General features: G+C 72.1%; 52 protein-coding genes and 1 pseudogene (1 of these 53 running past the window's edge). 37 read left to right on the top strand and 16 right to left on the bottom strand.

Features of this window, described 5'->3' with window-relative positions:
* Positions 1-29: 29 nt before the first annotated feature.
* Positions 30-902, top strand: coding sequence for an AraC family transcriptional regulator (locus tag AC1DWH_RS05635; protein ID WP_477092844.1), 873 nt, complete (start codon positions 30-32; stop codon positions 900-902).
* Positions 903-1,033: 131 nt separating this feature from the next.
* On the opposite strand, the gene AC1DWH_RS05630 is transcribed toward AC1DWH_RS05635, so the two are convergent.
* Both AC1DWH_RS05630 and AC1DWH_RS05625 read right to left on the bottom strand, forming a co-directional pair.
* Positions 1,034-1,492, bottom strand: coding sequence for a GNAT family N-acetyltransferase (locus tag AC1DWH_RS05630; RefSeq protein WP_456844326.1), 459 nt, complete (start codon positions 1,490-1,492; stop codon positions 1,034-1,036).
* Positions 1,493-1,598: 106 nt separating this feature from the next.
* Positions 1,599-1,877 (bottom strand): GlsB/YeaQ/YmgE family stress response membrane protein, encoded by a 279-nt coding sequence (locus AC1DWH_RS05625; RefSeq protein WP_456844327.1) that lies wholly within the window; start codon positions 1,875-1,877, stop codon positions 1,599-1,601.
* A 93-nt stretch (positions 1,878-1,970) separates the two neighbouring features.
* On the opposite strand from AC1DWH_RS05625, the gene AC1DWH_RS05620 reads away from it, so the two are divergent.
* Entirely contained in the window at positions 1,971-2,636 is a 666-nt protein-coding gene (locus AC1DWH_RS05620; protein ID WP_477092843.1) for a LuxR C-terminal-related transcriptional regulator, read from the top strand.
* Positions 2,637-2,649: 13 nt separating this feature from the next.
* Here AC1DWH_RS05620 and AC1DWH_RS05615 read toward each other — a convergent pair whose 3' ends face one another.
* Positions 2,650-4,737 carry an acyltransferase family protein gene (locus AC1DWH_RS05615; RefSeq protein WP_477092842.1) on the bottom strand — a complete coding sequence of 696 codons (2,088 nt, stop codon included), beginning with the start codon at positions 4,735-4,737 and terminating at the stop codon, positions 2,650-2,652.
* Between the two features lie 148 nt (positions 4,738-4,885).
* On the opposite strand from AC1DWH_RS05615, the gene AC1DWH_RS05610 reads away from it, so the two are divergent.
* The gene (locus AC1DWH_RS05610; RefSeq protein WP_477092841.1) at positions 4,886-5,614 is read left to right on the top strand and encodes a class I SAM-dependent methyltransferase; all 729 of its coding nucleotides are present in this window, start codon (positions 4,886-4,888) and stop codon (positions 5,612-5,614) included.
* Between the two features lies 1 nt (position 5,615).
* On the opposite strand, the gene AC1DWH_RS05605 is transcribed toward AC1DWH_RS05610, so the two are convergent.
* A complete protein-coding gene (locus tag AC1DWH_RS05605; RefSeq protein WP_477092840.1) occupies positions 5,616-6,284 on the bottom strand; it encodes a hemerythrin domain-containing protein in 669 nt (222 codons plus the stop codon).
* Between the two features lie 68 nt (positions 6,285-6,352).
* On the opposite strand from AC1DWH_RS05605, the gene AC1DWH_RS05600 reads away from it, so the two are divergent.
* Positions 6,353-6,907 carry a CGNR zinc finger domain-containing protein gene (locus AC1DWH_RS05600; RefSeq protein ID WP_477092839.1) on the top strand — a complete coding sequence of 185 codons (555 nt, stop codon included), beginning with the start codon at positions 6,353-6,355 and terminating at the stop codon, positions 6,905-6,907.
* 76 nt (positions 6,908-6,983) lie between these two features.
* On the opposite strand, the gene AC1DWH_RS05595 is transcribed toward AC1DWH_RS05600, so the two are convergent.
* Positions 6,984-7,448: a nitroreductase family deazaflavin-dependent oxidoreductase gene (locus AC1DWH_RS05595; RefSeq protein WP_477092838.1), complete on the bottom strand. Its 465-nt coding sequence runs from the start codon at positions 7,446-7,448 to the stop codon at positions 6,984-6,986.
* Positions 7,449-7,792: 344 nt separating this feature from the next.
* Here AC1DWH_RS05595 and AC1DWH_RS05590 point away from each other — a divergent pair, with 344 nt between their 5' ends.
* The 3 genes from AC1DWH_RS05590 to AC1DWH_RS05580 all read left to right on the top strand — a co-directional run bounded on the left by AC1DWH_RS05590 (position 7,793) and on the right by AC1DWH_RS05580 (position 12,482).
* Positions 7,793-9,655 (top strand): ABC transporter family substrate-binding protein, encoded by a 1,863-nt coding sequence (locus AC1DWH_RS05590; RefSeq protein WP_477092837.1) that lies wholly within the window; start codon positions 7,793-7,795, stop codon positions 9,653-9,655.
* 218 nt (positions 9,656-9,873) lie between these two features.
* Positions 9,874-11,400: an ABC transporter permease gene (locus tag AC1DWH_RS05585; RefSeq protein ID WP_477092836.1), complete on the top strand. Its 1,527-nt coding sequence runs from the start codon at positions 9,874-9,876 to the stop codon at positions 11,398-11,400.
* A complete protein-coding gene (locus AC1DWH_RS05580; protein WP_477092835.1) occupies positions 11,397-12,482 on the top strand; it encodes an ABC transporter permease in 1,086 nt (361 codons plus the stop codon). Before AC1DWH_RS05585 ends, AC1DWH_RS05580 begins: the two co-directional genes overlap by 4 nt.
* Positions 12,483-12,487: 5 nt before the next feature.
* On the opposite strand, the gene AC1DWH_RS05575 is transcribed toward AC1DWH_RS05580, so the two are convergent.
* Positions 12,488-13,075 (bottom strand): hypothetical protein, encoded by a 588-nt coding sequence (locus tag AC1DWH_RS05575; RefSeq protein ID WP_477092834.1) that lies wholly within the window; start codon positions 13,073-13,075, stop codon positions 12,488-12,490.
* Positions 13,076-13,160: 85 nt separating this feature from the next.
* Between AC1DWH_RS05575 and AC1DWH_RS05570 the strand changes: the two genes are divergently transcribed.
* The 7 genes from AC1DWH_RS05570 to AC1DWH_RS05540 all read left to right on the top strand — a co-directional run bounded on the left by AC1DWH_RS05570 (position 13,161) and on the right by AC1DWH_RS05540 (position 24,482).
* Positions 13,161-14,996, top strand: a complete 1,836-nt coding sequence (locus AC1DWH_RS05570) for an ABC transporter ATP-binding protein (RefSeq protein ID WP_477092833.1) — start codon at positions 13,161-13,163, stop codon at positions 14,994-14,996.
* 227 nt (positions 14,997-15,223) lie between these two features.
* A complete protein-coding gene (locus AC1DWH_RS05565; protein WP_477092832.1) occupies positions 15,224-17,011 on the top strand; it encodes an ABC transporter substrate-binding protein in 1,788 nt (595 codons plus the stop codon).
* Positions 17,012-17,117: 106 nt separating this feature from the next.
* Complete coding sequence (gene typA / locus AC1DWH_RS05560) at positions 17,118-19,058, top strand: translational GTPase TypA (protein ID WP_456846732.1); 1,941 nt, start codon at positions 17,118-17,120, stop codon at positions 19,056-19,058.
* Positions 19,059-19,065: 7 nt separating this feature from the next.
* Positions 19,066-20,013, top strand: coding sequence for a PIG-L family deacetylase (locus AC1DWH_RS05555; RefSeq protein ID WP_477092831.1), 948 nt, complete (start codon positions 19,066-19,068; stop codon positions 20,011-20,013).
* Positions 20,014-20,018: 5 nt separating this feature from the next.
* Entirely contained in the window at positions 20,019-20,432 is a 414-nt protein-coding gene (locus AC1DWH_RS05550) for a DUF6113 family protein (protein WP_477092830.1), read from the top strand.
* Positions 20,429-20,914, top strand: a complete 486-nt coding sequence (locus AC1DWH_RS05545) for a flavin reductase family protein (protein WP_477092829.1) — start codon at positions 20,429-20,431, stop codon at positions 20,912-20,914. The genes AC1DWH_RS05550 and AC1DWH_RS05545 overlap by 4 nt, the downstream gene beginning before the upstream one ends.
* Before the next feature lie 283 nt (positions 20,915-21,197).
* Complete coding sequence (locus tag AC1DWH_RS05540; protein WP_477092828.1) at positions 21,198-24,482, top strand: VanW family protein; 3,285 nt, start codon at positions 21,198-21,200, stop codon at positions 24,480-24,482.
* Here AC1DWH_RS05540 and AC1DWH_RS05535 read toward each other — a convergent pair.
* Entirely contained in the window at positions 24,479-24,727 is a 249-nt protein-coding gene (locus AC1DWH_RS05535) for a hypothetical protein (RefSeq protein WP_477092827.1), read from the bottom strand. The genes AC1DWH_RS05540 and AC1DWH_RS05535 overlap by 4 nt on opposite strands.
* 84 nt (positions 24,728-24,811) lie before the next feature.
* On the opposite strand from AC1DWH_RS05535, the gene fdxA reads away from it, so the two are divergent.
* The 3 genes from fdxA to AC1DWH_RS05520 all read left to right on the top strand — a co-directional run bounded on the left by fdxA (position 24,812) and on the right by AC1DWH_RS05520 (position 27,777).
* Complete coding sequence (gene fdxA, locus AC1DWH_RS05530; protein WP_426594590.1) at positions 24,812-25,138, top strand: ferredoxin; 327 nt, start codon at positions 24,812-24,814, stop codon at positions 25,136-25,138.
* 10 nt (positions 25,139-25,148) lie between these two features.
* Positions 25,149-26,279 carry a succinyldiaminopimelate transaminase gene (dapC, locus tag AC1DWH_RS05525; RefSeq protein ID WP_477092826.1) on the top strand — a complete coding sequence of 377 codons (1,131 nt, stop codon included), beginning with the start codon at positions 25,149-25,151 and terminating at the stop codon, positions 26,277-26,279.
* 199 nt (positions 26,280-26,478) lie between these two features.
* Positions 26,479-27,777 (top strand): citrate synthase, encoded by a 1,299-nt coding sequence (locus tag AC1DWH_RS05520; protein WP_456846581.1) that lies wholly within the window; start codon positions 26,479-26,481, stop codon positions 27,775-27,777.
* 46 nt (positions 27,778-27,823) lie between these two features.
* On the opposite strand, the gene AC1DWH_RS05515 is transcribed toward AC1DWH_RS05520, so the two are convergent.
* Together AC1DWH_RS05515 and dapD are read right to left on the bottom strand one after the other, a co-directional pair.
* Positions 27,824-28,729, bottom strand: a complete 906-nt coding sequence (locus AC1DWH_RS05515) for a hypothetical protein (protein ID WP_477092825.1) — start codon at positions 28,727-28,729, stop codon at positions 27,824-27,826.
* The gene (gene dapD / locus AC1DWH_RS05510; RefSeq protein WP_477092824.1) at positions 28,726-29,673 is read right to left on the bottom strand and encodes a 2,3,4,5-tetrahydropyridine-2,6-dicarboxylate N-succinyltransferase; all 948 of its coding nucleotides are present in this window, start codon (positions 29,671-29,673) and stop codon (positions 28,726-28,728) included. Before dapD ends, AC1DWH_RS05515 begins: the two co-directional genes overlap by 4 nt.
* A 44-nt stretch (positions 29,674-29,717) precedes the next feature.
* On the opposite strand from dapD, the gene dapE reads away from it, so the two are divergent.
* The 7 genes from dapE to AC1DWH_RS05475 all read left to right on the top strand — a co-directional run bounded on the left by dapE (position 29,718) and on the right by AC1DWH_RS05475 (position 36,975).
* Complete coding sequence (dapE, locus tag AC1DWH_RS05505) at positions 29,718-30,791, top strand: succinyl-diaminopimelate desuccinylase (protein WP_477092823.1); 1,074 nt, start codon at positions 29,718-29,720, stop codon at positions 30,789-30,791.
* A gap of 67 nt (positions 30,792-30,858) precedes the next feature.
* Positions 30,859-31,674, top strand: a complete 816-nt coding sequence (locus tag AC1DWH_RS05500) for an LOG family protein (RefSeq protein ID WP_477092822.1) — start codon at positions 30,859-30,861, stop codon at positions 31,672-31,674.
* Entirely contained in the window at positions 31,671-32,555 is an 885-nt protein-coding gene (folP, locus tag AC1DWH_RS05495) for a dihydropteroate synthase (RefSeq protein WP_477092821.1), read from the top strand. The genes AC1DWH_RS05500 and folP overlap by 4 nt, the downstream gene beginning before the upstream one ends.
* Entirely contained in the window at positions 32,552-33,811 is a 1,260-nt protein-coding gene (locus AC1DWH_RS05490; protein ID WP_477092820.1) for a hypothetical protein, read from the top strand. Before folP ends, AC1DWH_RS05490 begins: the two co-directional genes overlap by 4 nt.
* 182 nt (positions 33,812-33,993) lie before the next feature.
* Positions 33,994-34,161, top strand: a complete 168-nt coding sequence (locus AC1DWH_RS05485) for a DUF3117 domain-containing protein (protein WP_013772033.1) — start codon at positions 33,994-33,996, stop codon at positions 34,159-34,161.
* A gap of 2 nt (positions 34,162-34,163) precedes the next feature.
* On the top strand, positions 34,164-35,753 hold the full coding sequence (locus AC1DWH_RS05480; RefSeq protein ID WP_477092819.1) for a leucyl aminopeptidase family protein: 1,590 nt from the start codon (positions 34,164-34,166) through the stop codon (positions 35,751-35,753).
* A gap of 49 nt (positions 35,754-35,802) precedes the next feature.
* Positions 35,803-36,975 (top strand): epoxide hydrolase family protein, encoded by a 1,173-nt coding sequence (locus AC1DWH_RS05475; RefSeq protein WP_477092818.1) that lies wholly within the window; start codon positions 35,803-35,805, stop codon positions 36,973-36,975.
* A 9-nt stretch (positions 36,976-36,984) separates the two neighbouring features.
* Here AC1DWH_RS05475 and AC1DWH_RS05470 read toward each other — a convergent pair.
* A pseudogene (locus AC1DWH_RS05470) lies at positions 36,985-37,871 on the bottom strand (helix-turn-helix domain-containing protein).
* Positions 37,872-38,020: 149 nt separating this feature from the next.
* Here AC1DWH_RS05470 and AC1DWH_RS05465 point away from each other — a divergent pair.
* Entirely contained in the window at positions 38,021-38,860 is an 840-nt protein-coding gene (locus AC1DWH_RS05465; protein ID WP_477092817.1) for an SDR family oxidoreductase, read from the top strand.
* A 30-nt stretch (positions 38,861-38,890) separates the two neighbouring features.
* On the opposite strand, the gene AC1DWH_RS05460 is transcribed toward AC1DWH_RS05465, so the two are convergent.
* Complete coding sequence (locus AC1DWH_RS05460; protein ID WP_456847093.1) at positions 38,891-39,523, bottom strand: O-methyltransferase; 633 nt, start codon at positions 39,521-39,523, stop codon at positions 38,891-38,893.
* A gap of 201 nt (positions 39,524-39,724) precedes the next feature.
* Here AC1DWH_RS05460 and sigE point away from each other — a divergent pair, with 201 nt between their 5' ends.
* The 8 genes from sigE (at position 39,725) to AC1DWH_RS05420 (ending at position 47,316) form a co-directional block, all read left to right on the top strand.
* Entirely contained in the window at positions 39,725-40,306 is a 582-nt protein-coding gene (sigE, locus tag AC1DWH_RS05455; RefSeq protein ID WP_456847094.1) for an RNA polymerase sigma factor SigE, read from the top strand.
* On the top strand, positions 40,303-41,307 hold the full coding sequence (locus AC1DWH_RS05450) for a zf-HC2 domain-containing protein (protein WP_477092816.1): 1,005 nt from the start codon (positions 40,303-40,305) through the stop codon (positions 41,305-41,307). Before sigE ends, AC1DWH_RS05450 begins: the two co-directional genes overlap by 4 nt.
* Positions 41,308-41,528: 221 nt before the next feature.
* Positions 41,529-43,106: a S1C family serine protease gene (locus AC1DWH_RS05445; protein ID WP_477092815.1), complete on the top strand. Its 1,578-nt coding sequence runs from the start codon at positions 41,529-41,531 to the stop codon at positions 43,104-43,106.
* 49 nt (positions 43,107-43,155) lie between these two features.
* Positions 43,156-43,548 (top strand): twin-arginine translocase TatA/TatE family subunit, encoded by a 393-nt coding sequence (locus AC1DWH_RS05440; protein ID WP_477092814.1) that lies wholly within the window; start codon positions 43,156-43,158, stop codon positions 43,546-43,548.
* Between the two features lie 80 nt (positions 43,549-43,628).
* The gene (gene trpS / locus AC1DWH_RS05435) at positions 43,629-44,669 is read left to right on the top strand and encodes a tryptophan--tRNA ligase (RefSeq protein ID WP_456844119.1); all 1,041 of its coding nucleotides are present in this window, start codon (positions 43,629-43,631) and stop codon (positions 44,667-44,669) included.
* Positions 44,666-45,238, top strand: coding sequence for a 2'-5' RNA ligase family protein (locus AC1DWH_RS05430; protein WP_477092813.1), 573 nt, complete (start codon positions 44,666-44,668; stop codon positions 45,236-45,238). Before trpS ends, AC1DWH_RS05430 begins: the two co-directional genes overlap by 4 nt.
* 9 nt (positions 45,239-45,247) lie before the next feature.
* The gene (locus AC1DWH_RS05425; protein WP_477092812.1) at positions 45,248-46,258 is read left to right on the top strand and encodes a YihY/virulence factor BrkB family protein; all 1,011 of its coding nucleotides are present in this window, start codon (positions 45,248-45,250) and stop codon (positions 46,256-46,258) included.
* A 59-nt stretch (positions 46,259-46,317) separates the two neighbouring features.
* Positions 46,318-47,316, top strand: a complete 999-nt coding sequence (locus AC1DWH_RS05420) for a YihY/virulence factor BrkB family protein (protein ID WP_477092811.1) — start codon at positions 46,318-46,320, stop codon at positions 47,314-47,316.
* A gap of 4 nt (positions 47,317-47,320) precedes the next feature.
* Here the strand turns inward: AC1DWH_RS05420 and AC1DWH_RS05415 are convergent, their stop codons facing one another.
* The 5 genes from AC1DWH_RS05415 to sdhC form a co-directional block, all read right to left on the bottom strand.
* Complete coding sequence (locus AC1DWH_RS05415; protein ID WP_477092810.1) at positions 47,321-48,091, bottom strand: phosphotransferase; 771 nt, start codon at positions 48,089-48,091, stop codon at positions 47,321-47,323.
* A 210-nt stretch (positions 48,092-48,301) separates the two neighbouring features.
* On the bottom strand, positions 48,302-49,066 hold the full coding sequence (locus tag AC1DWH_RS05410) for a succinate dehydrogenase iron-sulfur subunit (RefSeq protein ID WP_456844114.1): 765 nt from the start codon (positions 49,064-49,066) through the stop codon (positions 48,302-48,304).
* Entirely contained in the window at positions 49,066-50,916 is a 1,851-nt protein-coding gene (gene sdhA, locus AC1DWH_RS05405; protein ID WP_477092809.1) for a succinate dehydrogenase flavoprotein subunit, read from the bottom strand. Before sdhA ends, AC1DWH_RS05410 begins: the two co-directional genes overlap by 1 nt.
* Positions 50,917-50,952: 36 nt before the next feature.
* The gene (gene sdhD, locus AC1DWH_RS05400) at positions 50,953-51,414 is read right to left on the bottom strand and encodes a succinate dehydrogenase, hydrophobic membrane anchor protein (RefSeq protein WP_456844112.1); all 462 of its coding nucleotides are present in this window, start codon (positions 51,412-51,414) and stop codon (positions 50,953-50,955) included.
* A complete protein-coding gene (gene sdhC / locus AC1DWH_RS05395; protein ID WP_456844111.1) occupies positions 51,414-51,821 on the bottom strand; it encodes a succinate dehydrogenase, cytochrome b556 subunit in 408 nt (135 codons plus the stop codon). The genes sdhD and sdhC overlap by 1 nt, the downstream gene beginning before the upstream one ends.
* A gap of 163 nt (positions 51,822-51,984) precedes the next feature.
* On the opposite strand from sdhC, the gene AC1DWH_RS05390 reads away from it, so the two are divergent.
* The 4 genes from AC1DWH_RS05390 to AC1DWH_RS05375 all read left to right on the top strand — a co-directional run.
* On the top strand, positions 51,985-53,085 hold the full coding sequence (locus tag AC1DWH_RS05390; protein WP_477092808.1) for a mannose-1-phosphate guanylyltransferase: 1,101 nt from the start codon (positions 51,985-51,987) through the stop codon (positions 53,083-53,085).
* 84 nt (positions 53,086-53,169) lie between these two features.
* Positions 53,170-54,375: an amidohydrolase gene (locus AC1DWH_RS05385; RefSeq protein ID WP_477093216.1), complete on the top strand. Its 1,206-nt coding sequence runs from the start codon at positions 53,170-53,172 to the stop codon at positions 54,373-54,375.
* Positions 54,376-54,582: 207 nt separating this feature from the next.
* Complete coding sequence (locus AC1DWH_RS05380) at positions 54,583-55,680, top strand: BMP family lipoprotein (RefSeq protein ID WP_456844109.1); 1,098 nt, start codon at positions 54,583-54,585, stop codon at positions 55,678-55,680.
* Between the two features lie 123 nt (positions 55,681-55,803).
* A protein-coding gene (locus AC1DWH_RS05375) for an ABC transporter ATP-binding protein (protein WP_477092807.1) crosses the window boundary here: on the top strand, positions 55,804-57,253 show its 5' portion. 164 nt of this gene lie beyond the right edge of the window; 1,450 of the gene's 1,614 nt are visible here — the first part of the coding sequence; its start codon is at positions 55,804-55,806; its stop codon lies off the right edge, out of view.

Raw genomic sequence — 57,253 nt, 5'->3', positions numbered from 1 at the left:
GACGAGAGTGGAGGGCGAAGGGAGCGGCAATGATCGAGATCCTCAACCGGCTCGTCGACAAGATCGAACGGCGCCTCGGCGACGGCCTCGACATCGATATCGATGATCTGGCTGCAGCGATGGGAACGACGGGCTATCACGCGCGTCGCATGTTCTCGTCACTGGCGGGCATGCCGGTATCTGACTACGTGCGGCGGCGGCGTATGACCGTCGCCGCGGCTGACGTGATCGGGGACGAGGATTTGCTCACGATCGCCCTGCGGTACGGATATGGCTCGACCGAAGCCTTCGGGCGAGCTTTTCGATCCGTGCACGGCGCAAGTCATGGCGACGTCCGCCGTGACGGAGGCCCCCTTCGGAGTCAACCGCAGCTCAGGTTCCGCCTGACCGTCGAAGGGAGGCACCCTATGGATGCCCGAATCATCGAACGACCCACCTTCCGGCTGATCGGCTACGCCGCTCGGGTGCCGCTGGTCTACGAGGGTGTCAACCCGCACATTCAGCGGCACATCGCTTCACTGCCGGCGTCCGAGCACGAGCGCCTCAAGCAGCTCAGTGGCGCCGAGCCCTCGGGGCTGCTGCAGGTCAGTGCTGACGTCGACCCCGACTTTGCTGAGGGCAGTGACCTGACCTACCTCCACGGCGTGGCGGTTGACGTCGACGCCGAGGCTCCCGACGACCTCGACGTTATCGACGTCGATGCCGGAGCGTGGGTGATCTTCCGCACCTCCGGTTCGCATCCGGCGGCCCTCCAAGAGGCGTACGCCGCGACTGCGACGGACTGGTTCCCCTCCAACCCGTGGCGGCTGCGCCCTGGTCCGTCGATCGTCTCCGTACTCGACCATGCGCCGGACTTCAGTACGGCGACGTGCGAGCTGTGGTTCCCTGTCGAGCGCGCCTGAGTGGGCGGCGAACCTGGCTGCGGAGCCTCGGGAGCCAGGTCCGCCACCGCTTCACCCGTTGTTCCGCTACGGAACGTGGTGGAGCTCCGCTTCACCGTGTAGTCGGTTGCTGCCGCCGGGTGCCCCAGAACTCAGTGCTGGGCTTCGATCTCGAAGGTCTGGAGCACCCTGTCGTCGGCCGTCGTCTCGGCAAAAGGGACCGGGATGGCGGTTCTCCAGAACGCGGTCGCTGCCGGATTCGTCAGGCGCTGCGTCACCTCCCACGGGCCTGGGAAACGGTGGAACAGCGTGGCGGCGGAAGCGGTGCCTACGCCGCCACGGCGGTAGCGGCGAAGGATGAAGAACTCCGCCATCTCGGTGCGCGTCTCGAGTCGCACGAGTGCGAAGCCGGCCAGCTTCCCCTCGACGCGGATCAGGAAGGCGTGGCGGTCCTCGTCGGTCCAGTAGTGGTCGAGCCAGGGATAGCCGAACTCGCCGTGCGCATCGACGTCCCGGCCGTCAAGCTCGGACCAGTCGTAGGCATAGAACTCCATGAGGCGGCGTACGACGCCCCGCTCGGACTCTTGCACCTCGGAGACATCGATCGACACGGCAGGTGATCGTAGGGCGGCTTCGGCGAAAGGTGAACCCATCGGGGCGCCCCGGTGAGCGGCACCGGCCCGGTCGTCACGACCGGGGCCGGTGGCCGGGTTCAGGTCAGCGCGTGACCGAGCGGCGGCCGCCGACGCGGATCCAGATCAGCAGCACGATGATCGCGCCGATGATCGACCCGACGATCCCGGCGGGCTGCAGGAAGCCGTCCGCTGCGTCGCTGCGGAACAGCAGGTAGCCCAGGAAGCCGCCGACGAACGAGCCGATGATCCCGATGACGATCGTCATGCCGATCGACAGGTCCTGCTTGCCCGGGACGACGAGCCGCGCGAGCAGCCCCGCGATGAGCCCGATGACGATGACGGAGATGATGAGTCCCAGCATGGTGATGCCTCTCTGCGAGCGGTTGTGTGTGTCTCTACGACACCACCCCTAGGGCGGATGCAGTACACCCCTAGGGGGGTCTACGGTCGAGAGGTGCCCACGCCCAGCAGGCCCATCACGGTCGCCCTCGTCGACGACTACGACGTCGTGCTCATGGGCGTCGCGCGGATCATCGACCAGTACCGCGACCGAGTGGTGGTGGCCGAGATCGACACGAACAAGCCGGTCAGCGACGTCGTGGACATCGTGCTGTACGACTCGTTCGCGCAGCCGGAGTCGGACCACCACGAGATCGGCGTGCTGGTCCGCAACCCCAGCGCCCGCCGGGTGGTCGTCTTCACGTGGAACTTCCATCCCGACCTCGTCGCCAGCGCCCGCGCGCAGGGAGTGAGCGGCTACCTCTCCAAGGCGCTGCCGGCGCGCGAGCTGGTCGCCGCCCTGGAGGCCGTGCACGCCGGTGAGTTCGTCGTCAGCGAAGCGGCCGGTCGCGTCCGCCCGGCCAACGGTCTGGACTGGCCGGGGCGGGCCGAGGGGCTGACCGACCGCGAGTCAGAGATCCTGGCCCTGATCACGCAGGGCCTGAGCAACGCGGACGTCGCGGCGCAGACCTACCTCAGCCCCAACACGGTCAAGTCCTACATCCGCTCGGTCTACCGCAAGATCGGGGTCGAGAGCCGGACCAAGGCGGTGCTGTGGGGGATCGACCACGGGTTCGTCCCGGACCACCGCCGGATCGACCACTGGCGCGGAGGCCCGTGACGGCGAGCGGCCCTCAGGCGGCGGCGAACAGGTCCGGGTGGCTCGCGCGCAGGTCGCGCTCGAACACCCACGCGAGGCTTCCCGCGAAGAGCGGTGTGAGGTGGTTGTCGTCGCGATAGGTGACGACGTTGCCGATGACGGCGTCGCAGCGGTCCGGGCAGATCTGCTCGGTGACGTCGATCAGCGTGGCCTTCGGGTCCGCCTTCGCGGCGAAGTCGATCCGCGAGGGAGGGGTCGCGCGTGCGGCGTTCATCTGCTCGGTGCAGTCGGCGACGGTCGCGCCGGCGCGCGACAGGCAGTCGGGCGCCGAGAAGCCCGGGAAGTAGGGCACCTCGGTGACCGCGGCGACGGGGATCCCGAGGCCCTCGATGAAGCGGTACTGCGTGGCGTACTGCAGGCCGGACTCGCGGTCGTAGCTGACCGGGCCCTCGGCGTCGCCGTGCGGGTAGGGGTAGAAGCGGGCCGAGGTGACGACGAGGTCGGGGTGCAGGTCACGGATGACGTCGCGGATCTGGGTGTTCCACGCCCGGCACCCGCCGTAGATCGGGCCGTCGGGGTCCTCGTGCTCGTCGAGCGTGGCCAGCGGGCACGACTGCTTGCCCGCGACGACGATGTGCCAGCCGTACCTCTGGCCGAGCTCCTCGAACGCGGGCAGCCACATCGTGGTGTGGCTGTCGCCGGCGAGGAGCACCGTCCGGGTGCCGTCCGCCACGCCGCCCGTGCAGGTCGTGACGGCGTCGTTGGTCGCGTGCGTCAGGCACGGGTCCCGCAGCTGCGGCTCGGTGGTCTGCAGCTCGAGCAGCGTCGGTGCGGGAGGCAGCGAGGGGTCCGGCGGCGTCGCGGCGTGGAACTGCGGGTCGAGAACCCGGGCTCCCGCGTAGGCGGAGTCGGACGCGGTGACGGTCCCGGACGCGGGGGTGGCAGGGGCGGGCTCGGGGAGCGCGACGACGACGGCGACGGTGAGGGCCGTGGCTGCGAGCAGCGACCCGCCGAGGGCGTACGAGCTGCGGCGCACCGCGGCGACTGCGCCTGCGCGAGCGGCGTGGCGCGGGCCGACGCGGAGGAACCGGTCCTCGACGTACCGCTTGGAGAGGGCAGCGAGGAGCACGGAGGCGGCCACCACGGGAACGACGGCCAGGCGGGGCACGGTGGCGGTGCCCAGCGCGGCGCAGACGAGGACGACGATCGGCCAGTGCCAGAGGTAGAGGCTGTAGGAGATGTCGCCGACGTACGTGACGGGCCGCCACTCCATCACCCGGCGGGGGAGCGACGTGAACGCGGTCGCTCCCGCGCCGATGAGCAGGGCGGCTCCCGTGGTGGGCAGCAGCGCCACCCAGCCGGGGAAGGCCATGGTGCTGTCGAGCGCGGCGATCGATGCCACGACCAGCACCAGGCCCACGGCGAACGCGGGCCGGGCGACGGCCGGGCGCAGCTGTCGCCCCGGGAGCCAGACGGCGAGCAGGCCACCCACCAGCAGCTCCCAGGCACGTGTCGCCGTGGAGAAGTAGGCGACGTCGCCCTGGCTCTGCGAGACGGCGACCGACCAGGCCAGCGACGCCCCCGCCAGGACCACCGCCGCGCCACCGATCACGGCCGTCGGCGATCGACGCAGCCGTACGGCCGCGAGGGCCGCGCAGGCGACGACCAGGGGCCACACCACGTAGAACTGCTCCTCGACCGAGAGCGACCAGAAGTGCTGGAAGGGACTCGGGAGCGCGGTCGCGTGCAGGTAGCTCACGGAGTTGGCGGCGAGCAGCCAGTTCTCCATCGACAGCGCGGACGCGACGGCCTGGCGGGTGAGCTCCGGCCGCAGCGCCATCGGCATCACGACGGCCGACGCGAGGAGCGTGGCGACGATCACCACCGTGGCCGCGGGCATGAGTCGACGGATCCGGCTGCCCCAGAACGCCGCGAGCCCCACGCGGCCCGTGCGTGCTCCGCGCAGGAGGGCGCTCGTGATCAGGTAGCCGGAGATCACGAAGAACACGTCGACGCCGGCGAACCCGCCGGGGAACCAGGCAGGTCGGACGTGGAACGCCACCACGGCGAGCACGGCGAGCGCACGCAGGCCCTGGATGTCGGCGCGACGGGTCGTAGCCACGGTCACTCTCTGGATGGGTTCACGGGCACGGACGGCGCCGGGCGGCAGTCTAGAAGAGGACCGCCCGGAGCCAGGAATCGCGGGCGCGTGAGATCGGTCACCGACTATGGCGGTGACGTCGAGCCCGGGGCGGCCTAGCGTCCGCGGGATGGCCGACGACGGATTCGAGGTCCCCCGCCTCGCGGAGCTCTACGACGTGCTGGACCCCGACCGCAGCGACCTCGACGCGTACGTCGCGATCGCCGACGAGCTGGGCGCCCGGAGCGTCCTCGACGTGGGCTGCGGCACCGGGGTCTTCGCACTGCTGCTCGCCGCGCACTGTCTCGACGTCGTCGGCGTCGACCCGGCGCGGGCGTCCGTCGACCTGGCGCGGGCGAAGCCGGGTGCCGACGCGGTGCGGTGGCTGGACGGTGACGCGACGACCCTGCCGCCGCTGCAGGTCGACCTGGCGACCATGACGGCGAACGTCGCCCAGGTGTTCGTCACCGAGGAGGACTGGGCGACGACGCTCGAGGGCGTGCGCGGCGCCGTCAGGCCCGGCGGCCACCTGGTCTTCGAGACCCGCGTCCCCGAGGTCGAGGCGTGGCGGGGCTGGACGCGGGAGGCGACCTACGAGGCGACCGACGTCCCCGGCGTCGGGCTGGTCGAGACATGGGTCGAGGTCACGGGGGTCGTCGGCGAGCTCGTGACGTTTCGCGCGTCCTACGTCTTCGCCTCGGACGGCGCGGTGCTGACCTCGGACTCGACCCTGCGGTTCCGGGATCGCGCGACCGTCGAGCGCTCCCTCGACCGGGCGGGCTTCGACGTGGTCGACGTCCGCGAGGCGCCGGACCGTCCGGGCCGCGAGATGGTGTTCGTGGCCCGACGACGCGGCTGAGTCACGCCCCGTAGACCCGGGCCCGGTGCGCGGCGAACTGCCGTCTGCCGACCAGCCGCCACAGCACCCGGGCCGGCGCCGGGAGGTTGGTGCGCAGCCAGCCAGACTGCTCGCCGGCGGGGACGACCTCGAGGATCCAGCCGAGCTGCAGGAACATCCGGTCCTTCGGGATCGCCGCCATGCCGTGCTCGTGCAGCAGGTCCCACTCGCGCTGGGACATGACGGTCGACGCCATGGGCAGGATCTGCGTCTCCTCCTGCCCGAGGTGTGCCAGGAGGGTGTCGCGGACCTCGTCGAGCAGTGCGGCGACTGCATGCCGCTCGGTCGCGCCGGCGCCGGCCTCCCAGGCGGCCATCAGCCCGTCGAGCCGCTCGAGCTGCTGAGCGGTGGCCGAGTGCTGGGCCCGCATGAGACCGACGTGCAGGGCGCAGGACGGCGCGCGCTGCTCGAGGGTGTCCCACAGCAGCAGGTCCTCGCCCAGGTGGTGGCGGTGCAGGGCGCCCGCGAGCTCGCGCACGTGCCCGGCGACATGGCCCATCCGGCCGATGTCGGAGTCCCGGACCCCCCGCACCAGTACGGGAGCGTCGGTGAAAGCCCGGCGGAACAGGGCGTGGATGGTCAGCATGTCCGAGGTGTCGCAGCCGAGCTTCTCGGTCGTGGCGGTCGTCATGGGTTCCTCGTCTCTCGGAATCGTGCGTCACTAGCAAAACCACTACGATGGTGACGACTATCGTGGCTATGTGTAGGCGACGTCAATGCAGCTTCGATGCCCAGGAGGTAGCCGTTCCCGAGATCACCCGCCCCGACCCGCTCCTGGCATGGGTCTCCCTGGGTGCCGAGCCGGGCATTGCGCCGGGCACCCTCGAGCGCGTCCGTGCTCTGCTCAACACCGACGACCGGTTCCACGGGGTCGACCACCTGGCGGGTACCGGCCAGCTCCCGCTGCGCGACCTCCGCGACGCACTGCGCCACTACCTCGTGACAGGGGACGCGGTCGAGCTCGGCGCGCTCGCCGCGACGCACCCCCTGGTCGTGACATTCGACGACGGAGCCGTCCGCCTGTCACCCGCGGGTGGCGACGGGCTGGTCGCGGATCTTCTCGCCGACGTGCACAGGGCGCACGCGGCGGGGGAGTGGCCGCGGCTCAAGGCGTGCGCCAACCCCGACTGCCAGTGGATCTACTACGACGCGTCGCGGAACCGCGCGGGTCGCTGGTGCTCGATGAACGAGTGCGGCGACGTCATGAAGGCCCGCGCGTACCGTCAGCGCTCGCGTGGTGCGCCCTCGGCGTGAGTCAGGCGTTCGCGAACGTCGGCGGGCAGCATCAAGCCCGAGCCGCAGAGGCGTGGCGCTCGCGGACCGGCGGATCTCAGGCCGGCGAGAGCCGGAAGACGCGCAGCTCGCGGCCGGCGCGGGCGGCGTAGTCGTCGTACCCCGGCCACACGGCCAGCAGGGCGGGCAGCAGGCGGGCGCGCTCGTCGTCGTCGGCCAACGACGCGACGACGGGCGTGGTCACGCCGCCGATCGTCACGGTCGCGGAGGGCGTCGCCAGCAGGTTGCCCGACCACGCGGGGTGGTGCTCCTGCCCCCAGTTGGAGCCGATGAGCACCCACCCGTCCCCGTCGACGGCGTACAGCAGGACGGCCTCGCGCGGCTCGCCGGACTTGCGACCGGTCGTCGCGAGGATGAGCTGGGGGAGGGTCGGGCGCCCGAGCACGCTCAGGCGTCCGGCGGTGGCCTTCTGCAGGCGACGGTCCGCCCCCGACGTCACGCGGCCGATCCTCGCGAACCAGCGGGTGCGTCCCAGGCGGCGTACCGTCGCGGTGAAAGTCATCGCACGATTGTCGCCGGTCGCCACCCGTGATCGAGGCCATCGGGTCGCGCGAGCGCCATAGCAGATGACCGGGGCGGGAGCGGGTGTTTTTGCCGCGCGCCACCCTTCTGGTGGTGCTTCGGACACGTGAACCGGATGTTTCCGCGGTGTGTCCATCTCACATGTCGGACGTACCCGCCAGTATCAATCACGTAACGATCGTCACACGACTTGGCTGCTGTCCGATTTGTCGGCCAGGGCATGACTAACGTATCGGCAACCCCTGGCGGGCTCTGTGCTCGTGTGCGCCGTGACCATCGACGCATGCGTGACCGGCGGGGTCCACCACCGCTTCAGGAGGAACATTGAAGATCAACCGGAAGGCCGCGACCGGCGCGGTCGCCACGCTGAGCCTTCTCGCGCTCGCCGCGTGCAGCAGCGGCGACAACGGCGACAACACGGGCGATGACTCGGGTATCAACCAGGAGACCTCGGTCAACGTCGCGTGGGAGTCCCCGCTCAACGAGACCAACACGTCCTCGGTGAACGGCAACGCGACCCAGAACGCGAACATCACCTACCTGACGACCGAGTCGTTCAACTACTACGACCCGGACCTCAAGCTCCAGAAGAACACCGCGTTCGGAACGTACGAGAAGACCTCGGACGACCCGCTGACGGTCAAGTACACGCTGAGCGACGACGCGCAGTGGTCGGACGGCACCCCCGTCACCGCCGCGGACATGCTGCTCAACTGGGCCGGCACGTCGGGCGCGCTGAACACGGTCTCGCCGACCGAGACGGACGACGACGGCAACCCGATCTACGACGCGACGAAGGATGTCTACTTCGACGGCGTCACCCCGGGTGCGGCCTTCGTGACGCAGACGCCGACCATCTCCGACGACGGCAAGACGATCACCTACGTCTACGACAAGCCGTTCGGTGACTGGGAGCTCAACTTCACGTCCGCCACGGTCCCGGCGCACATCGCCGCCGAGGAGGCCCTCGGCATCGAGGACGCCACCGAGGCCACCGACGCCCTGGTCAAGGCCGTGCAGGACAAGGACAACGCGAGCCTGCTGAAGGTCGCGGAGTTCTGGAACCACGGCACCGAGTTCACCAAGATGCCGACGGACCCGAAGCTGCTCGTCGCCAACGGCCCGTACCTCATCACGGACTTCGTCGAGAACCAGTACCTGACGCTCAAGAAGAACGCCAAGTACAAGGGCGACCACGGCACCGGCCCGGACACCATCACGGTCCGCTACGTCTCCGACCCGATGGGTCAGGTCCAGGCGCTGCAGAACGGTGAGGTCGACCTCATCGGCCCGCAGGCCTCGGCTGACGTCCTGACGGCGCTCCAGGCGCTGCCGAGCGTCGAGATCGACAACGCGATCGAGGGCACCTACGAGCACGTCGACCTGGTGTTCGACAACGCCGGCCCGTTCGACCCCGCGACCTACGGTGGCGACGCCGCCAAGGCGCTGGCCGTCCGCAAGGCGTTCCTGACGGCCATGCCGCGCCAGGAGATCGTCGACAACCTGATCGTCCCGCTGAACCCCAAGGCCGAGGTCCGCAACTCGCAGATCCTCCTCCCGGGTTCGCCGAACTACGCCGACATGGTCGCCAACAACGGCTCGGCCGACTACCCGCTGAAGGCCGACCCGGCCAAGGCGGCTCAGATCCTCGCCGAGGCCGGCGTGACCGGTCCGATCAACGTCCGTCTCGCGTTCAACGGTGACAACCCGCGCCGCGTCAACGAGCTCGCGCTCATGACGGAGTCCGAGGCCGCTGCCGGCTTCACGATGGTCGACGCCTCGGCGCCCGCCACCGAGTGGGGCACCAAGCTGGCCACGCAGCAGGACCAGTACGACGCGTCGCTGTTCGGGTGGCAGTCCAACTCCACCGCCGTCACCGAGTCGGACGCGAACTTCCGCACCGGTGGCGTGAACAACTACGGCCACTACAGCAACACCACGGTCGACGGTCTGTTCGACCAGCTCGCGGTCTCCACGGACCCCGACGAGCAGTACCAGCTCCAGCTGAAGGTCGAGCAGGAGCTGTGGAAGGACGCGTTCGGTACCACGATCTTCCAGTTCCCGGGCATCCACGCCTGGAGCTCGAAGCTCACGGGCCCGTCGCCCATCAGCATCAGCCCGACGATCTTCTACGGCTTCTGGGACTGGAAGGTCGCCGCGACGGCGTCTCCTTCCGCCAGCAGCTGAGTGATCCGCTGATCTGACCGCGTGGGGGCGGGGGAGCCGAGAGGCTCCGCCGCCCCCATCGCGTGTGCTTACACTTCGACGCGCCAGACCGAGCAACGATGCTCGGGAATCCCCACCCGCTCGCCGCCCCACCCGGGCTTCGGGCGGCCCTGCACGTACTGCCCGCGTAGACTTCGGCGGCCGGTGCGCAACTCCTCAACCGTGAGGTTCCACGTTCCATGCTCTCCTTCCTGTGGCGACGAACACTCGCCGGACTGGCGACGCTGTTCGTCTCGACGTTCGCCATGTACCTGCTCGTCTCTGCGTCCATGGACCCGTTCCAGGACCTGCGGCAGTCGACCGCGCCGAACAAGGCGCAGCTGATCGCCGACCGGATCGTGCTGCTCGACCTGAACACACCGGTCGTGATCCGCTACTTCAAGTGGCTGGGCGACCTGCTCCACGGCGATCTCGGTATCGCGTGGGTGAGCGGTCAGTCCGTCTCGAGCCTCCTGCAAGGCGCGATCCTGTCGACGCTGCAGCTGGTCACCGCCGCCACCGTGCTGGCCGTGATCTTCGGTGTGGCCGTCGGCATCGTGAGCGCGCTGCGGCAGTACAGCTCGTTCGACTACCTCATCATCTTCGTGTCGTTCCTCCTGTACTCGCTGCCGGCCTTCTGGGTCGCGGTGCTGCTCAAGCAGTGGGGCGCCATCGGCTTCAACGACTTCCTCGCGGACCCCGTCATCTCGTGGGCCGTCATCATCTTCATCGGCCTGCTGTTCGGCCTGCTGTGGAGCCTGGCCATCGGCGGTGACGTCAAGCAGCGGCTGATCACGTTCGCCATCAGCGCCGGCGCGACGATCGCGATGTTCGCCTACCTGCAGCTCACCGACTGGTGGACCACGCCGAACATCAACCCGTTCCTGCTCGCGGTCCTGGGCACGGCGACGGCGCTGGCGGTCACGACGCTCTCCACGGGTCTGAAGAACCGCCGCGCCCTCGGCGCCTCGCTGACCACGGTCGCCATCGGCCTGTTCCTCTACCTGCCCCTGCGGGTGTTCTTCAAGAACGTCGACGAGTCCTGGCTGCTGATGCTCGGGCTGGCGCTCATCACCATCGCGGTCGGCATCGGAGTCGGCTACGCGTGGGGCGGCCCCGACCGCGGGGTCTCGGCACGGACGGCGGCGCTCACGGCCTTCATCGTCGCGGGCATGATCTTCGTCGACCGCGTCATGGCCGTCTGGCCGGCGTACAACGCCGCGCCGTCCATCGGTGGTCGCCCGATCGCGACGATCGGTGACCGCACCCCGAACCTGGGCGGCAACTTCTGGGTGCAGACGCTCGACACGTTCACGCACCTGGTGCTGCCGACGATCGCGCTGCTGCTCATCGGCTTCGCCGCGTACACCCGGTACTCGCGGGCCAGCATGCTCGAGGTGATGAACCAGGACTACATCCGCACGGCGCGGTCCAAGGGCCTGCCGGAGCGGACGGTCATCATGCGCCACGGCTTCCGCAACACGCTGATCCCGCTGGCGACGGTCGTCCCGATCGACATCATCACCCTGCTGGGTGGCGCGATCATCACGGAGAGGGTGTTCGCCCGACCAGGCATGGGCACGCTGTTCCTGCACTCCCTGACGCAGGCCGAGATCGATCCCGTGATGGCGTACCTGCTGATCGTCGCCGCGCTCGCGATCATCGCGAACATCGTCGCCGACCTGATCTACGCCGCCCTCGACCCGCGAATTCGGGTGAACGCATGAGCACCGACATGAACAACACGCCCGGCGGCCCGAACGACGGACAGATCGACACCGTCGAGAACGCGATCGAGCTGCGCGAGGTCGAAGGCCTCTCGCAGGGTCAGATCGTCCGTCGCCGGTTCCTGCGGCACCGCGGCGCCATGGTCGCCGCCGTCGTCCTCATCGGCGTCGTCATCCTCGCGGTGACCTCCATCGGCGTCGGCGGGTGGACCGGCTGGTGGCAGTGGAAGCCGAACACCCCGCTCCCCGTCATCAACGGCGGCCACCCGACCATCCAGCGCCCCAGCTGGCTCGGCGGCGACGGCGGCATCTGGTTCGTCTGGGGTGACCACCCGTTCGGGCAGGACGAGATCGGGCGCGACGTGTTCGCCCGCGTCATGCGCGGCACGCAGACGTCGCTGGTCATCATGGTGACGGTCGGCGTCATCGCGACCGTGGTCGGCATCGTCGTCGGCGCCCTCGCCGGCTTCATGCGCGGCCGCACCGACAACCTGCTGATGCGCATCACCGACCTGGTCATCACCATGCCGGTCATCGTCATCGGCGCGGTGCTCGGTCAGCTGGCCGGCGGCAACAACCCGATCATCTTCGGCGCGTTCCTCGGGCTCATCTCGTGGACCACGCTCGCGCGCCTGGTGCGTGGCGACTTCCTGACCCTGCGGGAGCGGGAGTTCGTCGACGCCGCCCGCGTCGCCGGTGCCAGCAACACGCGGATCATGTTCAAGCACATGATCCCGAACGCGATCGGCGTGATCATCGTCAACACGACGCTGCTCATGAGCTCCGCGATCCTGCTGGAGACGGCGCTGTCCTACCTCGGCGTCGGCATCAAGTCGCCGGCGATCTCGCTCGGCCTGCTGATCAGCCAGTACCAGGAGGCGTTCACCACGCGTCCGTGGCTGTTCTGGTGGCCGGGTCTGTTCATCGTCGTGATCGCGCTGTGCATCAACTTCATCGGCGACGGTCTGCGCGACGCGTTCGACCCGCGGCAGAAGCGCATCCCGTCCGAGCGCAAGATGGCTCGCGCCGCTCGTGCCGCCGCACCGGTGGCCACGGGCAACGCCGGGATGGGCCCGGCGTGATGCTCTCAGCCGAGCGTGACCACGGCGAGGGCCGTGAGCGCGACGGTTCCCGCGATCGTCGACCAGTGCCAGCGGCGCACGGGCCGGAGGTCGCCCGCCACGCGGGCGGCCTCGGCCCCGCGCAGGTGGCCGGCGGCGACGAGGGCGTCGTGGCGGTCGGCGATCGCCGCGGCCACCGCCTCGGCGGATCCGTGCTGACGGCGCGGCTCCTCGGGCTCGGTCCGGCGACGCGAGCTGCGCAGCCAGCGGCCCGTGGCGCTCGACCGGGGTGCCGCCCAGGCGGTCACGTCGGCGCCCGTGGTGTGCAGCACCAGCGAGTACTGCACGGTCAGGCCTCGGTAGGCCGGCCAGGGCACGTGCACGGTGGCCAGCACGTTGCGCACCACGATCTCGCCGTCGCTGACCTCGACGGCCGGGCGCCAGAACAGCGCCCAGACCACCAGCACCACGGCGCCGGTCACCGGCAGGAGGCGAGCGGTCTGCTCGACGCCCTCCTGGAACAGCGTGACGACCAGCGCGACCACGCCCAGCACGGCCGTCGCACCGGTCAGCCAGCGACCGTAGACCGACGAGAACTCCTGCGTGGCACCCATTCGCCCATGCTCCCAGACCGGTGCTCGACGACGGTGACCCCGTCCGCCCGTGCACCCCGTCCTCGCGCAGTAAGGAACTGACACCGTGGCCATCGACACCTCCTCCGCGGCGCCCGCCCCGGCCCCGACCAAGGCCCCCGTCCTGACCGTGCGGGACCTCGGCGTCGACTTCTACGTCGACGGAACCTGGTTCCCCGCCGCCGCCGGCGTGAGCTACGACGTCTTCCCGGGCGAGGTCCTCGCCATCGTCGGCGAGTCGGGCTCGGGCAAGACGCAGTCCTCGATGTCGCTGCTGGGCCTGCTGCCCGCCAACGGCCGCGCCAGCGGCAGCGCCAAGCTGGGCGACCGCGAGCTCATCGGGATGACCCCGCAGAAGCTGCGCCACGTGCGCGGCAAGGAGATCGCGGTCATCTTCCAGGAGCCGATGACGGCCCTGAACCCCGTGTACACGGTCGGCTTCCAGATCATCGAGACCATCCGGACCCACTTCGACATGGGGCCCAAGGAGGCCCGGGCGCGCGCGCTCGAGCTGCTGCGGCTGGTCGAGATCCCGGACCCGACGCGACGCATCGACGCCTACCCCCACCAGCTCTCGGGCGGCCAGCGGCAGCGCGCGATGATCGCCCAGGCCCTCGCGTGCGACCCGAAGCTGCTCATCGCCGACGAGCCCACCACGGCGCTCGACGTCACGGTGCAGGCCGAGATCCTCAAGCTGATGCGCGACCTGCGCAACCGCATCGACTCGGGCATCGTCCTGATCACGCACGACATGGGCGTCGTCGCCGACATGGCCGACAAGATCATCGTGATGAAGGACGGCCGCGTCGTCGAGGAGGGGTCGTCGATCGACATCTTCACGGCGCCGACGCACCCGTACACGATCAAGCTGCTCAACGCCGTCCCGCACCTGGGCCGCAGCGCCGAGACCTCGGACGCCACGACGACGGCCCGCCCCGTCGCACCGACTGCGGCTCCCGTGAGCGACAGGGCGATCGTGCTCGAGGCCAAGGACCTGGTCATCGAGTACCCCGGGCGTCGTCGTCAGCCGGCCTTCCGGGCCGTCGACGAGGTCAGCCTGACCATCCGGCAGGGCGAGGTCGTGGGCCTCGTCGGCGAGTCCGGCTCGGGCAAGACGACGATCGGTCGCGCCGTCGTCGGCCTGCTGCCGGTCACGTCGGGCGAGCTGAAGATCGTCGGGCAGGACATGGTCGGCGCCTCGATCAAGGACCTCAAGCCGCTGCGCAGCAAGGTCGGCATCGTGTTCCAGGACCCTGGCTCGTCGCTGAACCCGCGCCTGCCCATCGGCGAGTCGATCGGCGAGCCGCTGCTCCTGCACCGCGGGATCAAGGGCCAGGAGATGTCGAGGGCCGTCGAGACGCTGCTCGACCAGGTGCAGCTGCCGCGCGCGATGCGCAACCGGTACCCGCACGAGCTCTCCGGCGGTCAGCGCCAGCGCGTCGGGATCGCCCGCTCGCTCGCGCTGGAGCCGCAGCTGCTGGTGGCCGACGAGCCGACGTCCGCGCTCGACGTGTCCGTGCAGGCCGCGGTGCTGGAGCTGTTCCAGGACCTGCAGCGCGAGCACGGGTTCGCGTGCCTGTTCATCAGCCACGACCTCGCCGTCGTCGAGCTGCTGTCGGACCGGATCGCGGTCATGCACAACGGCAAGCTGGTGGAGATCGGGGAGACCGCGCAGGTGGTCAACAACCCCCAGGACGCGTACACGCAGCGACTGCTCGCCGCGGTGCCCGTGCCCGACCCGGTGGCCCAGCAGGAGCGTCGCGTCGCCCGCGACGCGCTCCTCGAGATCCAGCGCGACGAGCTCGCGTACGAGGACGCCGCCAAGGCCGCGGAGGCCGAGGAGTTCGACGCCCACGACATCACGGACGTCGACAACGAGCGGACCACGGGCCGCGGCTTCTGACGTCGTGCTCGCCGAGAGCGCCGTCCCCCTCGGGGTGCGGCGCTCTCGTCGTCCCACGGCCCGGCGCGTCCGTCGTTCTTCTGCCGATTCGGACAGATCTGTCCGGCATGGTTGACCAACGGGTGAGAACGACCGATACCTCCGGTGCGGAGGTGCGACCGTCCGCCTCGGGGATGTCGGCCAGCGGGAGGCGCACGGTGTTCAGAGGGTCACGTATCGGGGTCGTCGTGCCCGCGGCGCTCGTCGCGCTCGTCGCGGTCGGCGGGTGCACGGACCAGACCCCGCAGCCGAGCCGCAGCGGCACGGTGGTCGTGGCCGTCGGGGCGCCGTTCACGTCGCTCAACGGGGGGACCGTCGAGGGGCGCACCCCCGGCAGCACGCTGGTGCGCTCGCTCGCGCAGGCGGGGTTCGTCTCCCTGGACGAGGACGGCACCGCGGTGCCCGACGACGGCTTCGGCACGGTCGCGAAGGTCAGCGACGCGCCCCTGACGGTGACGTACACGATCGGGCGCAAAGCCACGTGGTCGGACGGCACGCCCGTGACCACGGCCGACCTGCTGCTCGAGTGGGCCGCGCGCAGCGGCCAGCTGGACGACGTCGTGCCCGAGCTGGACGCGCAGGGCGGGGTCACCAACAACGACGCGCTCGACGCGGGGGTCGCGTTCGCGGCGGCCTCGCCGGCCCTCGTGCACGCGGAGCAGCTGCCGACCATGGACGGTGCGACGTTCACGCTCACCTACGCCACGCCGGTGGCCGACTGGCAGACCGCGCTGGACGTGGGTGTCCCCGCGCACGTGATCGGTCAGACGGCGCTGGGTGTCGAGGACCCGGCGGCCGCCGCCGAGGCGGTGACCAAGGCGATCGTCGACCAGGACAAGGCGGCGCTGAGGTCGATCTCCGCGGCCTGGCGGACCGGGTTCGACGCCGACACGCTCGCCCAGCACGTCGACCAGGCGGTCTCCACCGGCCCGTACGTGATCGACCTGATCGTGCCCGGGGAGCGCGTCGAGCTGGCGCGCAACGACGAGTACGACGGCCCCGGGAAGGCGGCGTACGACCGGATCGTCGTGCGCAGCGACCTGGACCCGCTGGAGGAGGTCGAGGCGCTGGACGCCGGCACGGTCGACGTGGTCACGCCGACGGACACCAGGGACGTGCTCGACGCGCTGGCCGACGTCGACGGGGCGGACGTGCGGACGGGCGGCGACAGCACGCTCCAGCTGCAGCTCCAGGCGGCCGGCGGCGGGGCGTTCGACCCCGCGTCGTACGGCGGCGACGCCGCGGTGGCGTCGGCGGTGCGGCGGGCGTTCCTGCTCTCGGTCCCGCGCGACGCGATCGTCTCCACCCTGGTGACGCCCCTCTGGCCGGAGGCCACCGTCGAGGGCGCCCTCCTGCCGTCGGTCGGTCCCGACGCCGGTGGCGACGTCGCACCGAGCGGCCCCGCCGACGTCGCGGGAGCCCGACGCCTGCTCGACCAGGCCGGCGTCACCGACCCGCCCGTCGTGCGCGTGCTGACCAACACGGCCGACCCGCTGCGGACCGCGATGCTCGCCCTGCTCACGGAGACCGCGTCCGACGCCGGGTTCCAGGTGGAGCCGTACACGCCGGCCGACGGTCTCGGCGCGGACCTGGTCGGGGCGCCGGACTCGTGGGACGCGGCGCTGGTGCCGGTGTCGCAGGCGGACCTGCCGGTCGACTCCGTGGTGTCGCGGTGGGGGACCGGCGGCGTCACAAACGTCACGGGCTGGACCGACCCGGCGACCGACGCGGCGCTGGGGCCGCTCGCGCAGAACCTCGACCCCGCGAAGGTCGAGGACCTGCTGGCGCCGGCGGCGCAGAGCCTCGAGGACGGCGGCGCGGTGCTCTCGCTGGTGCGGCAGCCCGTCGTCGTGGCCACGCGGGGGTCGGTGACGTCGACGGCGTCGAGCACGCCCACACCCCTGGACGTGGACCCTCTGCAGCTCGGCCGGGCGGACCTGACCTCGTGGTGGTCGTGGGCGAGGGCCCGTCGCTGACGTGCGTCTCATCACCTTCTGACCCGGCTGGACCGGTGGGCGGGTAGAATCGATCGGCGCGGCCGACGACCCGGCGCGCTCCCCACCTTCTGAGATGAGTTCCCCCATGTCTGAGCCCACGTCTGCGCCGACAGGCACGAGCGTGCGCAACGACCTGCGCAACGTCGCCATCGTCGCGCACGTCGACCACGGCAAGACCACGCTGGTCGACGCCATGCTGTGGCAGTCCGGCTCGTTCGGTTCCCACGCCCACGTGGACGAGCGCGCGATGGACTCCGGCGACCTGGAGCGCGAGAAGGGCATCACGATCCTCGCCAAGAACACGGCGATCCGGTACACGGGTCCCGCGGCGGCAGAGATCGGCGAGCCCGGCGGCATCACCATCAACGTCATCGACACCCCCGGTCACGCCGACTTCGGCGGCGAGGTCGAGCGCGGCCTGTCCATGGTCGACGGCGTCGTCCTGCTGGTCGACGCGTCCGAGGGCCCGCTGCCCCAGACGCGCTTCGTGCTGCGCAAGGCGCTCATCGCCAAGCTGCCCGTGATCCTCGTGGTGAACAAGACGGACCGCCCCGACGCGCGGATCACCGACGTCGTGCACGAGGCGACCGACCTGCTGCTGGGCCTGGCGTCCGACCTGCACGAGGACGTCCCGGACCTGGACCTCGACGCGATCCTCGACGTCCCCGTCGTGTTCGCCGCCGCCAAGGCCGGCCGCGCGTCGCTGAACCAGCCCGCCGACGGTGGCCTGCCGGACTCGGAGAACCTCGAGCCGCTGTTCAAGACCATCCTCGAGCGGATCCCCGCGCCCACCTACACCGAAGGCGCGCCGCTGCAGGCGCACGTCACCAACCTCGACGCGTCGCCGTTCCTCGGCCGCCTCGCCCTGCTCCGCGTCTTCAACGGCACGATCCGCAAGGGCCAGACCGTCGCGTGGGCCCGCGCCGACGGGACGATGCAGAACGTCAAGATCACCGAGCTGCTGGAGACCAAGGCGCTCGAGCGGGTCACCACCGAGTCCGCCGGCCCCGGGGACATCGTCGCCGTCGCCGGCATCGAGAACATCACCATCGGCGAGACCCTGACGGACCCCGACGACCCGCGTCCGCTGCCGCTCATCACGGTCGACGACCCGGCGATCTCGATGACCATCGGCATCAACACGTCCCCGCTGGCCGGCCGCGGCGGCAAGGGCCACAAGGTCACCGCCCGCCAGGTCAAGGACCGCCTCGACAAGGAGCTCGTCGGCAACGTCTCGCTCCGCGTCGTGCCCACCGAGCGTCCGGACGCCTGGGAGGTGCAGGGTCGTGGTGAGCTCGCGCTGGCCATCCTGGTCGAGCAGATGCGTCGCGAGGGCTTCGAGCTGACCGTCGGCAAGCCGCAGGTCGTCACGCGCAAGGTCGACGGCAAGGTGCACGAGCCGGTCGAGCGCATGACGATCGACGTCCCCGAGGAGTACCTCGGCGCCGTCACGCAGCTGCTCGCGCAGCGCAAGGGCCGCATGGAGACCATGTCGAACCACGGCACCGGCTGGGTCCGCATGGAGTTCCTGGTCCCCGCGCGTGGCCTCATCGGCTTCCGCACGCGGTTCCTGACGGACACCCGCGGCACGGGCATCGCGTCGTCCATCGCCGAGGGCTACGAGCCGTGGGCCGGCAACATCGAGACGCGCATCAACGGCTCGCTCGTCGCCGACCGCTCCGGTCCGGTCACGCCGTTCGCCATGATCAACCTGCAGGAGCGCGGCTCGTTCTTCGTCCAGCCCACGCAGGAGGTCTACGAGGGCCAGATCGTGGGCGAGAACTCGCGCAACGAGGACATGGACGTGAACATCACCAAGGAGAAGAAGCTCACGAACATGCGGTCCGCGACGGCCGACAACTTCGAGAACCTCATCCCGCCGCGCAACCTCACGCTGGAGGAGTCCCTCGAGTTCGCCCGCGAGGACGAGTGCGTCGAGGTGACGCCCGAGATCGTGCGCATCCGCAAGGTCGTGCTGGACCAGACCGAGCGCGCCCGCATCACGGCCCGCTCCAAGCGCGCCTGACCTCTGCATGACGGGCCTGCTCGCGGTGCACGCGCACCCCGACGACGAGTCCCTCGCGACCGGCGCGCTGCTCGCCACCTGGGCAGCCGCCGGTCGTCACGTCACCGTGGTGACCTGCACGCGCGGTGAGCGCGGCGAGGTCATCGGCGACCGCCTGGCCCACCTCGAGGGCGACGGGCCGGCGCTCGCCGAGCACCGCGACCACGAGCTGGGCAGGGCGCTGGCCGCCCTGGGCGTGCGGGACCGCGGCTACCTCGACACGATCCCCGGGTCCGTCGACCAGCGCTTCGAGGACTCCGGCATGGAGTGGCTCGGCACGGGCCGCGCCGGGCTTCCCGACGAGGTCCCGGCGGGGGCGTTCGTCGGCGTCGGGCTCGAGGAGGCCGCCGAGCGGCTGGCCCGCGTCATCCGCGCGCGCCGCCCCGGCGTCGTCGTCACGTACGAGCCGGGCGGTGGCTACGGCCACCCCGACCACGTGCGCACGCACGAGGTGACGCAGTGGGCGGTCGACTTCGCCGGCTCCCGTGCCGACGACGCGTCGCCGGCGTTCGCCGTGCCGGTCGTGCTCTGGGCCGTGCGGGGTCGCCTCGCCCTCCAGCGTGGCCTGCGCGCGCTGCGGGACGACGCCGTGCTCGCCGCGCTCGGCTCGCTGTACGAGGAGTTCACGCTCCCGGACCCGAACGACGAGCTGCCGTCCGTCGCGGTCCCCGACGACGAGGTGGACCTCGAGGTCCCCGTGCTCCCGGTGCGGACCCAGGTGCTCGACGCCCTGCGCGCCCACGTCACCCAGGTCCAGGCGGTCCGCGTGATCGACGGCGACGACGCGCTGGTGGCCTGCTACGCGCTGAGCAACCGCGTCCTCGCGCCGATGCTGCCCACCGAGGGCTACCGGCGTGCGCCCGGCGGGTCCGGCGAGCCCGTCGTCTGGCCCGACGGCATCGGCCCGGTAGCCTGACGCGCGTGCAACGCCTCACCGCTGGTGCGATCGGCACGGCCGTCGCGACCCTCGTCCTCGGGGTGCTCGTCGGCGCCCTGGGCACCGTGATGCACCGCAGCATCCAGCCCTGGGGCGTCGTGATCTGCCTCGCGCTCGCCTTCGCCGCCGCGATCACCTCGCGCGCGTGGGGCGGCCTGGTCGCGCTGCTCGGCTACGCGATCGGGCTGTTCGTGTCCGTGCAGCTGCTCGCCCAGGAGGGCCCCGGCGGCGACACCCTGGTGCCCGACGGGCAGGCAATCGGCTGGGTCTGGGTGCTGGGGTCGATCGCCGTGACCATCCTGGTCGGCGTCCTGCCTCGCGGGTTGTTCGACGACCGGCCGCGCCCGCCCAAGGCGGTCGCCGTCGTCGAGGCCGACGGGTCGGACGCGACGCCGTGACCTCCCCGGAGGCGTTCCGCTCGGCCGTCGGACGGCTCCCCGCGGGCGTCGCCGTCATCACGCTGCGCTGGCGCGGCACCCTGCACGCCATGACGGCCAGCGCGATCACGTCGGTGTCCCTCGAGCCGCCCATGCTGCTGTTCTGCGTGCACACCGACGCCCGCTTCCGGGACGCGCTGGACGACGTCGACACCTGGTCCGTGAGCGTCCTCGCCGACGACCAGGGCCATACCGCCGACTGGTTGGCCTCGCCCGGGCGCCCCGCGATCGACCAGCTGGCCCGCGTCCCGCACCACCCCGCGCAGGAGGCCGACGCCGTCTGGGTCGACGGCGCCGCGGCCTGGTTCGACTGCCGGACGGCCTCCGTGCACCGCGCCGGCGACCACGACGTCGTCATCGGGACCGTCCTCGCCGAGGCGCAGGGTGCCGCTGACGCCGGCGGGCTGGTGCACCTGCGCGGCCGCCTCCGCCCGGTCCGCTGACTCTGCCGAGCCCGCGTCCGTTCCTCCCCGTTCCCACCGCTGCGTCCGCACGATCGAGCGTCCTGACGACCGAGTCTGCGGACGTCCTGATCGGTCCCGTCTCTTGCGTCCGCACGATCGACCGTCATGACGACCGAATCTGCGGACGTCGCGGACCGGAGCGCGGCGAGAACGCGCGGGTGAGAACGACCCTCTCGGGCCGCGCCGTCGGCGAGATCGGTTATCCCAGGCACGTAGACTCGCGCGGGCGCGTTGTGCGCGCGTGGAGCAGCAGGGGAGCAGGATGAGCAACGGCACCGAGCGCGACGAGCCCGGACAGCGCAGCGAGAAGGAGCGGCAGAGTCCGCCGGCCTCGCCCAGCAGCGGTCCCTCGTCGGACCCGGTCTGGCCCGTGTGGGGTGGCGCAGGCGCGCCGCAGACGCCCGCGGAGCTCGAGGTCACGGACGACGAGGTTGCCGACGACCCCGCCGCCGACGCCCCTGCCGCCACCGACGCCGAGGCCACGCCCGAGGTCGACGACTCCGCGCCGGCCTCCGACGAGCCCGAGGTCGGTGCTGCTGAGCCTGACGCGGACGCTGCGGAGCCCGAGGCCTCGCCCGAGGCCGAGGCTGACAGCGCGGAGCCGGACGAGCCCGTCGAGCCTGGCGAGCCGGAGGCCGACTCGGTCGACGCTCCGCGCGACGACGCCGGCGCGACCGAGGATGGCGACCCTGCGCCGGCCGACGACGAGGCGGAGGCTGACGCCGACGCTTCGGACCTCGAGCCCGAGGCCGACAACGCGGAGCTGGACGAGGCTGCCGAGCCCGAGGCTGGTGAGCCGGAGGCCGATGCGGTCGACGCTCCGCGCGCTGACGCCAACGCGCCCGAGCCCACCGAGGAGCCCGAGCTCGCGGACGAGGCGGTCGCGGCCGCGGCAGCGCCCGCCGCGACCGATGTCAGCGATGCGACGGAGCGGGCCGCCGAGCTCGCCGACGACGCAGTTCCGCCCGAGCCGGCCGCCGTGGACGATGCTGCGGGGGTCGACGAGACCCCCGAGCCGGACGCGGTGGACGAGGCCGCGGAGGTCGACGAGACCCCCGACGCGGCGGACGAGGCTGCGGAGGTCGCCGAGACCGCCGAGCCCGACGCGGTGGACGAGGCCGCGGAAGTCGACGAGACCGCTGAGCCCGACGCGATCGACGAGGCCGCCGACGTCGACGACACACCCGAGTCCGCGGAGTCCGAGTCCGCTGTCCCCGTCGTTGCCGAACCTGATGCTGCCGACGCCACCGAGGCTGACGCCCCCGCTGTCGACGCCGACAGTGACGCCGCCAAGGCCGCCGATGCTGCGCCGGATGCCCCGAGCGCTGAGAAGGACGAGCCCGTCGAGGCCGCTGCGGCGGTAGGCGTCGCGGCCGCGGCAGCGACCTCGGCAGAGTCGACCCCGGAGGCGCCGGACGACGCCGCGGAGTCGGGCGAGCCGTCGACACCCGAGCCGACCGAGCCGACCGCCGGACGCGGCGACGCCACCGAGGTCATCGCACCGGTGGCCGCGGCCACGGCCGCGACGGCAGCAGTGGCGGCGGCGACCCCGAAGCCGACCACCCCGCCGCCCGCCGCCCCGCCGGCGCCGATCGGCACGCTCACCGCCCCGGTGACGCGCACCCTGCCCCCCACGGCCGCCGCCGCAGGCGCGCCCACGACGCCGCCTCCCGCGACCCCAGCCGCACCGACCCGGATCCAGTCCGGCCCGGTCCCCCCGAGCGCGGCCGCAGCCGGAGCCGCCGCAGCCGGAGCAGCCGCAGCCGCACCGCCGCCGCACGGTCCGATCCCGTCGGGCCCGGTGCCGCAGTCGGCGCGCAAGGAGTCGCCGCTCGACGTGTTCGAGGCGGAGGACGGCAAGCGTCGCTGGCCTCGTCGGCTGCTCATCGCCCTGGGTGTCGTGGTCGTGCTCGCCGCGGCCTACGTCGGGGCGTCCTACGGGCTGGCTGACCGGGTGCCGCGCGGCGCGACGGTGGCCGGCGTGGACGTCGGCGGACTGACGTCGGAGGAGGCCGTCGCCCGGCTCGACCAGGAGCTGGCAGACGCGACGACGCAGCCGATCGAGGTCGTCGCCAACGACGTCCAGGCGACGATCGACCCGGTCGCCGCGGGCCTGTCGTTCGACTCGCAGGCGACGGTCGACGAGCTGACGGGCGTGAACCTGGCGGAGCCGAGGCGGCTGTGGCAGCACATCGTCGGCGTCGGCGAGCAGGAGCCCGTGACGTCGGTCGACGACAAGGCGCTGGCGGCCGCACTGAGCGACCTGGGCACGTCGCTGGCGCTGGCGCCGGTGGACGGCACGATCGTGTTCGTCGACGCCACGGCGCAGTCGACGGCGGCGGTCGACGGCTGGGACCTGGACCAGGACGGTGCGGCGGACGTGCTGAGCGCGGACTGGCTGGTGGCGGCCCGGCCGATCGAGCTGCCGACCGTGACGGTCGAGCCGGACATCACGCAGGCCGAGACTGACGCCGCGCTGACCGAGGCGCAGAAGGTCACCTCCGCGCCGGTGTCGGTGATGGTCTCCGAGCAGATCGCGATGCTGGACGTGCCGACGCTGGCGGCCAACGCCGCGTACGTGCCGACCGACGGCAACCTGGTGCTGCAGATGAACGGCCAGGGCCTGTCGGACGCCGTGCTCGCCCAGCTGCCGGACCTGCTGACGGCGTCGGCGGACGCGCACTTCGAGTTCGTCAACGACGCCCCGGTGATCGTCCCGGGCACACCCGGCACGTCGCTCGACCCGGCGGCGCTGGCCACCTCGGTCGCCACCGCGGCCACCTCGAGCGACCGGACGGCCCACGTCGAGCTGGTCGAGGCCGACCCGGCGCAGTCGACGGCGGAGCTCGAGGCCCTGGGCGTCAAGGAGATCGTCTCGGAGTTCTCCACCCCGCTGACCAGCGAGCCGCGCCGCACGGTGAACATCACCAACGGCGCCAGCAAGATCAGCGGCACGCTCATCCGCCCCGACGAGACGTTCAGCCTGACGGACGCGCTCGGCCCGATCGACGCGGCGCACGGCTTCGTCGAGGCCGGCGCCATCGTCAGCGGCGAGCACACGGACGCGTGGGGCGGTGGCCTGAGCCAGATCTCGACCACGACGTACAACGCCGCGTTCCTGGCCGGCTTCGAGGACATCGAGCACCGCCCGCACAGCGAGTGGTTCGCCCGGTACCCCGAGGGTCGCGAGGCGACGATCTTCACCGGCACGCTCGACATGCGGTGGAAGAACAACACGCCGTACGGCGCGCTGGTGCAGGCGTGGGTCTCCGAGGGTCGCGTGTACGTGCGCGTCTGGGGGACCAAGTACTGGACTGTCGAGTCGATCACCAGCCCGCGCTCGGGCGTCGTCGCACCGACGACCGTCTACTCGCAGTCGCCCACGTGCGAGGCGTCGTCGGCGGGCAACCCGGGCTTCTCGGTGACGGTCACGCGCAAGACGTACCTGAACGGCGAGCTGAAGAAGACCGAGTCGAACTCGTGGCGCTACAAGCCGCAGAACAAGATCATCTGCGGCGCGGCACCGACCCCCGCGCCGACGCCCTAGTCCCGCCGCGGCCGGACCGGCGGGGGCGGCACCAGCTTGGTGAGCACGATGTCGGCCGCGGGGACCCGGACGTCGCCGTGGCGGGTGCGCACCAGCACGCCGTCGTCGTCGACCTCGAGCAGGTCGCCGAGCACGTCGGTGTGCCGCGGCGTACCCGGCCCGGGCGGCTCGGGCAGGTCGTCGCGGAGGCGTCGGACGACCACACGCACCCCCGGTGACCAGGTACGCCACTCGTCCGCGCTCATCGCTGTCCCGGTCGTGGACAGCGCGTCGCGGGCCTGAGCATGTGAGCGATACTAGGAGCACCCCTGGCCTGTGGAGGACCGACCGTGACGTATGTGATCGCCGAGCCTTGTGTGGACGTCAAGGACAAGGCGTGCATCGAGGAATGTCCCGTGGACTGCATCTACGAGGGCAAGCGGTCGCTGTACATCCACCCGGACGAGTGCGTGGACTGCGGCGCCTGCGAGCCGGTCTGCCCGGTCGAGGCCATCTACTACGAGGACGACGTCCCGGAGCAGTGGACCGAGTACTACAAGGCGAACGTCGAGTTCTTCGACGACCTCGGCTCGCCTGGTGGTGCCGCGAAGATGGGTGAGATCGACAAGGACCACCCGATCATCGCGACGCTGCCGCTGCGCGTGCACGGCGAGTGACGCACGCCCGATGGGCCTGCTGACCGGCGCCCTGCCGGACTTTCCCTGGGACACGCTGACCCCGTTCGCCGACCGCGCTCGCGCGTACCCGGGCGGCATCGTCGACCTCTCCGTCGGCACGCCCGTGGACCCCACGCCCGACGTCGTGCGCCAGGCGCTGGCCGACGCCGCGGACTCGCCCGGCTACCCGACGACGCACGGCACGCCCGCGCTGCGCCGGGCGGTGGTCGACTGGTTCGCCCGCCGGCGCGGCGTCCGCGGCCTCGACCCGGCGGCCGTGCTGCCGACGGTCGGGTCCAAGGAGCTGGTCGCGTTCCTGCCGTCGCTGCTCGGCCTCGGCGCCGGTGACGTGGTCCTGCACCCGTCAGCCGCCTACCCGACGTACGACGTCGGCGCGCGCCTGGCGGGTGCGACGCCCGAGCCGACCGACGACCCGGCGCGACGCCTCGAAGGCACCTCCGACATCCGGCTCGTGTGGCTGAACTCCCCGGGCAACCCCGACGGGTCGGTGCTGAGCGTCGACCAGCTCCGCGCGGTCGTCGACGCGGCGCGGTCGTCGGCCCAGCCCGTGGTGGTCGCGTCCGACGAGTGCTACGCCGAGCTGGCCTGGGACGAGCCGTGGGCGTCGACCGGCGTGCCCAGCATCCTGGACCCGCGCGTCACCGGCGGTGACCTCACCGGCCTGCTCGCCGTCTACTCGCTGTCCAAGCAGTCGAACCTCGCCGGCTACCGGTCGGCGTTCGTCGCGGGCGACCCGGCGCTGGTGGCGCAGCTGCTGGAGGTCCGCAAGCACGCCGGCATGATCGTGCCCGGCCCCGTGCAGGCGGCCACGACGGCAGCGCTCGCCGACGACGAGCACGTCGCGACGCAGCGGGCCGTCTACGCGCGCCGTCGTCGGGTCCTGCGCGCGGCGTTCGAGAGCGCGGGCTACGCCGTCGACCGCTCCCACGCCGGTCTGTACCTCTGGGTCCGCCCCGAGGCCGGCGGCCAGGACAGCTGGGCCACGGTCGCGGACCTGGCGGGGCTCGGGATCCTCGTCGCGCCCGGCGCGTTCTACGGGGACGCCGAGCACGTGCGCGTGGCGCTGACGGCGCCCGACGAGCGGATCGCCGAGGCCGCTGCCAGGCTGTCAGGGGCATGATCGCCCACCTGTGATGGTGGTCACACCAGTCCCAACGTCTTGTCGAGGATTGGTCACGGAACGTTCCGCGCAGGTACCGTCGATCCACGCCAACGGGGGCACGCACGCGCAGGTCCCGGCGGGCCAGCACGCACAGACGCCGACGCACCGGTCGCGCGGGACATCCCCGTCAGGCCGGGAGTCGCAGGAGAGGAACACCATGTCGGACGTCGTCACCGCGCGGGTCCAGCTGATCGTCGACGGACAGTCGAAGGATCTGCCCATCGTGACCGCGTCCGAGGGCAACGACGGCCTCGTCGTGTCCTCGCTGCTGCGCGACACCGGCATGGTCACGGTCGACCCCGGCTTCATGAACACCGCGTCCTGCGAGTCGCAGATCACCTACATCGACGGCGACGAGGGCATCCTGCGCTACCGCGGGTACCCCATCGAGCAGCTGGCCGAGCACTCCACGTTCCTCGAGGTCGCGTACCTGCTGATCCACGGCGCGCTGCCGACGGCGGCGGAGCTCGAGGCGTTCGAGGAGCGGGTCAACCGCCACACGCTGGTGCACGAGGACTTCCGCACGTTCATGGGGACGTTCCCGCGCAACGCGCACCCGATGGCCGTGATGTCGTCGGCCATCAACGCGCTCTCCACGTTCTACCCGGAGTCGCTGGACCCGTTCGACCCCGAGACGGTCGAGCTGGCCACCGTGCTGATCCTGGCCAAGACGCGGACCATCACGTCGTACGTCCACCGGGCGTCCAAGGGCGAGCCGCTGCTGTACCCGGACTACTCGCGCGGGTACGTCGAGGACTTCCTGCGCATGACGTTCGCGGTCCCGTACCAGCAGTACGACCCGGACCCGAAGGTCGTCGCGGCCCTCGACCAGCTGCTGATCCTGCACGCCGACCACGAGCAGAACTGCTCGACGTCGACCGTCCGCATCGTCGGCTCCAGCCACGCCAACCTCTACGCGTCCGTGGCCGCCGGCATCAACGCGCTGTCCGGCCCGCTGCACGGTGGCGCCAACGAGGCCGTGCTGAAGATGCTCACGGAGATCCAGGCCAACGGCGGCGACGCGACCGACTTCATGAAGCGCGTGAAGAACAAGGAGCCCGGCGTCCGCCTCATGGGCTTCGGGCACCGCGTCTACAAAAACTACGACCCCCGCGCGGCCATCGTGAAGAAGAGCGCCGACGCCGTCCTCGAGGCCCTCGGCCACAACGACGAGCTGCTCGACCTCGCGATGGGCCTGGAGGAGATCGCCCTCTCCGACGACTACTTCATCTCGCGCAAGCTGTACCCGAACGTCGACTTCTACACCGGCCTCATCTACAAGGCGATGGGCTTCTCCGACGAGATGTTCACGCCCCTGTTCGCGCTGGGCCGCATGCCCGGCTGGATCGCGCAGTGGCGCGAGATGATGACCGACCCGCAGACGAAGATCGGCCGCCCGCGGCAGATCTACACGGGGGCGACAGAGCGCGACTACGTGGACGTCGACGCCCGCTGATCGCCTCCGACGCCCGCTGACCGCCTCCGCGGTCGACGCCCGCTGACTACGAGGAGCTGGACGCAGGCTGGTCGGCGAGCGTGACCCGCACGGTCCCCGCGGGGATCGGCGGGCCGGTTGCGGGCCGCCACGTGCCCGACTCGCGGTCCCAGACCTGGTCGGCCACGGCCACGGACGTCAGCTGCAACGGCTGCGCGACGGCGACGGCCCACTGCGCGACCGCCCAGTCGAGCCGGGTCCGGTCGGCGTCGCCGCCGAGCGCGGTGGTGTCGATGACCAGGGAGCCGTCCGCGTCCGGGGTGACACGCAGCGGACCGAGGTCGCGCTGCACGCGGGCCGCGACGGCGTCGGCGGACGCGGCGGCGGGGTCGGCGTCGTGGAGCCGGCAGGTCAGGGTCGCGGGGGACCAGCCGGTGAGCGCCGACGCCCAGGCCCGGGCCCGGGTCTCGTGCTGCGCGTACGCCTCGGGGAAGCCGGAGCGCTGCACGGCCTGCGCGGCCTCGGTGATCGGCAGGTTCTCGTACCCGTCGATCGTGACCAGCCCGTCGTAGAACCGCCCGGTCGCGTACACGGGGTCCTGCACCTGCTCCTCGGTGCCCCAGCCCTGCGACGGCCGCTGCTGGAACAGCCCGAGCGAGTCGCGGTCGCCGTGCGCCACGTTGGTGAGCTTGGACTCCTGCAGGGCGGTGGCCAGCGCGATCGTCACGGCCCGCGCGGGAAGACCCCTCTGGACGCCGATCGCGGCGATGACGGCGGCGTTCTGCGCCTGGTCAGGGGTCAGCGACCACTGCGTGCCGTCGAGCTGCGCGAAGCACCGCTCGGCCGCGGGTGGTGCGGGGTGCGAGCGGTTGAGCGCGACGACGACGCCGGCGATCCCCGCGACCAGCACGGCGAGGACGAGGACGACTGCGCAGCCGGCCCGCCGCGCGCGCCTGCGACGTCGAGCGTTCACTCGTTGGCGTGCAGCGTGGCGTTGAGCTGCACGCCCGAGCCGGCGCGCGCGACTGCCTCGACGCCGCCGGTCAGGGAGTTGCGGCGGAACAGCACGCCGTCGCGGCCGGCCAGCTCGCGGGCCTTGACCACGCGCGGCGAGTCCTCGAAGCCGACCAGGGCGACCTTGGTACCGGCCGTGACGTAGAGCCCGGCCTCGACCACGCAGTCGTCGCCGAGCGGGATGCCGACCCCGGCGTTGGCGCCCAGCAGCGTGCGCCGGCCGATGGACACGACCTCGCGCCCGCCGCCGGACAGGGTGCCCATGATCGAGGCACCGCCGCCGATGTCCGACCCGTCGCCGACGACGACGCCGGCCGAGACGCGGCCCTCGACCATCGACGTGCCGAGCGTGCCGGCGTTGAAGTTGACGAAGCCCTCGTGCATCACCGTGGTGCCGGCCGCGAGGTGCGCGCCGAGCCGGACGCGGTCGGCGTCGGCGATGCGGACCCCCGAGGGCAGCACGTAGTCGACCATCCGCGGGAACTTGTCGACGCTGAGCACGGTCACCGGGACGCCGGTGGTGGCGCGCAGGCGCCCGCGGGTCTCCTCGAAGCCCTCGACGGCGCACGGTCCGCGGTCGGTCCACACGACGTTGGGCAGCACGCCGAACAGGCCCTCGAGGTTCTGGCCGTGGGGCTGAATCAGGCGGTGCGAGAGCAGGTGGAGCCGCAGGTAGGCGTCGGCGGTGTCCGTCAGCGGGGCGTCCAGGTCGGTGACCGTGAGGACCACCTGGATGCGGACGCCGCGGGCCTCGTCGACCCGCTCGGCGGCGGTCAGCTCCGCCGGGGCCGTGGCGTCGTCGGCGGGCGATCCGAGGGCCGGTGACGGGTACCAGACGTCGAGCGTGGTGCCGTCGTCGGTCACCGTGGCCAGGCCGAAACCCCAGGCCGTCCGTGAAGTCATGGCGACAACCCTAGGTCAACCGGCGGGCGGGCTAGGGTCTGCGCGTGGACAGTCTCGACCTCCGATCCGATCCGGTCTCCCTCACGCGCGCGCTGTGCGACCTGCCGTCGGAGAGCGGCGACGAGCGGGCGATCGCCGACGCCGTCGAGGCCGCGCTGCGCGAGTACCCGCACCTGGAGGTGCTCCGGGACGGCGACGCGGTGGTCGCGCGGACGAACCTGGGCCGGGCGCGGCGCATCGTGATCGCGGGCCACCTGGACACGGTGCCGATCGTCGACAACCTGCCGACGCGGCTGGTCGGGGACGTGCTGTGGGGCCGCGGCACCGTCGACATGAAGGCCGGCGTCGCCGTGCAGCTCGCGCTCGCGGCCGAGCTGACGGACCCGACGTACGACGTCACGTGGGTGTTCTACGACCACGAGGAGGTCGCCGCCGACCTCAACGGGCTCGGCCGGCTGGTCCGCCACCACCCCGACTGGGTGGTGGGCGACTTCGCGGTGCTGTGCGAGCCGACCAACGGCGGCCTCGAGGGCGGCTGCAACGGCACCCTGCGGGTCGAGGTGCGGCTCGAGGGTGTGGCGGCGCACTCGGCCCGGGCGTGGATGGGCCGCAACGCGGTGCACGCGGCCGGCGAGGTCCTGCGCCGGCTCGAGGCGTACGAGCCCGCGTCGGTGGAGGTCGACGGGCTGGTCTATCGCGAGAGCCTCAACGCCGTGCTCATCTCGGGAGGCACCGCGACCAACGTCATCCCGGACGGCTGTGTCGTCACGGTGAACTACCGGTTCGCACCGTCGGCCACCGTCGAGCAGGCGACCCAGCACGTGCGCGAGCTCTTCGACGGGTACGACGTCGTGCTCGTCGACGCCGCCCCCGGCGCCCGCCCCGGGCTCGACGACCCGACGGCGCAGGACTTCGCGCGCGCCGTCCTGGCCGTCACCGGCGGCGAGCCGGCGGCGAAGTACGGCTGGACGGACGTCGCCCGGTTCTCCGAGCTCGGGGTGCCGGCGGTCAACTTCGGGCCCGGCGACCCGCTGCTGGCGCACAAGCAGGACGAGCGCTGCCCCGTCGACCAGATCACCGCCGCGCACGCGGCCCTGCGAGCGTGGCTGACCGCCTGAGATGAACGGTGTGCGTCCACCCGGCGACATGGGCGCCGCGCGCGCCCGGTCGACCTAGAGTCGGGCCATGAGCGACGACGGTCTGTCCGCCCCCGGCCACGGCTACCGCAAGGGGCCTGTCCTGCTGCGCGGGGATCAGATCCCCACCACCACCTCGGACCAGCGGCTGCTCAGCGGCACGGACGGTGCGGACTGGCTGCACGGCGACCCGTGGCGCGTCCTGCGCATCCAGAGCGAGTTCGTCGAAGGCTTCGGGGCGCTCGCGGAGGTCGGTCCCGCGGTCAGCGTGTTCGGGTCCGCGCGCGTGCCGGCGGACCACGCCGAGTACGGGGTCGGTGTCGAGGTGGGCCGGCGCCTGGTCGAGGCCGGGTACGCGGTCATCACCGGCGGCGGCCCGGGGATCATGGAGGCCGCGAACAAGGGTGCCCGGGAGGCCGGCGGCCTGTCGGTCGGGCTGGGCATCGAGCTGCCGTTCGAGCAGGGCGTCAACGACTACGTCGACCTCGGCGTGAACTTCCGGTACTTCTTCACGCGCAAGACGATGTTCGTGAAGTACTCCGAGGGCTTCGTGGTGATGCCCGGCGGGTTCGGGACCTTCGACGAGCTGTTCGAGGCGCTCACCCTGGTGCAGACGCACAAGGTGATCGGCTTCCCGATCGTGCTGGTCGGCCGCGACTACTGGCAGGGCCTGATCGACTGGATCGGCACCGCCGTGCTCGAGCGCGGCATGATCTCGTCGGCCGACCTCGAGCTGCTCAAGGTCGTCGACACCGCCGAGGAGGCCGTCTCCGTGGTGCTCGAGCGCGGTGCCCAGCTGCGCGCGGAGGAGGAGGCGGCCGCCGTCGAGACCGCCCGCGCCCAGCAGGCCGCCGAGGCCCGGTGACGACGCCCCCGGCCGGGGCGGTCCTGCGGCTCGGCGGGCGCGAGCTCGGTCCGCACCGGCCGGTCGTCATGGCGGTGGTCAACCGGACCCCGGACTCGTTCTACGCCCCGGCGCGGTACGACGACGCGGCGGCCGACGACGCGGTCGCGCGGGCCGTCGACGAGGGCGCGGACATCGTCGACCTCGGCGGCGTGCGGGCAGGACGTGGCCCCCGGGTGGAGGTCGACGAGGAGATCACCCGCGTGATCCCGCTGGTCAGACGCGTGCGGGCGCGGTTCCCGGACCTGTTGATCAGCGTGGACACGTGGCGCGCCGAGGTCGCGCGAGCGGCTGCCGACGAGGGCGCGGACCTCATCAACGACACCTGGGCCGGCCACGACCCCGTGCTCATGGAGGTCGCCGCCGAGCGGCGGCTCGGGATCGTCTGCTCGCACACCGGCGGCGCCCGACCTCGCACGGACCCGTTCCGCGTGGAGTACCCCGGCGGCGTGCTGGAGGACGTCGTCCGGACCCTGTCCACCGCCGCGCAGCGGGCCGTCTCGCTCGGCATCGACCCGGCGAGCGTGCTGGTGGACCCGACGCACGACTTCGGCAAGAACACGTGGCACTCGCTGGAGCTGGTGCGCCGGACCGAGGCCCTCGTGGCCCTCGGGTACCCGGTGCTGATGGCGTTCTCGCGCAAGGACTTCGTCGGGGAGTCGCTCGACCTGCCCGCCGAGGAGCGCCTGGAGGGCACGCTGGCCGCCACGGCCGTCGCCGCATGGCTGGGTGCCCGGGTGTTCCGGGCGCACGACGTACGCGCGACCCGGCGCACCCTCGATATGGTCGCCACCATCCGCGGGGACCGTCCCCCCGCCCGGACGGTGAGGGGGCTCGCGTGAGCGAGGTGCAGGAGGTCGAGTCGTCGGCCGCCGCGCAGCCCGCGTCGGGCGCGTGGGCGTGGGCGGCGAGCCGGCCCTGGTGGGTCCAGGTGCTCGCGGTCTACGCGGCGGCCCGGCTGTTCACCACGGTCGTCTTCCTGTGGGTGGCGACGGTCCAGGGCCAGAACTCCTGGACCGGCCCGCACCCCGGGTACTTCCCGTACGTCGGGTTCATGTTCGACGGCTCCTGGTACCGCAACGTCGCCGAGAACGGGTACCCGGCCGAGCTGCCGCGCGGTGCCGACGGGCTGGTGCAGCAGAACGCGTGGGCGTTCTTCCCGCTGTTCCCCATGTTCGCGCGGGGGCTCATGCAGATCACAGGCGGTCCGTGGGAGGTCGTCGCGCCCCTGCTGGCGACCGTCCTCGGCGCCGGCGCGGTGCTGGTCATCCACCAGACGGTGGTCCGCGGTGCACCGCGCGCGGTTGCCGCCCGCCCGGGCCTGCCGCTGGCGACCGTCGTGCTGGTCAGCGTCTTCCCGACGGCGGCCGTGCTGCAGACCGCCTACACCGAGGCGCTCGCGCTGCTGCTCATCGCCGGCGCCCTGCTGCTTCTCCTGCGCCGCGACTACTGGTGGATGGCGGTGCTCGTCGTCGCCCTCGGGTTCACGCGCGCGGTCGCGCTGCCGATGGCGGCCGTCGTGGTGGTGCACGCCGCCGTCCGCTGGTGGAACGCGCGCCGCGGCACCGACACGTTCACCTGGGTCACCGGCGTCGGGCTCGCGGGCCTGGCCGCCCTGGCCGCGGCCTCCGGGTTCCTGTGGCCGGCGATCTGCGGCTGGGTCACGGGCGTGCCCGACGGGTACCTACAGACGCAGGAGGCCTGGCGCGGGGTCCGGGAGGTGGCGCCGTTCGGCGGCTGGACCTACGTGCCGGCCTTCTGGTTCGGCTCGCGGGCGTGGCTCGTCGTCGGCCTCGGGTTCGCGCTGGTGATCGCGGTCCTCGTCGTCCCCGCCGCCTGGCGCCTGGGCAACGAGCTGCACACCTGGGCCGCCGCCTACGTCGTCTACATCGCCGCCGTGGTCGAGCCCGGCAGCAGCCTCGCCCGGTTCCTGCTGCTGGCGTTCCCGCTCGCCGCGGTGACGGCCGGCGTCGTCACCCGCCCGCCGGCCGGGCGTCGCTGGTGGTTCGGTGTGATCGTCGTGCTCATGCTCGGGCTGCAGGTGCTGTGGGTCCGGCAGATGTGGCAGGCCAACCCGGTCGCCGACTGGCCACCGTGACCGGTCCCGTCGGACTGGACGTACGTCCGATCGGTGGGCCTGACCGGCATCCGGACAGGTGAGGGGCCTCGGGTGAACTAGGATGGACCGCGGACAACCGGTAGACGAGGCCGACGTGCGGTGCGTGAAAAGCGCTCCCACGAACCGCGCACCGGACGCACGAGCTGAAGGAGAGGCCCCGCATGGCCGCGATGAAGCCGAGGACCGGTGACGGCCCGCTCGAGGTCACGAAGGAGGGGCGCGGCATCGTGATGCGCGTCCCGCTCGAGGGCGGTGGACGGCTGGTGGTCGAGCTCAACGCGACCGAGGCCGCGGAGCTGGGTGAGGCCCTGACGTCCGTCGTCAGCTGACGATGGCACGCACCCGCACTCGTTCATCGATCGGGCGGACACCGCCCGCGGTGAGCGTCTCCGGCGGCAGCGTCGCGACCACGACGCTGCTGACCGACGGTTCGACGGACGCGGTCGCGGTCCCTGTCGCTCCCGCGCGCGCGGGTGACGACGCGCTGCGCCCGCTCGAAGGCACGGCCGAGGCCGCGGCACGTTACGGCGTCGACCTGGCCGAGATCGGCGAGCGCGCACGGCTGACCGGCGCGGCGGGGGAGATCTACGTCCTCCAGCTGCCCCGGCCGGTCGGCTCGTCGGTCACGCTGCCGTGGGCCGGGCTGCCCCCGCGGCTCGTCCTGGTCGGTGTCGGGAGCGGGCAGCCCGCGGACCTGCGCCGGGCCGGCGCCGCGCTCGCGCGCTCGTCGCGGGGTCTGCGACAGGTGGTCACCACGGTCGGCGCGGAGGCCTACCAGGACGCGTCCGCCGCCGCCACGGCCGCCCGGGCCGTCGCGGAGGGCTACCTGCTCGCCGCGTACGTCCCGCCCAGCGCCGCCGAGCCGTCCCGGCCGACGGACGCCGCCGGGCTCGTGCTGCTCGGCCGCGACGGCACCCGCGCGGCGGCCGCCGTCACCGAGGGCCGCACGGCTGCCACGGCGACGTGGCTGGTCCGGGACCTGGCCACCACGCCGTCCAGCACGAAGACGCCGGCGTGGCTCGCGGACCAGGCCAAGCGCCTGGCGACGAAGGCCGGCCTCGAGGTCACCGTCCGCGGCACCCGCGAGCTCGCGGCCGAGGGGTTCGGCGGCATCCTTGCCGTCGGCGCCGGATCGGCGTCGACCCCCCGCCTCGTCACCGTCTCGTACACACCCTCGACCGCGGGCGGCAAGCACGTCGTCGTCGTCGGCAAGGGCATCACGTTCGACACGGGCGGCATCTCGATCAAGCCGCGCGAGGGCATGGTGCCCATGAAGACGGACATGACCGGTGCCGCCGTCGCGCTGGCCACCGTGCTCGGCGCGGCCGCCGCGGGCGTCGCCCACCGCGTCACCGCGGTGCTGCCGCTCGCCGAGAACCACTTCGGGGGTGCCTCGTACCGGCCCGGCGACGTGCTGACGATGTGGGGCGGCACCACCGTCGAGATCGCCAACACCGACGCCGAGGGCCGACTGGTCCTGGCCGACGCGCTGGCCTGGGCGGACGCCACCCTCGACCCCGACGTGCTCATCGACGTCGCCACCCTGACCGGCGCCGCCACCCTGGGCCTGGGCAAGCAGCACGCGGCCCTCTACTCCGCCGACGACGACCTGGTCTCCGCGCTGCTCGCGGCCGCGGACGCCTCGGGCGAGCTGGCGTGGCAGATGCCGCTGGTCGAGGAGTACGAGGAGGCCGTGCGCTCCGACGTCGCGGACCTGCGGCACGTGCCCGTGGACAAGCACATCGGCGGCGGGTCGATCACCGCGGCGCTGTTCCTGCGGCACTTCGTCGGGTCACGCCGGTGGGCCCACCTCGACATCGCGGGCCCGGCCCGCGCGACCGCGGACAAGCACGAGGTCACCGAGGGTGCGACCGGCTTCGGCGCCCGGCTGCTGCTGCGCTACCTGGACGAGCTGCGCTGACGCACGTCCGCAGGTGACCCGCGGCACGTCCGCTCCTAGGGTGAGACTCATGCCGGACGCGCTGCCCCGCCCCGAGCCCTTCCGCCTGCAGACCGCCGCCGGGGCGATCGCGGACCTGCGTGCCCGGCTGCTTGCGACCCGCTGGCCGGACGCGCCCGAGGACGCCGGGTGGTCGATCGGGACCGACGTCGACTACCTCCGCGGGCTCGTGGCCTATTGGACGGACGAGTTCGACTGGTCGGCGCAGGAGGCCGAGCTTGCCCGGCTGCCGCACTTCCGGGTGGGGCTCGGCGGGCTCGGGATCCACTACGTGCACGCCCGAGCGGTCGCGCCGAGCGGTCCCGTGCTGCCCCTGGTGCTGAGCCACGGCTGGCCCGACTCCTTCTGGCGCTACACCAAGGTGGTCCCGCTCCTGACCGACCCCGGAGCGCACGGCGCCGACCCTGCCGACGCGTTCGACGTGGTCGTGCCGGACATGCCGGGCTACGGCTACTCCGACCGCCCGACGGGTCCGCCGCTCGACACGGTCGCCGTCGCGGGGCTGTGGGCGCAGCTCATGAGCGTGCTCGGCTACGAGCGGTTCGGGGCGGCGGGCGGGGACATGGGCAGCCACGTCAGCCGCTACCTCGCGCTCGACCATCCCGACCGGGTCGTCGGGGTGCACCGCACGGACGCCGGTGTCCCGGTGTTCGGCGGTGACCCGGCGGAGCTCGCCCCCGAGGAGCGCGCGTGGCTCGACGACGCCGCGGCCTGGGGCGTCGCCGAGGGCGCGTACGGCGCGATCCACCGCACGAAGCCGCAGACGCTGGCCGTCGGCCTGACCGACTCGCCGGCCGGGCTCGCCTCGTGGATCGTCGAGAAGCTGCGTGCCTGGAGCGACTGCGCCGGCGACGTCGAGCGCAGCTTCACCAAGGACGAGATCCTCACGAACATCACGATCTACTGGCTCACGGGCACGATCGCCTCGTCGCTGCGGATGTACCGCGCCAACAGCCTGATCCCGCGGGCTCAGCTGGCCCGGCGCGTCGAGGTGTCGTCCGGCTTCTCGCTGTTCGCCGGCGACGTCCTGCGTCCGCCGCGGGCGTGGCTCGACCGCACGACGAACGCCCAGCGTGTGACCGAGCCGCCGCGCGGCGGGCACTTCGCGCCGTTCGAGGAGCCCGAGCTCTACGCCCAGGAGCTGCGCGACTTCTTCCGGCCGTACCGCGGGGCCACTCGCTGACGCGTGCGCCTACGCCTGCCGGGCCCCTGGTGCCGACTCGCCGGCCGTTGCCGCCCAGCTCGCGAGCACTCGCAGGGCGTCCTCGTCAGGTGATCCCGCGGGACTGGTGAAGGTGATCATCGACAGTCCGGGGTCGGCCGGGAGGTCCAGCACCTCGAAGTCCAGGTGCAGCTCCCCGACGACGGGGTGCCGGACGTGCTTCCGGCCGGTTCGGTGCAGGCGGACGTCGTGGGCGGCCCAACGGGTCCGGAACCCCGGGCTCCGGGTGCTCAGCTCGCCGACGAGGTCGGTGAGCGAGCGGTCGTAGGGGTCGCACCCGGCCTCGGTGCGCAGCTGGGAGACGGTGTCGTTGCCGCGCGCTCCCAGTCGATCCAGAAGTCGCGGGCGCGGTCGTCCAGGAACGTGAACCGCGCGTGGTTCGCGGGGCTGCCGGGCGGTCGCGGCGTTGCGGAGACCGGTGCGAACAGCGCGCGGCCCAGCGCGTTCGCTCCGACCAGGTCGAGGCGGCCGTTGTTGACGATGACCGGCACGGTCTCGCCCATCAGGTCGAGCAGGCGCTGCACGCCCGGCCGGACCTGGCCGGATGCCCGCGTGCGGCGCTGTCGGGTGCCGGGGCCGGCCTCGCGGGCGAGGTCGGCCAGGTGGGTCCGTTCGGCCTCGTCGAGCTGCAGGGCGCGGGCGAGGGAGTCCAGCACGCTGTCGGAGACGCCGGCGAGGTTGCCACGCTCGAGCTGGGCGTAGTACTCGACACTGACCCCGGCAAGGTCGGCCACCTCGCTCCGCTTGAGGCCAGGGACGCGCCGATTGGTGCTGAACGCGGTCAGGCCTGCGCGCTCGGGGGTGAGCCGGGCCCGGCGGGTGCTCAGGAAGTCCTTGACCTCGTCGCGGTTGTCCACGCCGCCACGGTAGATCTCGGTCGAGGGGCGTGGGGTGGGCTGCCGGTACACCTTCCAGCAGAGACTTCTCCGACCTCCGCCCGACGGGTTGCATGGCAGACGTGCCGCCACGGGGCGGCGAACCCGAGTCGAGATCGAGAGGCACGAGCATGAGCGAGCAGGTCTGGATGGTGACCGGTGCGGGTCGTGGGCTGGGCGTGGACATCGCGCGGGCCGCCCTGGCCGCAGGGCACGCGGTGGTGGCGACGGGTCGGGATCCGCAGCAGGTGGAGAGCGCGATCGGCCCGCACGACAACCTGCTCGCCGTCGCGCTGGACATCACGGACCCGGCTGCGGCCGAGGCGGCGGTGGCGGCAGCGCTCGGCCGGTTCGGCAGCATCGACGTGCTGGTGAACAACGCCGGCAACTTCTACGCCGGCTACTTCGAGAACATCAGCCCCGAGCAGCTCCGCGCGCAGATGGAGACCAACTTCTTCGGGCCGCTCAACGTCACCCGAGCGGTCCTGCCGGTCCTGAGGGCTCAGCGCTCCGGCCAGGTCATCACGATCACCTCGACCGCGGGCCTGGTCGGTCAGGAGTTCTGCGCCGCCTATGCCGCGTCGAAGTTCGCGCTCGAGGGGTGGATGGAGTCCCTGCGGTTCGACGTCGCCCCGTACGGGATCTCGACGATGGCCGTCGAGCCCGGGTTCTTCCGCACCGAGCTGCTGGTCGAGGGCGCGTCGACGATCTGGCCCGAGCTGGACATCGAGGACTACGCCGAGCGCACCACGTCGACGATCGCGGCGTGGCAGGCGATGAACGGTCAGCAGGGCGGCGACCCGGCCCGGCTGGCACAGGCGTTGGTCACGCTGTCCGACTCCGGCGAGCTGCCGCTGCGCTTCGTCGCGGGCGCCGACGCGATGGCCGGGGTCGAGACCAACCTCACGACCGTCCAGGGTCAGATCGACGCACACCGGGACCTGTCGGCGTCCCTGGCGTTCAGCAGCTGACGTCGGACGCCTCCCGGGCGGTCGCAGGCCTCAGCGCTTGACCGCGACCAGCAGGCCGTCGCCCGTGGGCAGGAGGGCGGGCAGCAGGCGGTCGTCGGCCCGGACGATGCGGCCGACCTCGCGGATGGTCGTCGTGGTCTCGTCGCGGCGGGCGGGGTCGGCGACCCGGTCGTGCCAGAGGGCGTTGTCGACGGCGAGGACTCCGCCGGGGCGGAGCAGGCGCACGGCCTGCTCGACGTAGCCGGGGTAGCTCTCCTTGTCGGCGTCGACGAACACCAGGTCGTAGCCGCCGTCCGTGAGGCGGGGGACGACGTCGAGGGCGCGGCCCGAGATGGTGCGCGTGCGGGTGGGCTTGACGCCCTCCTCGACGAACGCCTCCTTGGCGGCGCGCTGGTGCTCGACCTCGAGGTCGATGGTGGTCAGCACGCCGTCGGCCGGCATGCCGCGCAGCAGGTAGAGGGAGCCGACGCCTGCGCCGGTACCGATCTCGACGACCGCGCGGGCCGCGACGGCCGCCGCGAGGACGCTCAGTGCGGCGCCGGATCCGGGCAGGACGGGGGTGCAGCCGAGCTGGGCGGCTCGTTCGCGGGCCCGCAGCAGGATGTCGTCCTCCGGCAGGAACTCCTCGCAGTAGACCCAGCTCTGGGCCTTGTCGGTGGAGATAGCTGCCTCCTGGGGCGGGATGACGGGGTGCTGCAACGGTCGTCCGCCAGCGTAGTCGCGGGGTCGCGATGGACGCGGGAGGCGGTCGGCTCCGCTGACGGCGGAACTTCTCGCCCGCTGGACGCGTTCCTACGGTTCGAGGCTCACAGTTCCACCTGGGACACTGGAGCACTGATGGCACGTACCGAGGAGACCGACCCCATGACCACGCAGCCCGCCGCCTGGCAGGCACCGTCATGGGAGGAGATCGTCCGGGACCACTCCGCTCGGGTCTACCGGCTCGCGTACCGCCTCACCGGCAACAAGTACGACGCCGAGGACCTCACGCAGGAGACGTTCGTCCGCGTGTTCCGGTCGTTGCACTCCTACACGCCCGGCACGTTCGAGGGCTGGCTGCACCGGATCACCACCAACCTCTTCCTCGACCAGGCCCGCCGCCGCCAGCGCATCCGCATGGACGCCATGGGAGAGGACGCCGAGCGCTACGCCTCCGGTGACCAGCTGAGCGCCCCGGAGCGCGCGTTCGAGCACGGCAACCTGGACCTCGACATCCAGAAGGCCCTCGACGACCTGCCGCCCGAGTACCGGGCCGCCGTCGTCCTCTGCGACATCGAGGGCCTCTCCTACGAGGAGATCGCGGTGACGCTCGGCATCAAGCTGGGCACCGTCCGTTCCCGCATCCACCGCGCCCGCGCCCGGCTGCGTGTCTCACTGGAGCACCGCGCTCCCGGCGCCCTCGCCGGTACCTCCGCCGACGACTCCCCGCTGACGGTCCTCGGATGAGCCACCTCGGGTCGCGGATCAGCGCGCTGGTCGACGGGCAGCTCTCGGTGGCGGACACCGAGCGGGCCCTCGCCCACGTCGCCGTCTGCCCCGGGTGCTCCGCCGAGCTCGCCGCGTTCCGCGCGGCCCGCCGGGCGCTGGCGTCCGCCGACGAGGTCGCGCCGACGGCCGACCTCACGGCCCGGCTCCTCTCGCTGGCGGGGAGCGCCGAGCCGTTCGCCGGGGACCCGTTCGCGCCGCCGGCCCGGCAGTCCCGCGACGAGCTCGCGTCCTACGGTGTCGCCAGCGGGGGCCTGGGCTCCCGCGGCTGGCGGTCCGGGTCGTCGCTGCGCGGTGACGTCGGGCAGCGACGCTCGTCGGTGCGGATCGCGGCCGGCTCGATGGCGGGCCTCGGTGCGGTCGCCGCGATGCTCTTCGTGCTCGGCGAGCGCCCCGACGTCGTCCCCACGGTGCACCCCGGCGTCGACCTCGGCCTGCTCGGCCAGGCCGTCACGGCCGACCCGGCGACGCAGGCGGGGTCGATCGACACGACCGCCTGGCCCGTCGTGACGGACGGCTCCGCGCAGTCCGGGACCGGCACCGAGACCACGTCGTGGCTGCGCGCGCACGAGTGGTCCTTCCCGCAGCAGCTGCCGCAGGGCTGGTCCGTGACGGCGGTCCGCTGGGCCGGCGACGACTCCACCGTGCTCGAGGTCGACGTGCTCGGCCCCGACGGCACCTCTCTCGTGGTGACCGAGCAGCAGGGCCGCCTCGACACGACCGCGCTCGCGGGCGCGCCGACCGGTGAGGTGGGCGGTCGCGAGGTCTACGTCCTGTCGTACGAGCCGTGGCACGTCGTGTGGCAGGCCGACTCGACGGTGGTCCAGGTGGTCGGCTCGCAGTCGTCCGACGACGCCGCGACACTTGTGGGAGCCTTTCCGGGCGGCGCCTTCGACGACGGCGTGCCTGCGCGGATCACGCGGGGCTGGGACACCGTGACAGGAGCGCTCGAACGGCCATGAGGACCCCCGACGACGACGCGCAGCCGGCTGCGGTACCCGCTCCCGACCGTCCGTCCGACGCGGGTCCGACGAGTCCGTTCGCCTCTCCGTCCGGCCGCCGCGAGCTGCCGCCGACGCCGGACGCACCGGCGGAGTCTCCGGCCGGACCGCCTGCCGAGCCTGCCGGACCGACGGCCGCGGCTTCTGCCGAGCCCGTCCCCGGACCGCCCGCCCATGACGCCGTGACGCCGCCGGTCGACCCGGGCGCACCCGCACCGGGGCCCGTGTGGCCGGTCTGGGCGCAGCAGGAGCCGACGCCCGCCACCGAGACCGCCGCCGCACCGGTCGCGGTCGTCCCCGGCGCGACGCCCGTGCCGGCCGACCCGCGCGCCGCCGCGGCCCCGCTGCGGGCGCCCGGCGAGCACTGGTCCGTCCCGCACGGCTCCGCGCCGCACTACACGCCGCCGTCGTCCCCGTTCGCGCCCCCGTCGCCGTACACCCCGCCACCGCCGTACGCCCCGCCGAACCCGGCCGGTCCCGCGACCCAGCACGGGTCGCCGAGCCCGTACGGGCACGCGCCCCAGCAGGGACAGCAGCCCACCGGCGCCGGCCAGTGGCAAGGCGTCCCGTTCACGACCCCGCCGACGGGCCCGGAGCAGCCGCACGGCTCGGCCGCGGTGCCGCACACGGTCGTGCTGCACCGCAAGCGCCGCCGCACCCTGTCGGTCGCGTGGGTGGCCCCGCTCGTCGTGCTCGCGCTCGTCGCGGGCGTGGTCGGCGGCGTCATCGGCGCACGAGCGACCAAGGACGACCACCTCGCCGACGCCGGCCTGCCGGTGGCCGCCGCGGGCGCCGGCACGATCGAGCGCGCCCCCGACTCGGTGGCGGGGATCGCGGCCGGCGTGCTGCCGAGCGTCGTGTCGATCCAGGTCGACGGGCCGCAGGGCAGCGCCACCGGGTCCGGCTTCGTGCTGCGGGGCGACGGCTACCTGGTCACCAACAACCACGTGATCGCGCAGGCGAAGGAAGCGGCGTCGACCACGATCACCGTCACGTTCGTCGACGGCAGCGAGCAGGCGGCGACGATCGTCGGCAGCACGGCCGACTACGACCTGGCGGTCCTCAAGGTCGACGTCGACGGACTGACCCCGCTGCTGCTCGGTGACTCCGACGCCGTCGTGGTCGGGGACGCCGTCGTGGCGGTCGGCGCGCCCCTCGGGCTGGCCGGCACCGTGACCACCGGCATCGTCAGCGCGCTCAACCGGCCGGTCTCGGCGGGGGAGTCGACCGACTCGAGCGACACGGCCTTCATCAACGCGATCCAGACCGACGCCGCGATCAACCCGGGCAACTCCGGCGGTCCGCTGGTCAACGCGGCGGGCGAGGTCATCGGCATCAACTCGGCGATCGCGCAGCCCCCGGGCTCGACGGCGCTGGTCGGCGGGAGCATCGGGCTCGGGTTCGCCATCCCCTCCAACCAGGTGCGCCGCACGTCCGACCAGCTCATCGAGACCGGTCACGCCACGTACCCGATCATCGGCGTGCTGTTGGACCAGCGGTACAGCGGCGAGGGCGTGCAGGTCTCCTCCGACTCCCAGTCCGGGCAGGCCCCCATCACCGCGGACGGCCCAGCCGACCGGGCCGGCATCCACCCCGGCGACGTGATCCTGGCGATCGACGGCCGCCCGGTGACCGACCCGGACGAGCTCATCGTGGCCATCCGCGCGCGGACCCCGGGCGAGACGATCGTGCTGCACGTGCGCAGCGGGTCCAGCGAGCGCGACGTCCGCGTCAAGCTCGACGAGTCGCCCACGGAGTGACGTCCGGCTCGGCCCCCGGTCCCTCAGGGGCGGGAGGTACTCTGACCCGGTGTTCGGGATCAACGGCGGAGAGCTGCTCGTGCTGCTCGTCGTCGCCGCGCTCGTCATCGGCCCCGAGCGGCTCCCGGGCTATGCGGAACAGCTGGGCCTGTGGGTCCGCAAGGCCCGGTCCTTCATCCGGGACGCCAAGGCTCGCGTCGACGAGGAGCTGGGCGACGAGGTCGGCGACGTCGACTGGTCGGCGCTCGACCCGCGCAAGTACGACCCGCGCCGCATCGTGCGCGACGCCCTCCTCGAGGACGACCCGGTCCGCCCCGTGAGCACGCCGGCCACCCGGCCGGTGACCGGGGCGGGGGCGGCCCGTGCGGCGACCGGTGGGGTCGCTGCCGCGGCGGCCGCAGGCCCGCCCAGACCCACCCCGTACGACGACGAGGCGACCTGACGCCGGTCGAGAACACGTCCTCCGCTCACCCCGGGACGGCACCCGCGAGCCGGGTCCTCCCGCCCTGACAGAATGGTCCGATGGTCTTGGCGCCGCAGCAGTCGCGCATCTTCTCCGGGATGCAGCCCACGTCCGACTCCCTCCAGCTGGGCAACTACCTCGGCGCACTGACCCAGTGGGTCGCCCTGCAGGAGGAGCACGACGCGATCTACTGCGTGGTCGACCTGCACGCGCTGACCGTGAGCCCGGACCCGAGGGTGCTGCGCGACCGCACCCGCAGGACCGCGGCGCAGTACCTGGCGGCGGGCGTGGACCCGGACCGGTCGATCCTGTTCGTGCAGTCGCAGGTGCCCGAGCACGCCGAGCTGGCGTGGCTGCTGTCGTGCCACACCGGGTTCGGCGAGGCCAACCGGATGACGCAGTTCAAGGACAAGTCGGGGAAGCACGGCACCGAGGGCACCACGGTCGGGCTGTTCACCTACCCCGTGCTCATGGCGGCCGACATCCTGCTGTACGACACGAGCCTCGTGCCGGTCGGTGAGGACCAGCGTCAGCACCTCGAGCTCACGCGGGACCTCGCACAGCGGCTGAACTCCCGGTTCGGGCCGGACACCGTGGTGGTGCCCGAGCCGCACATCGTCAAGGCCACCGCCAAGATCTACGACCTGCAGGACCCGACGGCCAAGATGAGCAAGTCGGCCGAGAGCCCGAACGGCCTGATCGAGCTGCTGGACGACCCCAAGGTGGTGGCCAAGCGGATCAAGTCGGCGGTCACCGACGCCGAGCGGGAGATCCGGTTCGACCCCGAGGCGAAGCCGGGTGTGTCCAACCTGCTGACCATCTACTCGGCGCTGACGGGCCGCGAGATCCCCGCGCTCGAGGCGCAGTACGAGGGCAAGGGCTACGGCGACCTGAAGAAGGACCTCGCGGACGTCGTGGTCGACTTCCTCACGCCGTTCCAGGCCCGCGTGCACGGCTACCTGTCCGACCCGGCGTCGCTCGACGAGATCCTGGCCGACGGTGCCGACCGCGCGGGCGCGCTGGCCGCCGGCACGCTGGAGCGCCTCTACGACCGCAGTGGGCTCCTCCCGCGCCGGACGCGCGCGCGGGTCGGCGCGTGAGGCTGCCGGGCCGCTCCGGCAACCAGGTCCGGATCGGCGTCGCGATCACGGTCCCGGAGCCCTACGGCTCGGTGCTCCAGGCTGCCCGGGCGCAGTTCGGTGACCCGTGGGCGGACTTCATCCCGCCGCACATCACCCTGCTGGGTCCGACGGTGATCGAGCACGACGAGATCGTGCCCGTCGACGAGCACCTCGCGGCGATCGCGCAGCAGCACGCGCCCTTCGTCGTCCGCCTGCGGGGCACCGCGACGTTCCGACCGGTCTCGCCCGTCGTGTTCGTGCAGGTGGCCGAGGGTGTCGCCGGGTGCGAGGGGCTCGAGAGCAGCGTCCGGTCCGGGGTGCTCGCGCAGGAGCTGCGCTTCGTCTACCACCCGCACGTCACCGTCGCGCACGAGGTGCCCGACGCCCAGCTCGACGCGGCGTTCGCGGGGCTGGCGGACTTCGACGCGTCGTTCGTCGTCGACAGCTTCCACAGCTACGCGCACGGCGACGACGGCGTGTGGCGGCCCGCGCGTGACTTCACTCTCACCGGTTCGCCCGCAGATGCCGGGGTCATCGCCGCGACCTAGTGTCGGGGAATGACGGCCGACGAGACCCCCCTCCGGGACGAGACGAGCGCGGCCGCCGGCGCGGGAGCGGCCCACGCGCACGCCACCGTCGTCGCCCCCGACCCCGTGGGGCCGAGCACGAGACCGTCGCTGGTGACGCGGGCGAAGGCCCTGCTCGAGTGGTGGAAGCACACCCGCCCCGCCCGGGCGAACGCGCGCTTCGGCGCCCGCAGCGGCGGCGTGCTCACCGGCGGCATCGCCTACGCCGCGCTCTTCTCGGTCTTCGCGGCACTGACCATCGGGTACACGGTGTTCATGGCGGTCCTCGGCAACAACGAGGAGCTGCGCGCAAAGGTGCTCGACTCGATCAACTCCTCGCTGCCCGGGCTGATCGACACCGGTGACGGCTCGGGGATGATCGACCCCGACTCGCTGGTGCTCAGCGGCAGCCTCACGGCCACGGGGATCATCGCCGTGGTCGTGCTGCTGCTCAGCGCGATCGCGGCGATGGCGGCCCTGCGGACGGCCGTGCGGGCGATGTTCGCGTCCGAGGGCGGCGGCAACGCGGTGCTCGGCAAGGCGCGCGAGCTCGGGGGCTTCGTCGGCATGGCGTTCGCCGTCCTGCTCTCGGCCGTGCTCACCACGAGCGTGGCCACGGCGGCGTCCTGGATCCTCGACGCGCTCGGGTGGGGCTCGTCGACGACCGTGGTGCTGCGGGCGCTCGGCATCCTGGTCGCGTTCGTCATCGACGCGGCGACGTTCCTGCTGATCGTCAAGGTGCTGGCGGGCGAGAGCCCCCCGTGGCGCGACCTGCGGTGGGGGGCCGTCATCGCCGGCGTCGGCATCGGGATCGTGCGGATCCTGGGCACCACCGTGGTCGCCGGCAGCGTGAACAAGAATCCGTTGTTCACGTCGGTCGCGGTCATCGTCACGCTGCTCGTCTGGATCAACCTCATCGCACGCATCTCCCTGCTCGCCGCCGCGTGGACGGCCGACCCGCCCTTCGTCGGGCCGACGACGACGGATGCCCCCAGCGCCTGACGCGCTGCTCACCGGTTCGGCGCCTGTACCGGGCTCGCGGGCCCACCTAGGGTCAGCGCATGGCAGCCGACGAGACGAGCCCCGCGGTCGCGAGCGGGGCGGCCCGGGCCCGCGGCGGCGCGGTCGCGGCGGACAGGTCCTCACCCGCGACCCGGCCGTCGCTCGTCGCCCGCGCCAAGGCCGCGTACGCCTGGTGGCAGCACACCCGACCCGGTCGCGCGAACGCACGCTTCCGGCGCCGCAGCGGCGGAGTGTTGTCGGGAGGCATCGCCTATGCGGCCCTGTTCTCGGTGTTCGCCGCGCTGACCATCAGCTACACGGCGTTCATCGCGGTCCTGGGCGACAACGACGAGCTGCGCGAGAGGGTCCTGGACGCGGTCGACACCACCTATCCCCACCTCCTCGACACCGGGGACGGCCAGGGCGCGCTCGACCCGACGACCCTCGAGCTGTCCACCAGCCTGACCGCCGCGGGCATCATCGCCGTCGTCGTCCTCCTGCTCAGCGCGGTCGCCGCGATGACGGCCCTGCGCCGGTCGGTGCGGGCGATGTTCGCGTCCGAGCTCGCCGGCAACCCGATGCTCGGCAAGGCCCGCGACCTGGGCGGCTTCGTCGGGCTGGCGTTCGCGGTGCTGCTGTCGGCGATCCTCACGACGGGCGTCGGGACGGTCGCGTCCTGGCTCCTCGACGCCCTCGGCTGGAGCGGCCTGACGACGCTGGTGCTGCGGACGCTCGGCATCGCCGTCGCCTTCGTGATCGACGCCGCGCTCTTCATGCTGGTGGTCCGGGTGCTGGCCGGGGAGAACCCCCCGTGGCCGGACCTGCTGCGGGGATCGGCGATCGCGGCGACCGGCCTCGGGATCGTGCGGACGCTCGGCACGACCGTCGTGGCGGGCAGCGTGAGCAAGAACCCGCTGTTCACCTCGGTCGCCGTGCTGGTCACGCTGCTGGTGTGGGTCAACCTGATCGCCCGGATCATGCTGATCGCGGCCGCCTGGACCGCGGACCCGCCGTACGTCGAGCCGCCGGGCAAGGCCGCGAAGGCAGCCGCGGTCTGAGAGGTCAGCCCGTGGCGTCCAGCGCGGCGTGCAGGTCCGGGAGCCGCGCGGCCAGTACCGCCAGGCGTGCGCGGGTGCTCGCCGGCTCGCCGGCCTCGCCCAGCCGGAGCATGCCGGGGTCGCCCGCCAGCTGGGCGGCCGCGATGCGGTTCGCCGCGTCGGTCATGCGGATGACGACGTGGTCGAGCACGGCGTGCGGGTCGAGCCCGCGGTAGCCGTCGGCGATGGTCCGCAGCACGTGGGCGACCTCGTCCGCGGGGGCGTCGGGGAACAGGACGGCGCTGTTCCACGCGAACATCGCGACGTCGTCCAGCGGGATCCCTGGTCCGGCGACGTCCCAGTCGAACACCCCGGCCAGCTCGTCGCCGTCGAACGTCATGTTGTACATCGCGCTGTCGTGGTGGCACACGATCTCGCCGGGCGCGAGGGCGCGCTCGACGAACCGCCACCGTCGACTGTCCCGGGGGAAGTCCGCGACGGCCGCGTGGTAGTCCCGCAGCCAGTGCATCGCCGACCGGACCTGCGCGTCGCTCAGCGTCTCCCGCCCGATGTCGAGCACCCGTCCCGGCAGGAACGTGAGGATCTCCCGGCCGCGGTCGTCGATGCCGAGCACGCGCGGGATGCGGGGGAGCCCGGCGGCCGCGAGGAAGTCCAGCAGCTCGTGCACCGCGGGCGTCCACGGGCCGGTCGGCCGCCGCACCGTGTCACCGACGCGGACGGCCCCGCCGACGTTCCCGCCGGGCAGGAGGATCTCGTCGTCGGGGCCGTGGCTCACGCCGCGGACGCTACCGGGCGTGAGGCACCCAGCGCACACGAGATCACGGGACGTGCGCCCGGGCGTCGGTCGGTGCGCGCGTGAAGACTTCGTTCCGCTCACCGCAACGAAGTCTTCACGCGACGAGGGCACGCACCCGAGCTGGGTGCGTGCCCTACGTCGTGCGGGTGCGCGCTCGGCGCACTTTCCGCGACCGCGTGTGCGGTTCTGTCAGAAGGCGCGCGTGATCATTGCGCGCTTGACCTCTTGGATCGCCTTGGTGACCTCGATGCCTCGCGGGCACGCCTCGGTGCAGTTGAAGGTGGTGCGGCAGCGCCACACGCCCTCCTTGTCGTTGAGGATCTCGAGGCGCTGGGCGCCACCCTCGTCGCGGCTGTCGAAGATGAACCGGTGCGCGTTGACGATCGCGGCGGGGCCGAAGTACTGCCCGTCGGTCCAGAACACGGGGCACGACGACGTGCACGCGGCGCACAGGATGCACTTGGTGGTGTCGTCGAACCGTGCGCGCTCCTCGGCGCTCTGCAGGCGCTCCTTCGTCGGCTCGTTCCCGGTGGTGATGAGGAACGGCATGATCTCGCGGTAGGAGGCGAAGAACGGCTCCATGTCGACGACGAGGTCCTTGATCACCGGCAGGCCCTTGATGGGCTCGATCGTGATCGGCTTCTTGAGGTCGAGGTCCTTGAGCAGCGTCTTGCACGCGAGGCGGTTGCGGCCGTTGATGCGCATGGCGTCCGAGCCGCACACGCCGTGGGCGCAGGAGCGGCGGAACGTCAGCGAGCCGTCCTCCTCCCACTTCACCTTGTGCAGGGCGTCGAGGACGCGGTCGGTGCCGTGCGCGCGGACCGTGAACTCGTCCCAGTACGGCTCGCTCGTCGTGCCGTCGTCGCCCGGCAGGTAGCGCCGGACCTTGAGGGTCACGTCGAAGGAGGGAATGGCTCCGACCTCGGCCGCAGGAGCATCAAGGGTCGCGGTCATCAGTACTTACGCTCCATCGGCTGGTAGCGGGTCATCGTGACGGGCTTGGAGCCCAGCACGAGCTGGTAGTCCTCGAACAGCGTCGTATGCGCGAACGAGCCCTTGTGGTCGCCGTCGCCCTCCGAGCCCCACAGGCGGTGGCCCTTGACGGGCAGCGGACGCCGGTAGGCCATCGTGTGACGCATGTAGTTCTTGTCGTCGCGGTCCGGGAAGTCCTCGCGGAAGTGACCGCCGCGCGACTCGTCGCGGTTGAGGGCGCCGACGACGACGGTCTCCGCGATGTCGAGCAGGAAGCCCAGCTCGACGGCCTCGAGCAGGTCGGTGTTGAACATCCTGCTCTTGTCCTGCACCGACACCCGGCGGAACCGCTTCTGCAGGGCCTTGATGTCGTCGAGCGCCTGCGTGAGGGACTCGGCGGTGCGGAACACCTGCGCGTTGAGGTCCATCGACTCCTGCAGGGCCTTGCGGATGTCCGCCACGCGCTCGCCGTCGGGCCGCGTGCGGATCTCCTCGAGACCGGCGACGACGGTGGCCGCCGGGTCCTCGGGGAGCTCCACGAACGACGCGGTCAGCGCGTACGCAGCGGCGGAGATGCCGGCCCGCTTGCCGAACACGTTGATGTCGAGCAGCGAGTTGGTGCCCAGGCGGTTGGAGCCGTGCACGCTCACGCAGGCGACCTCGCCGGCGGCGTACAGGCCGCGGATGACGTCGGTCTGGTTGCGCAGCACCTCGGCCTCGATGTTGGTGGGGATGCCACCCATCGCGTAGTGGGCCGTCGGGTACACGGGCACGGGCTCGGTGTACGGCTCGATGCCGAGGTACGTGCGCGCGAACTCGGTGATGTCCGGCAGCTTGGCGTCGATGTGCGCGGGCTCGAGGTGCGTGAGGTCGAGCAGGACGTAGTCCTTGTTGGGGCCGGCGCCGCGGCCCTCGCGCACCTCGTTGGCCATCGAGCGGGCGACGATGTCGCGCGGCGCGAGGTCCTTGATGGTGGGGGCGTAGCGCTCCATGAAACGCTCGCCCTCGGAGTTGCGCAGGATGGCGCCCTCACCGCGCGCGGCCTCGGACAGGAGGATGCCGAGCCCGGCCAGGCCGGTCGGGTGGAACTGGAAGAACTCCATGTCCTCCAGCGGGATGCCGCGGCGGTACGCGAGCGCCATGCCGTCGCCCGTGAGCGTGTGGGCGTTCGACGTCGTCTTGTAGATCTTCCCGGCGCCGCCCGTGGCCAGCACGACCGACTTGGCCTGGAACACGTGGATCTCGCCGGTGGCCAGCTCGTACGCGACGACGCCCGAGACGTTGACCTCCTCGCCGTCCGGCACGTGGCCGGCCGCGAGGTCGTGGTCCACCAGCAGGTCGAGGACGTAGAACTCGTTGTAGAACTCGACCTCGTTCTTCACGCACTGCTGGTACAGCGTCTGCAGGATCATGTGGCCGGTGCGGTCGGCCGCGTAGCAGGACCGGCGCACGGCGGCCTCGCCGTGGTTGCGCGTGTGCCCGCCGAACCGGCGCTGGTCGATCTTGCCCTCGGGCGTGCGGTTGAACGGCAGGCCCATCTTCTCCAGGTCGAGCACCGCGTCGATGGCCTCCTTGGCCATGACCTCGGCGGCGTCCTGGTCGACCAGGTAGTCACCACCCTTGACGGTGTCGAACGTGTGCCACTCCCAGTTGTCCTCCTCGACGTTGGCCAGCGCGGCGCACATGCCGCCCTGCGCCGCACCCGTGTGGGAGCGCGTCGGGTAGAGCTTGGAGATGACGGCCGTGCGCACGCGGGTCGAGGACTCGAGGGCCGCGCGCATGCCGGCGCCGCCCGCGCCGACGATCACGACGTCGTACTGGTGGGTCTGCATCGGGGTCGATGCCTTCCTGTTTCTGGGGAGAGAGCGTCAGGACGCCGTGCAGAACGACGGGAGCAGGTCCGCGGGCGAGCCCGACGGGCACGGGTCGAACGTGAAGATCACGAGCGTGCCCAGCACGACGACGACGAGGAACGCGAGGTAGAGCAGGCCCTTGAGGACGAGCCGCAGGCCGTCGCGCTCGGCGTAGTCGTTGATGATCGTCCGCACGCCGTTGGTGCCGTGGATCATCGCGAGCCAGAGCATGAGCAGGTCCCAGACCTGCCAGAACGGCGACGCCCACTTGCCCGCGACGAAGCCGAAGTCGATCGCCTTGACGCCTTCGCCGGCGACCAGGTTGACGAACAGGTGCCCGAAGATCAGCACCAGAAGCACGACGCCGGACGCGCGCATGAAGACCCAGCCGTACAGCTCGGTGTTGCCGCGGGTGGTCAGGCGGGACGGCCTCGCACGGGGTGCACGGGGGGCCTTCGGGTCGGCGATGGTGCTCATCACTCGCCCCCGAAGACGTGCATCAGGTGACGCGGCAGGAAGCCGGCCATGGTCACGACGAAGAGGCCGAGCACCACCCACAGCATCACGCGCTGGTACTTGGGGCCCTTGGCCCAGAAGTCGACGAGGATGATCCGGATGCCGTTGAACGCGTGGAACACGATGGCGGCGACGAGCCCGGCCTCACCGAGTCCCATGATCGGGTTCTTGTACGTGCCGATGACGTCGTTGTACGCCTCGGGCGAGATGCGCACGAGCGACGTGTCGAGCACGTGCACGAGCAGGAAGAAGAAGATCGCGATGCCGGTCACGCGGTGCGCGACCCACGACCACATGCCTTCCCGCCCTCGGTAGAGCGTGCCGGCGGGTGCCTTACGGGCGGCCGGCGCTGGGGGCGCTGCAGGCACTGTGGGCCTCCTGGCGAAGAAAGAGGTTCGGACGACGGCGTCCTTGTCGCGTCAACTGTAGTGAACCGATCAGGACGCAACCCGTCGGCAAGGGCCGTAAGGCCCCCGCTGTGAGGTATTGCACAGCACTGCGGGGGTGTACCCGGTCGCTACCCTGACCCCCATGTCGACCACGATTCCCGGATTCCACGCCGTCGTCCCCGCCGGCGGCGCGGGTACGCGCCTGTGGCCCCTGTCCCGCGCCGGCCACCCGAAGTTCCTGCTCGACCTGACGGGATCGGGCCGGACGCTGCTGCAGGCGACCGTGGACCGGCTGCTCCCGCTGACGGGCCAGGGCGGCGTGCTCGTCGTCACCGGGGCCCGGCACGCGGTGACCGTGGCGGGACAGCTGCCGGAGCTGGGGGCCGACGACGTGCTGGCCGAGCCCTCCCCGCGCGACTCGATGGCCGCGATCGGGCTGGCGGCGGCCGTCCTGCTGGCCCGGCACGGCGAGGACGTGGTGCTGGGGTCGTTCGCCGCGGACCACGTCATCGACGGGACGGAGGCGTTCGAGCAGGCGGTGCGCGAGGGCGTCGTCGCCGCCCGCGCCGGCTACGTGGTGACCCTCGGGATCGCCGCGACGGGCCCCTCGACCGCGTTCGGGTACGTGCGGTCGGGCGCGCTGCTCGGCCTCGACGGTGCGCCGACCGTCGCGCACGCCGCCGGGTTCACGGAGAAGCCGGACGAGCAGACGGCGACGGAGTACCTGGCGACGGGGGAGTACCGCTGGAACGCGGGCATGTTCATCGTGCGGGCGCGCGTGCTGCTGGACCACCTGGCGACGCAGCTGCCGGCGCTGACCGCGGGGCTGCTCGAGATCGCCGCCGCCTGGGACAGCCACGAGCGCGGCGAGGTGCTCGAGCGCGTGTGGCCCGGCCTCACCAAGATCGCCATCGACCATGCGATCGCCGAGCCGGTCGCGGCCGCCGGCGGGGTGGCCGTCGTGCCCGGGGACTTCACGTGGGACGACATCGGCGACTTCGACTCGCTGGCGCAGCTGCTGCCGGTCGACACGCTCGGCGACGAGTCGGCCGTCCTGCGCATCGACGCGGACGGCGCGTTCGTCGTGCCCGGCACGGAGCGGACCGTCACGGTGCTCGGCCTGCCCGGTGCGGTCGTCGTCGACACCCCCGACGCCGTGCTGGTGACCACGCGCGCCCACGCCCAGGCCGTGAAGTCGGCGGTCGACGGCTGGCGCGCGCTCGGGCGCGACGACCTGCTCTGACGCGGACACCGGCCGCTCGGCGCCGCGGTCGCGGATAGGGTCGAAGGCGTGTCGTCCGCCCCCCTCCTGCCCGTCGTCGCCCCGCTGACCAGCCTCCGGCCCGACCCGGTGGAGCCGGTGTCGGCGCGTCTCGCCGCGCTCGCCGCGGGGCTGCGGGACGAGCTCGTGGCCGTCCGCCGGGACATCCACGCCCACCCCGAGCTGGGCCGCACCGAGGTCCGGACCACCAAGCTCGTCGCCGAGCGGCTGCGCGCGGCCGGCCTCGAGCCCCAGCTGCTCCCGGGCAGCGGGCTCGTCTGCGACATCGGCCCGAGCCCCATGGCCACCGGGCGCAAGCGGGTCGCGCTGCGGGCGGACCTCGACGCGCTGCCCGTGCAGGACACCAGCGGCGTGCCGTGGGCGTCGACGGTCCGGGGCGTCACGCACGCCTGCGGCCACGACGTGCACACCACCGCCGTGCTCGGCGCGGGCCTCATCCTGGCCGAGGTGGCCGACGAGATGACCACCGGCGTCCGGCTGATCTTCCAGCCGGCCGAGGAGGTGCAGCCGGGCGGCGCCCTCGACGTGGTGGCCGCGGGCGGGCTCGACGGCGTCGGGCAGATCCTCGCGTTCCACTGCGACCCCAAGGTCGACGTCGGCCACGTGGGCACCCGCATCGGACCCATCACGTCCGCCAGCGACGAGGTCACCGTGACCATCTCAGGGCCGGGCGGTCACACGTCACGGCCGCACCTGACCGGTGACGTCGTCTTCGCGCTCGGGCAGGTCATCACGCAGGTGCCCGCGATCCTGGGCCGCCGGCTCGACCCGCGCTCGGGCGTCAACCTCACCTGGGGCGCCGTGCAGGCCGGGTCGGCGCACAACGCGATCCCGGCGTCGGGCGTGGTCAAGGGCACCCTGCGGTGCCTGGACGTGCGCGCCTGGGAGAAGGCGTCGGAGGTGTTCCACTCCGCGGTCGAGCAGGTCGTCGCCCCGCTGGGCGTCACGGTCGACGTCCGGCACCACCGCGGCGTCCCGCCGGTCGAGAACGCTGAGCAGTCGACGGGCGTCCTCGAGGCGGCCGCGCGCGACGTGCTCGGCGCCGGGTCGGTGCTGCTGACCGAGCAGTCGCTCGGCGGCGAGGACTTCGCCTGGTACCTCACCAAGGTGCCGGGCGCGATGGCGCGGCTGGGCACGCGCACGCCGGGCGGCCACACCTTCGACATCCACCAGGGGGACCTGCGGGTGGACGAGCGCGCCGTGGAGGTCGGCGCGCTGTTCCTGGCCCGCGCCGCCCTTCTCGCTGGCTGAGACGGCACGTCCGTCACCTGGGCGGACATTCCAAGTCGGTAACGGAACCTGCACAGATACCCAGCGGTAACCTGCCCGACACGTTGCGCTCGTTAGGGTCCGAGGAATCAATGCCGGGCAGCCCCAGACCTTGTGGTGGTACACCGTCGTGCCATCCGCACGGTCGGCCCAGCCGGACCGGCTGCTGACGAGATTCAGGAGAGTCGCGTGAAGAAGATCATTCGAGTGGCCGCGCTCGGCGGGGCGGTCGCCCTCGCGCTTGCGGCGTGTGGCAGTGCCCCCGAGGACAACGCCACCCCCGGCGCAGACGGCACGACCGCCGCGTCGGTCGACTTCAAGGCCTGCATGGTCTCCGACGCCGGTGGGTTCGACGACAAGTCGTTCAACCAGGCCGGGTTCGAGGGCCTCATGAAGGCCAAGGACGAGCTCGGGATCACCGAGGCGCACGTCGAGTCGAGCGCCGACACGGACTACACGCCGAACATCGACAGCCTCGTCGCCGAGAACTGCAACCTGATCATCGGTGTCGGCTTCCTGCTCGAGGACCCGATCCAGACGGCCGCCGAGGCGAACCCGGACATCAAGTTCGCCCTCGTCGACAGCTCGTTCTCCGACGCGGACTTCAACCCCGTCACCATCGACAACGCCAAGCCGATCCTCTTCGACACGGCGCAGTCGGCCTACCTCGCGGGCTACGTCGCCGCGGCGCAGTCGACGACCGGCAAGGTCGCGACGTTCGGTGGCATCCAGATCCCGTCCGTCACGATCTTCATGGACGGCTTCGCGGACGGCATCGCCAAGTACAACGAGGACAACGGCAAGTCCGTGCAGCTCCTCGGCTGGGACAAGGCCGCGCAGACCGGCGTCTTCGCCGGCAACTTCGACAGCCAGGACGACGGCAAGAACATCGGCCAGTCCTTCATCGACCAGGGCGCGGACATCATCATGCCCGTCGCCGGCCCCGTCGGTCTGGGCACCGCCTCCGTCGCGCAGGCGGCCGGCAACGTCGCGATCGTCGGCGTCGACGCCGACTGGTTCGTCACCACGGAGTACGGCCCCATCGTCCTCACCTCGGTCATGAAGGAGATCGGCCCGGCCGTCTTCGACACGATCAGCGAGGCCGTGGACGGCAAGTTCAGCTCCGACCCGTACGTCGGCACGCTGGAGAACGAGGGCCTCGGCCTGGCGCCGTTCCACGACTTCGACTCGAAGGTCTCGGACGACGTCAAGGCGAAGGTCGAGGAGCTCAAGGCCGGCATCATCTCGGGCGACATCGTCGTGGAGTCCGACGCCTCCCCGAAGTGATCTGACGCACGACAGCAGGACGACGGCCCGGGCCACGTGCCCGGGCCGTCGGCCTGTCCGGCACGCCGTCGTGCCGGGCAGATGGATAGTGTCTGAGAACGCGCGAGTCGAAGGAGCCCATCGGTGAAGCTGGAGCTGCAGGGCATCACCAAGACCTTCGGGTCGTTGGTCGCCAACGATCACATCGACCTCGTCGTGGAGCCCGGTGAGATCCACGCGCTGCTCGGCGAGAACGGCGCGGGCAAGAGCACGCTGATGAACGTGCTGTACGGGTTGTACGACCCCGACGACGGCCAGATCCTCGTCGACGACGTCCCCGTCACCTTCGCCGGCCCGGGCGACGCCATGGGCGCCGGGATCGGGATGGTCCACCAGCACTTCATGCTGGTCCCCGTCTTCACCGTCGCCGAGAACGTCGTGCTGGGCCACGAGCCCGTGCGCGGAGGCGGCCTGATCGACCTGCCCGAGGCGCGACGCCGGGTCAAGGAGATCTCCGACCAGTTCGGGTTCCACGTCGACCCCGACGCCTACATCGAGGACCTGCCGGTCGGCGTCCAGCAGCGCGTCGAGATCATCAAGGCGCTGTCCCGCCACGCCAAGGTCCTCATCCTCGACGAGCCCACCGCCGTGCTCACGCCGCAGGAGACGGACGAGCTGATCGCGATCATGCGCCAGCTCAAGGAGTCGGGCACCTCGATCGTCTTCATCACCCACAAGCTGCGCGAGGTCCGCGCCGTCGCGGACCGCATCACCGTCATCCGCCGCGGCAAGGTCGTCGGCACCGCCGAGCCCACCAGCTCCGAGACCGAGCTGGCGTCCCTCATGGTCGGGCGCTCGGTCGAGCTGGGTGTCGCGCGCAGCGAGGCCGTGCCGGGCGACGTCACCGTGCAGGTGCGCAACCTCACCGTCATCGACGAGGCCGGCGTGCGCCAGATCGACGACGTGTCGTTCGACGTGGCGCGCGGCGAGATCGTCGCCGTCGCCGGGGTCCAGGGCAACGGCCAGACCGAGCTCACCGAGGTCATGCTCGGGCTGCAGACCCCCGTCGCCGGGTCGGTGCAGCTGGACGGCGTCGAGCTGGTGGGGCGCTCGGTGCGAGACGTGCTGAACGCCGGGCTGGGCTTCGTGCCCGAGGACCGGTCGACCGACGGCGTCATCGCCGACTTCTCGATCGCCGAGAACCTCATTCTCGACCTGCACCGGTACGAGCCGTTCGCCCGTGGCGTCGCGCTGAAGCCCGCGGCGATCCGCGCGAACGCCGAGCGCCGGATCGCGGAGTTCGACGTGCGCACCGGCTCGATCGACGCCCACGCGAGCACGCTGTCCGGTGGCAACCAGCAGAAGGTCGTGCTGGCGCGGGAGATGTCGCGGCCGCTGCGCCTGCTCATCGCGTCGCAGCCCACCCGCGGCCTGGACGTCGGCTCGATCGAGTTCGTGCACTCCCGGATCGTGGAGGAGCGCGACAGCGGCACCCCCGTGATCATCGTGTCGACCGAGCTGGACGAGGTGCTGGCGCTGGCCGACCGCATCCTCGTGATGTACCGCGGCCGCATCGTCGGCAACGTTCCCGGGG

The sequence above is a fragment of the Cellulomonas sp. P2_F12 genome (assembly GCF_056403775.1).
The sequence above is the reverse complement of the archived record's forward strand: the minus strand, read 5'-3'. Positions and strand labels throughout refer to the sequence as shown.

Bases quoted from the DNA above. Each gene is read 5' to 3' on its own strand.
- AC1DWH_RS05540 (WP_477092828.1), top strand. From the start codon at position 21,198: ATGAGCAACGGCACCGAGCGCGACGAGCCCGGACAGCGCAGCGAGAAG.
- AC1DWH_RS05475 (WP_477092818.1), top strand. From the start codon at position 35,803: ATGCCGGACGCGCTGCCCCGCCCCGAGCCCTTCCGCCTGCAGACCGCC.
- AC1DWH_RS05480 (WP_477092819.1), top strand. From the start codon at position 34,164: ATGGCACGCACCCGCACTCGTTCATCGATCGGGCGGACACCGCCCGCG.
- AC1DWH_RS05410 (WP_456844114.1), bottom strand. From the start codon at position 49,066: ATGACCGCGACCCTTGATGCTCCTGCGGCCGAGGTCGGAGCCATTCCC.
- AC1DWH_RS05420 (WP_477092811.1), top strand. From the start codon at position 46,318: ATGGCAGCCGACGAGACGAGCCCCGCGGTCGCGAGCGGGGCGGCCCGG.
- AC1DWH_RS05605 (WP_477092840.1), bottom strand. From the start codon at position 6,284: ATGACGACCGCCACGACCGAGAAGCTCGGCTGCGACACCTCGGACATG.
- AC1DWH_RS05390 (WP_477092808.1), top strand. From the start codon at position 51,985: ATGTCGACCACGATTCCCGGATTCCACGCCGTCGTCCCCGCCGGCGGC.
- AC1DWH_RS05500 (WP_477092822.1), top strand. From the start codon at position 30,859: ATGAGCGACGACGGTCTGTCCGCCCCCGGCCACGGCTACCGCAAGGGG.
- AC1DWH_RS05610 (WP_477092841.1), top strand. From the start codon at position 4,886: ATGGCCGACGACGGATTCGAGGTCCCCCGCCTCGCGGAGCTCTACGAC.
- AC1DWH_RS05575 (WP_477092834.1), bottom strand. From the start codon at position 13,075: ATGGGTGCCACGCAGGAGTTCTCGTCGGTCTACGGTCGCTGGCTGACC.
- AC1DWH_RS05425 (WP_477092812.1), top strand. From the start codon at position 45,248: ATGACGGCCGACGAGACCCCCCTCCGGGACGAGACGAGCGCGGCCGCC.
- AC1DWH_RS05465 (WP_477092817.1), top strand. From the start codon at position 38,021: ATGAGCGAGCAGGTCTGGATGGTGACCGGTGCGGGTCGTGGGCTGGGC.
- AC1DWH_RS05625 (WP_456844327.1), bottom strand. From the start codon at position 1,877: ATGCTGGGACTCATCATCTCCGTCATCGTCATCGGGCTCATCGCGGGG.
- AC1DWH_RS05555 (WP_477092831.1), top strand. From the start codon at position 19,066: ATGACGGGCCTGCTCGCGGTGCACGCGCACCCCGACGACGAGTCCCTC.
- AC1DWH_RS05580 (WP_477092835.1), top strand. From the start codon at position 11,397: ATGAGCACCGACATGAACAACACGCCCGGCGGCCCGAACGACGGACAG.
- dapC (WP_477092826.1), top strand. From the start codon at position 25,149: ATGGGCCTGCTGACCGGCGCCCTGCCGGACTTTCCCTGGGACACGCTG.
- typA (WP_456846732.1), top strand. From the start codon at position 17,118: ATGTCTGAGCCCACGTCTGCGCCGACAGGCACGAGCGTGCGCAACGAC.
- trpS (WP_456844119.1), top strand. From the start codon at position 43,629: ATGGTCTTGGCGCCGCAGCAGTCGCGCATCTTCTCCGGGATGCAGCCC.
- sdhD (WP_456844112.1), bottom strand. From the start codon at position 51,414: ATGAGCACCATCGCCGACCCGAAGGCCCCCCGTGCACCCCGTGCGAGG.
- AC1DWH_RS05520 (WP_456846581.1), top strand. From the start codon at position 26,479: ATGTCGGACGTCGTCACCGCGCGGGTCCAGCTGATCGTCGACGGACAG.
- AC1DWH_RS05635 (WP_477092844.1), top strand. From the start codon at position 30: ATGATCGAGATCCTCAACCGGCTCGTCGACAAGATCGAACGGCGCCTC.
- AC1DWH_RS05450 (WP_477092816.1), top strand. From the start codon at position 40,303: ATGAGCCACCTCGGGTCGCGGATCAGCGCGCTGGTCGACGGGCAGCTC.
- sdhA (WP_477092809.1), bottom strand. From the start codon at position 50,916: ATGCAGACCCACCAGTACGACGTCGTGATCGTCGGCGCGGGCGGCGCC.
- AC1DWH_RS05485 (WP_013772033.1), top strand. From the start codon at position 33,994: ATGGCCGCGATGAAGCCGAGGACCGGTGACGGCCCGCTCGAGGTCACG.
- dapD (WP_477092824.1), bottom strand. From the start codon at position 29,673: ATGACTTCACGGACGGCCTGGGGTTTCGGCCTGGCCACGGTGACCGAC.
- sigE (WP_456847094.1), top strand. From the start codon at position 39,725: ATGACCACGCAGCCCGCCGCCTGGCAGGCACCGTCATGGGAGGAGATC.
- AC1DWH_RS05600 (WP_477092839.1), top strand. From the start codon at position 6,353: ATGTGTAGGCGACGTCAATGCAGCTTCGATGCCCAGGAGGTAGCCGTT.
- AC1DWH_RS05595 (WP_477092838.1), bottom strand. From the start codon at position 7,448: ATGACTTTCACCGCGACGGTACGCCGCCTGGGACGCACCCGCTGGTTC.
- AC1DWH_RS05535 (WP_477092827.1), bottom strand. From the start codon at position 24,727: ATGAGCGCGGACGAGTGGCGTACCTGGTCACCGGGGGTGCGTGTGGTC.
- AC1DWH_RS05585 (WP_477092836.1), top strand. From the start codon at position 9,874: ATGCTCTCCTTCCTGTGGCGACGAACACTCGCCGGACTGGCGACGCTG.